The 57,671-nt window shown below is 50.0% G+C and carries 54 protein-coding genes (2 of these 54 cut by a window edge); 18 read left to right on the top strand and 36 right to left on the bottom strand.

The features are described 5' to 3' along the window. The 4 genes from D7Z26_RS01175 to D7Z26_RS01160 form a co-directional block, all read right to left on the bottom strand. On the bottom strand, nt 1-236 hold the 5' end (the start) of the coding sequence (locus D7Z26_RS01175; RefSeq protein WP_120973969.1) for a toxic anion resistance protein. 904 nt of this gene lie to the left of the window's left edge; the window shows 236 of its 1,140 coding nt (coding positions 1-236); it begins with the start codon at nt 234-236; its stop codon lies beyond the left edge, outside the window. 26 nt (nt 237-262) lie between these two features. Continuing rightward, on the bottom strand, nt 263-1,951 hold the full coding sequence (locus D7Z26_RS01170; RefSeq protein ID WP_120973967.1) for a vWA domain-containing protein: 1,689 nt from the start codon (nt 1,949-1,951) through the stop codon (nt 263-265). Between the two features lie 13 nt (nt 1,952-1,964). Next, on the bottom strand, nt 1,965-2,708 hold the full coding sequence (locus D7Z26_RS01165; RefSeq protein ID WP_120973965.1) for a hypothetical protein: 744 nt from the start codon (nt 2,706-2,708) through the stop codon (nt 1,965-1,967). Nucleotides 2,709-2,815: 107 nt separating this feature from the next. Beyond that, complete coding sequence (locus tag D7Z26_RS01160; RefSeq protein WP_120973963.1) at nt 2,816-3,736, bottom strand: AraC family transcriptional regulator; 921 nt, start codon at nt 3,734-3,736, stop codon at nt 2,816-2,818. A gap of 116 nt (nt 3,737-3,852) precedes the next feature. Here D7Z26_RS01160 and D7Z26_RS01155 point away from each other — a divergent pair, with 116 nt between their 5' ends. From D7Z26_RS01155 to D7Z26_RS01145, 3 genes are read left to right on the top strand one after another with little or no spacing between them, the layout of a single operon-like run. Then, nucleotides 3,853-4,662, top strand: coding sequence for a phytanoyl-CoA dioxygenase family protein (locus D7Z26_RS01155; protein WP_120973961.1), 810 nt, complete (start codon nt 3,853-3,855; stop codon nt 4,660-4,662). Then, nucleotides 4,655-5,182 carry an NHL repeat-containing protein gene (locus tag D7Z26_RS01150; RefSeq protein ID WP_120973959.1) on the top strand — a complete coding sequence of 176 codons (528 nt, stop codon included), beginning with the start codon at nt 4,655-4,657 and terminating at the stop codon, nt 5,180-5,182. The genes D7Z26_RS01155 and D7Z26_RS01150 overlap by 8 nt, the downstream gene beginning before the upstream one ends. 29 nt (nt 5,183-5,211) lie before the next feature. After that, a complete protein-coding gene (locus D7Z26_RS01145) occupies nt 5,212-5,589 on the top strand; it encodes an NHL repeat-containing protein (protein WP_120973957.1) in 378 nt (125 codons plus the stop codon). Between the two features lie 91 nt (nt 5,590-5,680). On the opposite strand, the gene D7Z26_RS01140 is transcribed toward D7Z26_RS01145, so the two are convergent. From D7Z26_RS01140 to D7Z26_RS01110, 7 genes are all read right to left on the bottom strand, one after another. Beyond that, a complete protein-coding gene (locus D7Z26_RS01140; RefSeq protein ID WP_120973955.1) occupies nt 5,681-8,422 on the bottom strand; it encodes an alpha-L-rhamnosidase in 2,742 nt (913 codons plus the stop codon). A 35-nt stretch (nt 8,423-8,457) separates the two neighbouring features. Then, entirely contained in the window at nt 8,458-9,285 is an 828-nt protein-coding gene (locus D7Z26_RS01135) for a carbohydrate ABC transporter permease (RefSeq protein ID WP_120973953.1), read from the bottom strand. Between the two features lies 1 nt (nt 9,286). After that, a complete protein-coding gene (locus D7Z26_RS01130) occupies nt 9,287-10,207 on the bottom strand; it encodes a carbohydrate ABC transporter permease (protein ID WP_120973951.1) in 921 nt (306 codons plus the stop codon). An 85-nt stretch (nt 10,208-10,292) separates the two neighbouring features. Further along, a complete protein-coding gene (locus D7Z26_RS01125) occupies nt 10,293-11,618 on the bottom strand; it encodes an ABC transporter substrate-binding protein (RefSeq protein WP_158602144.1) in 1,326 nt (441 codons plus the stop codon). Between the two features lie 207 nt (nt 11,619-11,825). Continuing rightward, the gene (locus D7Z26_RS01120; RefSeq protein ID WP_120973947.1) at nt 11,826-13,421 is read right to left on the bottom strand and encodes a response regulator; all 1,596 of its coding nucleotides are present in this window, start codon (nt 13,419-13,421) and stop codon (nt 11,826-11,828) included. Continuing rightward, nucleotides 13,414-15,144, bottom strand: coding sequence for a sensor histidine kinase (locus D7Z26_RS01115; protein WP_120973946.1), 1,731 nt, complete (start codon nt 15,142-15,144; stop codon nt 13,414-13,416). The genes D7Z26_RS01120 and D7Z26_RS01115 overlap by 8 nt, the downstream gene beginning before the upstream one ends. A 219-nt stretch (nt 15,145-15,363) precedes the next feature. Continuing rightward, nucleotides 15,364-15,618, bottom strand: a complete 255-nt coding sequence (locus D7Z26_RS01110) for a hypothetical protein (RefSeq protein WP_120973944.1) — start codon at nt 15,616-15,618, stop codon at nt 15,364-15,366. 150 nt (nt 15,619-15,768) lie between these two features. Between D7Z26_RS01110 and D7Z26_RS01105 the strand changes: the two genes are divergently transcribed. Together D7Z26_RS01105 and D7Z26_RS01100 are read left to right on the top strand one after the other, a co-directional pair. Then, on the top strand, nt 15,769-16,479 hold the full coding sequence (locus D7Z26_RS01105) for a DUF421 domain-containing protein (RefSeq protein ID WP_120973942.1): 711 nt from the start codon (nt 15,769-15,771) through the stop codon (nt 16,477-16,479). 69 nt (nt 16,480-16,548) lie between these two features. Then, the gene (locus tag D7Z26_RS01100) at nt 16,549-17,292 is read left to right on the top strand and encodes a YheC/YheD family protein (protein WP_147423814.1); all 744 of its coding nucleotides are present in this window, start codon (nt 16,549-16,551) and stop codon (nt 17,290-17,292) included. A 34-nt stretch (nt 17,293-17,326) separates the two neighbouring features. Here D7Z26_RS01100 and D7Z26_RS01095 read toward each other — a convergent pair whose 3' ends face one another. Then, nucleotides 17,327-18,088, bottom strand: a complete 762-nt coding sequence (locus D7Z26_RS01095; RefSeq protein ID WP_120973938.1) for a YheC/YheD family protein — start codon at nt 18,086-18,088, stop codon at nt 17,327-17,329. Between the two features lie 158 nt (nt 18,089-18,246). On the opposite strand from D7Z26_RS01095, the gene D7Z26_RS01090 reads away from it, so the two are divergent. The 3 genes from D7Z26_RS01090 (at nt 18,247) to D7Z26_RS01080 (ending at nt 21,256) form a co-directional block, all read left to right on the top strand. Next, entirely contained in the window at nt 18,247-19,119 is an 873-nt protein-coding gene (locus tag D7Z26_RS01090) for an alkaline phosphatase family protein (protein ID WP_120973936.1), read from the top strand. Between the two features lie 61 nt (nt 19,120-19,180). After that, a complete protein-coding gene (locus tag D7Z26_RS01085) occupies nt 19,181-19,759 on the top strand; it encodes an undecaprenyl-diphosphatase (RefSeq protein ID WP_120973935.1) in 579 nt (192 codons plus the stop codon). A 54-nt stretch (nt 19,760-19,813) separates the two neighbouring features. Next, nucleotides 19,814-21,256, top strand: coding sequence for a hypothetical protein (locus tag D7Z26_RS01080; protein WP_120973933.1), 1,443 nt, complete (start codon nt 19,814-19,816; stop codon nt 21,254-21,256). Between the two features lie 4 nt (nt 21,257-21,260). On the opposite strand, the gene D7Z26_RS01075 is transcribed toward D7Z26_RS01080, so the two are convergent. Then, nucleotides 21,261-21,950: a VIT1/CCC1 transporter family protein gene (locus D7Z26_RS01075; protein ID WP_120973931.1), complete on the bottom strand. Its 690-nt coding sequence runs from the start codon at nt 21,948-21,950 to the stop codon at nt 21,261-21,263. A gap of 140 nt (nt 21,951-22,090) precedes the next feature. Here D7Z26_RS01075 and D7Z26_RS01070 point away from each other — a divergent pair, with 140 nt between their 5' ends. Both D7Z26_RS01070 and D7Z26_RS01065 read left to right on the top strand, forming a co-directional pair. Next, nucleotides 22,091-23,773 carry a ribonuclease J gene (locus D7Z26_RS01070; RefSeq protein WP_120973929.1) on the top strand — a complete coding sequence of 561 codons (1,683 nt, stop codon included), beginning with the start codon at nt 22,091-22,093 and terminating at the stop codon, nt 23,771-23,773. A 39-nt stretch (nt 23,774-23,812) separates the two neighbouring features. Next, the gene (locus tag D7Z26_RS01065; protein WP_120973927.1) at nt 23,813-25,324 is read left to right on the top strand and encodes an FAD-dependent oxidoreductase; all 1,512 of its coding nucleotides are present in this window, start codon (nt 23,813-23,815) and stop codon (nt 25,322-25,324) included. Nucleotides 25,325-25,405: 81 nt separating this feature from the next. Here the strand turns inward: D7Z26_RS01065 and D7Z26_RS01060 are convergent, their stop codons facing one another. The 6 genes from D7Z26_RS01060 to D7Z26_RS01035 all read right to left on the bottom strand — a co-directional run bounded on the left by D7Z26_RS01060 (nt 25,406) and on the right by D7Z26_RS01035 (nt 32,083). Further along, a complete protein-coding gene (locus D7Z26_RS01060) occupies nt 25,406-25,813 on the bottom strand; it encodes a DUF6855 family protein (protein WP_120973925.1) in 408 nt (135 codons plus the stop codon). Between the two features lie 12 nt (nt 25,814-25,825). Beyond that, on the bottom strand, nt 25,826-27,127 hold the full coding sequence (gene murA, locus D7Z26_RS01055) for a UDP-N-acetylglucosamine 1-carboxyvinyltransferase (RefSeq protein WP_120973923.1): 1,302 nt from the start codon (nt 27,125-27,127) through the stop codon (nt 25,826-25,828). A gap of 122 nt (nt 27,128-27,249) precedes the next feature. After that, nucleotides 27,250-28,404, bottom strand: coding sequence for a chromate efflux transporter (gene chrA, locus D7Z26_RS01050; RefSeq protein WP_120973921.1), 1,155 nt, complete (start codon nt 28,402-28,404; stop codon nt 27,250-27,252). Between the two features lie 113 nt (nt 28,405-28,517). Further along, complete coding sequence (locus D7Z26_RS01045) at nt 28,518-30,428, bottom strand: PAS domain S-box protein (protein WP_120974334.1); 1,911 nt, start codon at nt 30,426-30,428, stop codon at nt 28,518-28,520. A gap of 178 nt (nt 30,429-30,606) precedes the next feature. Next, complete coding sequence (locus D7Z26_RS01040) at nt 30,607-31,419, bottom strand: DUF2935 domain-containing protein (RefSeq protein ID WP_120973920.1); 813 nt, start codon at nt 31,417-31,419, stop codon at nt 30,607-30,609. Between the two features lie 121 nt (nt 31,420-31,540). Continuing rightward, nucleotides 31,541-32,083, bottom strand: coding sequence for a TetR/AcrR family transcriptional regulator (locus D7Z26_RS01035; RefSeq protein WP_120973918.1), 543 nt, complete (start codon nt 32,081-32,083; stop codon nt 31,541-31,543). Between the two features lie 233 nt (nt 32,084-32,316). Between D7Z26_RS01035 and D7Z26_RS01030 the strand changes: the two genes are divergently transcribed. Next, entirely contained in the window at nt 32,317-33,078 is a 762-nt protein-coding gene (locus D7Z26_RS01030) for a glucose 1-dehydrogenase (RefSeq protein WP_120973916.1), read from the top strand. A gap of 91 nt (nt 33,079-33,169) precedes the next feature. On the opposite strand, the gene D7Z26_RS01025 is transcribed toward D7Z26_RS01030, so the two are convergent. Beyond that, nucleotides 33,170-33,301, bottom strand: coding sequence for a sporulation protein YjcZ (locus D7Z26_RS01025; protein ID WP_120973914.1), 132 nt, complete (start codon nt 33,299-33,301; stop codon nt 33,170-33,172). A gap of 220 nt (nt 33,302-33,521) precedes the next feature. Here D7Z26_RS01025 and D7Z26_RS28050 point away from each other — a divergent pair, with 220 nt between their 5' ends. Next, on the top strand, nt 33,522-33,638 hold the full coding sequence (locus tag D7Z26_RS28050; protein ID WP_120973913.1) for a sporulation protein YjcZ: 117 nt from the start codon (nt 33,522-33,524) through the stop codon (nt 33,636-33,638). Between the two features lie 110 nt (nt 33,639-33,748). Here D7Z26_RS28050 and yjcZ read toward each other — a convergent pair whose 3' ends face one another. From yjcZ to D7Z26_RS01005, 3 genes are all read right to left on the bottom strand, one after another. Continuing rightward, nucleotides 33,749-33,856: a sporulation protein YjcZ gene (gene yjcZ, locus D7Z26_RS28045; protein ID WP_120974332.1), complete on the bottom strand. Its 108-nt coding sequence runs from the start codon at nt 33,854-33,856 to the stop codon at nt 33,749-33,751. A 123-nt stretch (nt 33,857-33,979) separates the two neighbouring features. After that, nucleotides 33,980-35,923 carry a TOMM precursor leader peptide-binding protein gene (locus D7Z26_RS01010; protein ID WP_120973911.1) on the bottom strand — a complete coding sequence of 648 codons (1,944 nt, stop codon included), beginning with the start codon at nt 35,921-35,923 and terminating at the stop codon, nt 33,980-33,982. After that, complete coding sequence (locus D7Z26_RS01005; protein WP_120973909.1) at nt 35,920-37,416, bottom strand: bacteriocin maturation protein; 1,497 nt, start codon at nt 37,414-37,416, stop codon at nt 35,920-35,922. The genes D7Z26_RS01010 and D7Z26_RS01005 overlap by 4 nt, the downstream gene beginning before the upstream one ends. A gap of 134 nt (nt 37,417-37,550) precedes the next feature. On the opposite strand from D7Z26_RS01005, the gene D7Z26_RS01000 reads away from it, so the two are divergent. Continuing rightward, nucleotides 37,551-38,411, top strand: coding sequence for a DUF6492 family protein (locus D7Z26_RS01000; RefSeq protein ID WP_120973907.1), 861 nt, complete (start codon nt 37,551-37,553; stop codon nt 38,409-38,411). Nucleotides 38,412-38,523: 112 nt separating this feature from the next. Here D7Z26_RS01000 and D7Z26_RS00990 read toward each other — a convergent pair whose 3' ends face one another. Both D7Z26_RS00990 and D7Z26_RS00985 read right to left on the bottom strand, forming a co-directional pair. Next, nucleotides 38,524-39,516 (bottom strand): phosphotransferase enzyme family protein, encoded by a 993-nt coding sequence (locus D7Z26_RS00990; RefSeq protein ID WP_120973905.1) that lies wholly within the window; start codon nt 39,514-39,516, stop codon nt 38,524-38,526. Nucleotides 39,517-39,862: 346 nt separating this feature from the next. Beyond that, nucleotides 39,863-41,206, bottom strand: a complete 1,344-nt coding sequence (locus D7Z26_RS00985) for an aminotransferase-like domain-containing protein (RefSeq protein WP_120973903.1) — start codon at nt 41,204-41,206, stop codon at nt 39,863-39,865. 197 nt (nt 41,207-41,403) lie between these two features. On the opposite strand from D7Z26_RS00985, the gene D7Z26_RS00980 reads away from it, so the two are divergent. Further along, entirely contained in the window at nt 41,404-42,354 is a 951-nt protein-coding gene (locus tag D7Z26_RS00980) for a DMT family transporter (protein WP_120973901.1), read from the top strand. A gap of 33 nt (nt 42,355-42,387) precedes the next feature. Here the strand turns inward: D7Z26_RS00980 and D7Z26_RS00975 are convergent, their stop codons facing one another. The 3 genes from D7Z26_RS00975 to D7Z26_RS00965 form a co-directional block, all read right to left on the bottom strand. Further along, entirely contained in the window at nt 42,388-43,620 is a 1,233-nt protein-coding gene (locus D7Z26_RS00975; protein ID WP_120973899.1) for an MFS transporter, read from the bottom strand. Between the two features lie 162 nt (nt 43,621-43,782). After that, complete coding sequence (locus D7Z26_RS00970) at nt 43,783-44,883, bottom strand: threonine aldolase family protein (protein WP_120973898.1); 1,101 nt, start codon at nt 44,881-44,883, stop codon at nt 43,783-43,785. Between the two features lie 111 nt (nt 44,884-44,994). After that, nucleotides 44,995-45,867, bottom strand: a complete 873-nt coding sequence (locus D7Z26_RS00965; protein ID WP_120973896.1) for a cation diffusion facilitator family transporter — start codon at nt 45,865-45,867, stop codon at nt 44,995-44,997. 237 nt (nt 45,868-46,104) lie between these two features. On the opposite strand from D7Z26_RS00965, the gene D7Z26_RS00960 reads away from it, so the two are divergent. Next, nucleotides 46,105-46,593 carry a DUF2798 domain-containing protein gene (locus tag D7Z26_RS00960; protein ID WP_120973894.1) on the top strand — a complete coding sequence of 163 codons (489 nt, stop codon included), beginning with the start codon at nt 46,105-46,107 and terminating at the stop codon, nt 46,591-46,593. A 52-nt stretch (nt 46,594-46,645) separates the two neighbouring features. Here D7Z26_RS00960 and D7Z26_RS00955 read toward each other — a convergent pair whose 3' ends face one another. Genes D7Z26_RS00955 through D7Z26_RS00945 form a run of 3 tightly spaced genes read right to left on the bottom strand, consistent with a single transcriptional unit; the run spans nt 46,646 to nt 48,812 of the window. Then, nucleotides 46,646-47,632: an aldo/keto reductase gene (locus D7Z26_RS00955; RefSeq protein ID WP_120973892.1), complete on the bottom strand. Its 987-nt coding sequence runs from the start codon at nt 47,630-47,632 to the stop codon at nt 46,646-46,648. Between the two features lie 15 nt (nt 47,633-47,647). Beyond that, nucleotides 47,648-48,076 (bottom strand): disulfide oxidoreductase, encoded by a 429-nt coding sequence (locus D7Z26_RS00950; protein WP_120973890.1) that lies wholly within the window; start codon nt 48,074-48,076, stop codon nt 47,648-47,650. Nucleotide 48,077: 1 nt separating this feature from the next. Further along, entirely contained in the window at nt 48,078-48,812 is a 735-nt protein-coding gene (locus tag D7Z26_RS00945) for a DsbA family protein (RefSeq protein ID WP_158602143.1), read from the bottom strand. Nucleotides 48,813-48,991: 179 nt separating this feature from the next. On the opposite strand from D7Z26_RS00945, the gene D7Z26_RS00940 reads away from it, so the two are divergent. After that, nucleotides 48,992-49,402, top strand: a complete 411-nt coding sequence (locus D7Z26_RS00940; RefSeq protein ID WP_158602142.1) for a FixH family protein — start codon at nt 48,992-48,994, stop codon at nt 49,400-49,402. Nucleotides 49,403-49,406: 4 nt separating this feature from the next. On the opposite strand, the gene D7Z26_RS00935 is transcribed toward D7Z26_RS00940, so the two are convergent. Continuing rightward, nucleotides 49,407-50,090: a sulfite exporter TauE/SafE family protein gene (locus D7Z26_RS00935; protein ID WP_120973884.1), complete on the bottom strand. Its 684-nt coding sequence runs from the start codon at nt 50,088-50,090 to the stop codon at nt 49,407-49,409. Between the two features lie 4 nt (nt 50,091-50,094). Then, complete coding sequence (locus D7Z26_RS00930) at nt 50,095-52,275, bottom strand: heavy metal translocating P-type ATPase (protein WP_120973882.1); 2,181 nt, start codon at nt 52,273-52,275, stop codon at nt 50,095-50,097. A gap of 181 nt (nt 52,276-52,456) precedes the next feature. On the opposite strand from D7Z26_RS00930, the gene D7Z26_RS00925 reads away from it, so the two are divergent. Further along, the gene (locus tag D7Z26_RS00925; RefSeq protein WP_120973880.1) at nt 52,457-53,149 is read left to right on the top strand and encodes an FHA domain-containing protein; all 693 of its coding nucleotides are present in this window, start codon (nt 52,457-52,459) and stop codon (nt 53,147-53,149) included. On the opposite strand, the gene D7Z26_RS00920 is transcribed toward D7Z26_RS00925, so the two are convergent. Together D7Z26_RS00920 and D7Z26_RS00915 are read right to left on the bottom strand one after the other, a co-directional pair. Further along, entirely contained in the window at nt 53,115-55,184 is a 2,070-nt protein-coding gene (locus D7Z26_RS00920) for a penicillin-binding transpeptidase domain-containing protein (RefSeq protein WP_120973878.1), read from the bottom strand. The two genes, D7Z26_RS00925 and D7Z26_RS00920, sit on opposite strands and share 35 nt — an antisense overlap. A 251-nt stretch (nt 55,185-55,435) precedes the next feature. Further along, nucleotides 55,436-56,434, bottom strand: coding sequence for a type I glyceraldehyde-3-phosphate dehydrogenase (locus tag D7Z26_RS00915; RefSeq protein ID WP_120973876.1), 999 nt, complete (start codon nt 56,432-56,434; stop codon nt 55,436-55,438). Between the two features lie 287 nt (nt 56,435-56,721). On the opposite strand from D7Z26_RS00915, the gene D7Z26_RS00910 reads away from it, so the two are divergent. Further along, nucleotides 56,722-57,261: an NADPH-dependent FMN reductase gene (locus D7Z26_RS00910; protein WP_120973875.1), complete on the top strand. Its 540-nt coding sequence runs from the start codon at nt 56,722-56,724 to the stop codon at nt 57,259-57,261. 66 nt (nt 57,262-57,327) lie between these two features. Here the strand turns inward: D7Z26_RS00910 and D7Z26_RS00905 are convergent, their stop codons facing one another. After that, nucleotides 57,328-57,671, bottom strand: partial view of a FusB/FusC family EF-G-binding protein gene (locus tag D7Z26_RS00905; protein ID WP_120973873.1) — the 3' portion only. Its footprint extends 310 nt past the window's final position; 344 of the gene's 654 nt are visible here — the last part of the coding sequence; its start codon lies beyond the right edge, outside the window; its stop codon occupies nt 57,328-57,330.

Below are 57,671 nucleotides of genomic sequence, written 5' to 3'. Positions count from 1 at the left end.
TGCAGAAGGGAGTTTTTTTCCGAGGACGACTTCATCGAATTCATGCCGAAGCTATCGATGGATTGCAGAACCTCTTTTCGTTTCTCTACCGACTCGATGTCTAAATCCAAGATCGTGGACACATTGTTTACCGCCAATTCTTTGAGTTGTTTGACTTCTTCCGGCTCGGGCTTAACCTGCTCTTCGATCGCCGTCTTGATTTTCTCCGGACTTACGACTTCCATCGTAAACGACATCGTAACCCTCCTCTTGGTTTCTCCATTTACAATTGAACGTTAAGCAAATTGCCGATTTTATACACGACGTCGTCCGTATCCGCATTGATGCTGGCTGCTTCGTTTATACTCGAGATGCTTTGAAGCGCTTTAATATTCGCATTGTAACCGATCGTGTAAAGCGGAATCTTGAAGTTCTCGATCAAGCCTCTAATATCTTTAAGCGAATGCCCTTCGTTCGTTTCCCCGTCACTGAGGACGAAAATCAGAGGTTTGATGCCCGGGTGAAGAGCTAACTCGTCCTGAAGCATCTTCATTGCGACCACGATCGCGTCGAAAGTAGCCGTTCCTCCGCCGGCTTGAAGGCTATCGACGGCTCCGACGAACATGGACTGCTGATTCGTATCGTACTTCCCGATAGGAAGATTAATCGAGACGTCGCTTGAGTATGAAACCAACCCGATGCTATTGTCCCTGCCCAGGTACTTCTGGCCGTTCAGCAGAGATTCTTTTAGCCTCTTTAACGGTTCGCCGTTCATGCTCCCCGATACATCGGCTACGAACACCGCGGCAATCGGTTTGTTGCCGTTTTTCTTTTCCTTCCACAGCTTCTGCGCGGAGGACAACACATTGCCGTCGACCGTGGCAAGTTCCGATTTGTATTCCTCGAGTCCGTTAAAACCTTTGTCCTTTGCCAAGCTCTGATACTTAGCCTGCGCTACGAATTCCGCGAACTTACGAATAATATCCAGCTTTTCCTGAGGCAGATTGCCTAGAGCATACAACGGGCTGTCATGCCTCACGCCGAACGGAGTGAACACGTATCCATCCTTCAAATCCGTCGCATTAACAAAGGTCTGATACTCCAAGACGAAAGCATCCAGCATCCCCGACTTCGCCGCATCCCGCATCTGCAATGTCGTAGACGCTAGGAAAGGCACATTGGATTGAAACTTTTCGAAGCCTTGAACCGCTTGATCTCCTAATAGATTCGTGCTGTCGAATGTAGCCAGCGCGGTCACAAGGAAGTTCAAACCGGTAGAACTGGCGAACGGATCGGTGTATCCCATCGACAACTCGTTATCCGCGATGGCGTCCGTTATCGTTTTTACGTTTAACGAACCGTATTTCTGAACGAGCTCGTCGTATTTTTTCTTCGTAGCCACTACGCCGGCCACGTTGCCGACAAGACGTTTGGAGACGAGCTGAATCGGGGTTCCTTGCGCCTTGACCATTTCTCCCCATAGCTCGTTCGAAGGCGTGAACGCGTCCGGAACGTATTTGCCGGAGCGGATATAATCCGTTGCCGTGCCCGACGCGATATTGCGGATCTTGACGGAAACCGCCTGCCCGTTCAAGGTAATGTTGGCCTTATTGAAGTCCGTCGCGACCTCATTAAGCCACCCGTCGTTACCGGTACCGGATTTCTCCGTCGAGGAGAAAATCTCTACGAAGCTATCCGTCGTATTGGCAACCGAGATCGGAAACTTGGATATATCGGGCAAAGAATCTCCTACGGCTACCGGATCAAGGTCGATCTGACCTTTTACGGGTTCCGTTGTCGTTACGGAAATCTTTTTGAACAGCTTTTCCAGTTGCTTATCCGCATTCTCGGTAGTTATCTCGGTCTCCGTCTTGCCTAAATTCGATGTGAATCGGATTCCGAAATACACGAGTACGAACACGACGACCGCAATCCCCGCTAACACCACTGCAGCCTTGCTTTTGCTGGCCATCCCTATCTCCCCCTCATTGCTCATAAAACTTGGTCTGCTTGATCAATGAATCGATTTCTTTCATGCAAGGCATATTCTCGACGTCTTCGTAATTGGCAGAGCCTAGTTGAGAAATCTCCAGAAGCAACTTATCCAGCTTCAGCAAAATTTCTTCATTGGCGTCAAGAGAACCCTTCACGAAGGCGAAATACTCCTGGTAGAGAACCGATCGTTCCTGTAACAGTTTGCCGGAAAATAGCTTGGATCTTTGCGGATTGGCGAGCATGTCGAATTCCGATAGATCGAATACGCTTAGTTTATTGAGGATCCCCCTCATGTTCAGGAAAAAAAGGTTCTCGACCTCGGCAATTACGGCGATGAATTTCTGGAAGCTTAGCTCCGTTCGATTAAACCTCTCGCTTAATACTTTCAACAGGACGTTCCTTTTTTTGTCCATTCGGTTCAACTGATCTATGGCAAGCCCGGTTTCCGTATTTAAAGCTTTCAATTTTTTGTAAGGGATAAAGGCGGCAATATAATCCTCATGGGACTTCAGCTCTTTAACGGGCGTCGCGACCGCGGGCTTTAACAGTAACGCGTAACTCCCATATAGAAGCGTTAGGACGCTGCTCAACAATAACGTGACGCCGGAAGCCGTCTCTAGAGCGCTATCCCCCCCGATATCAACTCCTATGAATCCCGGCGAGAAGATCACGATATTCAGAAGCGCGACTCCGCCGATAAGTCCCAGCAATTTCATGGTTCTTGTGCCGGTCATCATTCACACCTCCAACGCGATACTTCATATGTATGTAGATTCAGGCGCACGCATGTTAAACAGGCCGCCGATATCGGCAGCCTGTTCATTCCGGTTCGAAAGTTTCTTTAATTTCCCAACCAAGAGACGGAATCGGCGTATTTTTTGGGCGGTATGCCCTCAAAGCGTTTAAACAGCTTGCTGAAATAATAAAGATCGTCGATTCCGATCTGTTCCGCAACTTGCTGAACGTTTAACTTTCTTTGTCTCAACAATCGCTTCGCTTCTTCCATTCGCAAGCGTAACAAGTATTCCGCGATAGACTGACCCGTTGCCTGCCGGAAAATGGTACCGAAATACTTGGGCGTGAGCGAAGCTCTCTCGGCCAGCATGCCGGCGCTTATTCGTTCGGCATAGCGCTCTTCCATATAAGAGATCGCATCCAGTACCAAATCCGCATGGGAGTGGTCGATTCTAACTCCTTCTTTGGTCATCAACTCGCGGTGTACGAGACCAATCAACCGCAGCATGCCGGCTTTGAGCCACAACCAGGAGTCCATCCTTTTCTCCTCGAATCGTAACCGCAACTCGCGGAACACTTCATAGAATTCTTGAACGGCAGTCGGTCGCAATTGCTCCGGAATATCCAAATCGGCAACCTCTACGACGGGTCGCTCTCCCAACCAATGATCCGCGTCCGAATCCGCGCCTTCCACTTTACTTCCCAAATAAACCGAGTACGGCGAGAAATCCAAACCTTCCCCCAGAAATACGTAATCGAAATGAACGGCGAAGCATTGCATGGGCATCTCATCCCCGACAACCATCTCGTTCTTCAAGTGTGGCCGAATATGCAGGAGATCGCCGCCCCGCATCGCAAAGGAGCGATTCTCGATCCGAATCATGCCGCTGCCTTTGACCACGTAGATAAACTCATGGTCGTAGATGAAGCGCTCGGGCATTCTGCTTCCCGCCGGGATCTCGATCTCGTGCACGAATCTTACGTAAGGAGAAATCGTTCGGTAATCCACCCTCAAGTTATCGCTCATTTACCCCACCGTATCGATTCGACTTTTTTACAAATAATGCGGATTTTCCTCCATCGTACATCTTCTCCCCCCCAATTATAATCAAATCAAGCTCATATACAAGGAGGAAATAACAAATGAACGCGCAAGCCAAAACGCAAACCCCTATCACTCAGAAACATATCGACTTTTATCAGGAAAACGGATTCGTACAGGTAGACAATATGCTTACGCCCGAAGAACTGGCCGAATTGCGCGGTTATCTGGAGGAAGCCATGCAGACCGAAAGCGACCGCTCGAAATCTACGGACAAGAAAGACGGATCCTATTATCGGGTACTGAATCAGAAAGTCAATCTATGGCGCGATCATGCCGGCATGGGCAAATACAGCTTCCACCCTCGTTTCGCACAATCCGCCATGAAATTGTCCGGCGCGTCCGGAATGCGCTTCTTCCACGATCACGGCCTATGGAAAATGCCCGGCGATTCCAAAGCGACCCCTTGGCATCAAGATACGCCTTACTGGCCGATCAACGAAGCGGACGCGGGTATGATGTCCATCTGGATTACGCTCGACGACGTAAACGAGGATAACGGCTGCATGGCTTTCGTGCCCAAATCACATAAACTAGGCAAACTAACGGGAATCGACTTGGCTAATCCGCAAAATATATTCGACTTCGTAGAAGGCGGACAATCCGCCGAGCGCAAACCCGTCATCGTTCCGCTCAAAGCCGGCAGTTGCACGTTCCACAATGGCTTGACCTTTCACTACGCCCATGCCAACGTAACGGACAAACCGCGTCGCGTACTGGCCATTATCTTCATGCCGGATGGCATCACCTATAACGGCAAGGAGCACCTCGTGACGGACGGCGCAGGCCTGACTGCCGGACAACCGATCACGGGTCCGAGATTCCCGCTATTGGCGAAAACAGATGTTTGATTCGCGCACGTTAGGAAGCCGCGTCGAGGGTTGGCCGATTTTGCCTGAAGACGTGGAGCTAGGCTTCACGCATGGCATCGCCGTCGATTCGCAGGGCCGTATTATCGTCTTTAACATGAGCAAGCATGCGGTCGTCGTGCTCGACCCGGAGGGTCGCTATTTATTTTCCTGGGGCGAGGAATTCGCCGAAGGCGCACACGGCCTGCACTTGTACCGCGATCATGACGGCGAAGAATGCTTGATTCTGACCGATATCGAACGACATCTCGTAGCCAAATATACGCTGGACGGACGGGAGTTGCTGAACATCGCCGCTCCTCCCGTTTCGGAGATTTATCCTTCTGCCGAAAGCTTTAAACCGACCGACGCCGACGTGGCTCCGAACGGGGACATCTACGTCGTGGACGGCTATGGTCAATATTACGTGCATCGATACGACCGCAATGGCCGATGGCTCGAATGCTGGGAGGCCGAGGGAGCGAAGACGGCCAATTTCAAGAGCCGCACGGTCTATGGATAGACGCGTGCGGCCCTGAGCCTCTACTGTATGTGGCAGATCGCAGAAACCAACGTTTTCCTTGTTTCACGCTAGACGGAAAACTGGTTCATACTTATTATGGCGATTTTCTTCTGCCTTGCGATCTGGTCGGAGACGGCGACAGATTTTACGTTCCCGACCTGAACAGCCGCGTGACGATCGCCGATTCCGCGTTCCGGGTCATCGGTCATCTCGGCGAACAACCGCTTCATTGGCAAGACGGGCGATGGCCGGACATTCCCGAGTCGGAATGGAAAGACGATACCTTCATTTCCCCGCATGCGTTGTGCCTGGACCGACAAGGAAATCTGCTCGTCGTCGAGTGGGTACCGCGCGGCCGGATCACGAAATGGCGACTGCAAGCGGAACAACAACAAGAACAAGAATAGCAAGCAAACCGTATCCTCGATTAGACCCTCACGTTCGTCAGCCGTCCGAGTCGTTCGATCTCGACGGCGACGACGTTTCCGGGAGACAACGTCATACCTTTGCGATCGTAGATTTGAAACGATAAGTTCCAGAATCGACGATAAACAACTCGTTACCGCCTTCCCGGCCTGCGGCCGTAACGCCGTTCGCGCGAGCAGCGGGCAAGCTCCCCTCCGTTGCGTATGCGCCGTCTTCCGACGGAACATAGACCAGCGCTTTGACGTTAGCCGGCACTGTCAACGACAATTCGAACGCGCCGTCCTGCAAAGTCCATTCCGTAGCGATCGCGCCGACGATGGAATCGTACGCGCAACGGGCGGATACGATACCCCCTAACGGACGCGGCCGAATAACGACTCGACCGAAACCGGGCGCGGACGGATCCGGTTGAATGCCGCCGACATGGCGATAAAGCCATTCGCCTACCGATCCGAACGCGTAATGGCAAAGAGAGTTCATTCCGGGATCCTGGAATCCTCGCTCCTCCGTCCAACCGTCCCATCTTTCCCAGATCGTTGTCGCTCCCTGGCGAACCGAATAAAGCCAAGAGGGATAGCTTTCCCTTCGCAATAATCGGAAGGCGAGCGCTTCATGGCCATTCTCCGACAACACTTCCATCAAGTATTTCGTGCCGTGAAACCCCGTAGCTGCCAAATCGCCCGCTTCTTCGATTTTCGAGACGAGCCGTTGTACCGCGGCGGCGCGCAATCGATCAGGCAAAAGTCCCCAAGCGAGCGCCATCGCATAGATCGTTTGGGTATCGCCGCGAATCCGCCCCTCTTCGTCCACGAACTCATTGATGAAAGCCTCGCGTACGAACGAATGAAGCCGCTCGTATTTGCGCGCATCCGCTTCTTCCCCGACGATTCGCGCGATATCGGACATTAGCTTGGCGCCGTTCGCCCAATAGGCGGTTGAAAAAACGTCGTAAGGCGTCGTCGAATGCCCCGCCACCTGCCAGCCGAATTCCGCCTTCGTCTCCTCGAACGGACGCTCGTCTAGCGACAGCCAATCCCCGTATTGGGGTGCGTCGCGGCGAATTCCCGTCGGGTACAGCTGTTCGTTGTAATCCATCCAGCGCTTCATCGAGGCATATTGCCGGCGAAGAATTGCGCTATCCCCATATCTTTCGTAGAGCAACCAAGCTATGATCGGAGGCGCGTCCGCCCAGCCCGCGGAAGCGGTATGGGTGTAAGTAAAATCGTTGTCGAACTCCGTCTTCGGGCCGAAAATAAACGGCGCGAAGTCGGTGTATGCGCCCGTCGGACGCTGTCCGTCTTCCAGATCGTGCAGCCATTTCGCCAGAAAAGCGGAAACATCCATGTTATATGCCGCCGTCGGCGCGAAAATCTGCGCGTCTCCCGTCCATCCGTGCCGTTCGTCGCGTTGCGGACAATCCGTCGGGACGCCCATATAATTGGCCCTTTGCGTCCAACGGATATTGTCTACGAGACGGTTGACGAGCGGATCGGAAGTTTCCAGCGTTCCCGTCTCCGGCAGGCTGGAGTGGATGACGATGCCTTCGATATCCTCGGACCGAGGAGCAGGGCCTCCGGAGATTTCGACGTAACGATATCCGTGGTAAGTAAAGACGGGCTCGAAAATTTCCCTGCCGCGGCCTCGGCACACGTAAGTGTCGGTTTGCCTGGCGAAGCGCAAATTATCGGTATAGAGGTTCCCGTTCTCGTCCAACGCTTCGCCGTACCTTAGCGTATAACGAACCCCTTCTTTCCCTTCCAGGGCGACGCGAAGAAATCCGCTTGTAATCTGTCCCATGTCGACGAGCGCGCGGTCTTCGGACAATTGACGAACTTCGATCGGCTTCCTCGTTTGCGTAACCCGGATCGGCGGACACATTTGGGCGACTACTTTGCCGCGATAATCGTACATTCGCGAAGCCGGCTTCCATTTCTCGTCGTCGAACGCGGTTTCCCGCCAGGCTAGTTGCTCCAACCTCGCGTCCCAATTTTCCCCCATTTGCAGATCCGATCCGACGATGGACCCGTAAGCTGCCTTCCATTGTTCGTCCGTTCGGATAGATTGTACCGTGCCGTCATCGAACTCGATGTTCAACTGCAGCAAAAAAGAAGGCTCCATCCCGTACTTCTGGTAGCCGTACATCCCGATATAGCCGGTATACCAGCCATGCCCCAGCATGACGGCAATCGCGTTATCTCCCGCCCTTATCCCATCGGTCACGTCGTAAGTCTGATATTGAACCCGGACGTGATAATCCGTCCATTCCGGCGATAACGCATCGTCCCCGACGCGGACGCCGTTCAGATGAAGCCGGTACAAGCCGAGAGCGGTCGCATGCACGGTCGCTCTTCTGACATTGCCGCCCGCGCGAAAAGACCTGCGCAAATAAGCGACGGGTAGCGGTTCCTCCCGGGTAGCCTTTCTCCCGCTGGGATGACCGATCCAATGGCCTTCCCAACCGTCGCGGCTAAGAATACCCATCGACCATATCGCCGTTTCGCTCCATTCCGAAGCCTTGCCCATTTCGTCCCAGACGCGGGCTTTCCAATAGATTTTCTGAGAAGAGACCAGCGGAACTCCCGCATATTCGATGTGCTGGGACCGGGATTCCGCGACTTTGCCGCTATCCCAGGCGTCTCCTTCTTCCCGCGCCAAGGCTTCTGGCGAGTACGAAGCAATTACGCGGTAAGCCGTCTGGCTTGCTCCGCGTCGCGACGACTTGACGATCCAGCCTAACCTTGGAGCCTGTACGTCGATTCCGAGCGGATTGTCCATATATTCCGTGCGAAGCCTGTCAATGATCAACCCATCCATAAACGAATCCCTCCCGTTAATCTTATGAAACCTATTCAGCCCTTGACCCCGCCCGTCGCCACCCCTTCGACGATCCTTCCCGAGAAGAAGAAAAACAGAATTAGCAAAGGCACCGTAGCCATGACGGATCCGACCATCGCCATGTCCATGTTATACAAGACGTTGTTCGTGAATTTCATGATCATGAGCGGAATCGTCTTCTTCGCTTCGCTTTGCAAGAAAATAAGCGGAACGAAAAATTGATTCCAAATTTGCATGGACATGATGATGCAGACGCTAAACGTAACGGGACTCGCTAACGGGAACATTACGCGGATGAACGTCGTCCATTCCCCCGCTCCGTCGATTTTGGCGGACTCGTACAAATCGTTCGGAAGCTTGGCGAAAAACGTAGTTAATAGGAACACCGGCATGGATAATCCCGATGCGAGCACGAGCACGACCGACAGTTGGTTGTTCAGCAAGCCCAAATCCCGGATAAGCAAAAATATCGGAACGATGCCCAGTTGAACCGGAAACATAAGGCCGATCAAAAAATAAAGCAGGATTCCGCTCTTGAATTTGAAGTTGAACTTCCCGATTCCGTAGGCGACCATCGTCGATAGCATGACGACGAGGAAGAGCGCTCCGAACAAAATCAACGCGCTGTTAAACAAGTAGGTAAAGAAGCCCGCATCCACGAAAAGCTTGCGGAAATTGCCGAAGCCGAGATGTTTGGGAAACGCGAACGTGGCGGACAGCAAATCCTTCTTGGGACGGAACGCTTGGTAAGTCATATAAACAAGCACGAATAGCGTAAAAAGCGAATAAACCCATAGAATCGCGGCGCTGATCGGCGTTTTTTTCTTTAAGATCGTTTTCATGTCAATCCTCCGTTCTGCGGTAGGAGACGAATACCTGCAGGAGCGCCACGACGAAGACGATCAGGAACATGACGCATGCGATCGTCGTACCCATCCCCATGGCGTTCACGTTCGTAGTTCCGCCCACCGAGCTGTTGTCCCCGAACGAAATCCGGTAGAAGAATAGCGCCATGACGTCGACGCTGCGGTTAATGCCGCCCGAAGCCCCGCCAAGAATAAAGCTAAAATCGAACAAGGTCATCGCGAAAATATAAGTCAGGATCAACATGTTCAGAATCGTCGTCTTGATCTGCGGCAGTACGATGCGGAAAAATCTACCCCAGTAAGAAGCGCCGTCCAGCAGCGCGGCTTCGATCACTTCGTTCGAAATCATCTTCATCGCGCCGAGGAAAAAAATCATCCCTACCCCGATACCCGACCAAGCGACGAGCAACCAAACGATATAGATTCCGAACTCCGGAATGCCCATCCACGGGCGTGTCCATTCGCCTAGTCCGAACGCTTCCAATACCTTATTGAATACGCCGATATTTCCGTCGAAAACGAGGGTGCCCATGAACGCGATCACGGGAGTAGCGATGAATTGCGGCGAGAAGATCATGGCTTGGAAAAAACGGTGTCCGCGAATTTTGCTATACAGTAAATAGGCCAGATACAACTGCGCGGGAAGCACGACGAGCGCGTTTAACGCGAATATCGTCACGCTATGGCCTAAAGCGTTCTTTAGCTGGTCGAACAAGGCAGGATTCGAGAATAGCTCGACGTAATTGTCGAAGCCGACAAACGTCTTCTTGCCGATACCGTCCCATTTGTTCAAGCTGATTTGCACGGCCGAAAATATCGGATAGACGGAAAATAACGAATAGAGAACGAATCCGGGAAGGATGAACCACAGAAACGGTTTGCTGCGGATCCAGGACATTGCGATCACCTTCTTTGTTGCGGAATCAGATCAAGCGGCGTCCGCTTCCACGCCGCTTGACCGTTATGCAGATGTCGTTAATGCGTTACTTCGATGGATAGACTGCAGCCTTATCCAGAATAGCCGCCGCCTCTTCGCCAGTTATGGCTAGCGTCATCAGCTTCGGAATGACGTCTTTCATCATCGTGTCCGCAGCGTTCGAATCCGTAGTGGACAGCGCCGTCAGCACCGAGTAGATATTAAGTCCCGCTTCGTCGAATACGCCCAATTCCTTAACGCCTTCGTCCTTCGGCGTAATGTCTTTGATCGTCGGAACGAGTCCCGTAAAGTCTTCCATGATCTGCTGAGCTTCTTGGCCGCTCAGGAGTTCCAAATATTTAAGGGCTTCTTCCGGATGCTGCGACTTGGACGCGATCGCATAGGTCATGAAGTTGCTGTAGCTGGATTGAACGATTCGTTTGCCATCCTTATTCGGGATCGGGAATCGGCCAAGGTTCATACCGGACGCGACGTAAGTCGAGTTGTCCCACGTACCGTCGATAATAGCCGCCGCTTTGCCGTTCGTGAAGGCGAATTGGGCGCCGGCCATGTCTTGGGCTAGGAAGTCTTTGCCGAAGTAACCTTTTTCCGCGAGATCGCGGAAGGATTGGAACATGCCGGCGATCGAAGGATCGGTTAGCTTGCCCGTTCCGGCTTGGGCGGCTTTAAGCGCATCGTTCGAGAATGCGGGAGCCAAGGCGAATACGGGCCATGCGCGATCCCATTCGCTCTTGCCTGCCAGAGCGATCGGGGTAACGCCCGCGTCTTTCAGCTTCGCGAGGCCTTGCACGAATTCATCCCAATTTTTAGGTACGGTTAAACCGTTTTTCTCGTAAATGTCCTTGTTGTAATACACGACGTTCGTATCGAAAAACGAGGGCAGCGAGCAGTAAATCTTGCCGTCGATCGTGCAATAGGTTTTCTGGGAATCGTCGTATCTGGACAGATCCAAATTGCGCGAGGTCAGATCGAGCAGGAAACCGTTCTTCACCATCTCGGACATTTTGGATGTTTTGTCGCCTTGCACCCAGAACAAGTCCGGCAGTTCGTTCGCCTGAAGGGCGACGTTTAAGCTTTGGTCGTTCTGCGCGAAGTCGTATTCGATTTTGATGTTCGGATATTTCGCGGCGAACGCTGCGTTGATCTTCTTGAACGGTTCTTCCAATACGGCTTGGTTCCCGAGGTCGCCCCACACTTTAAGAGTGACGTTCCCCCCGCCGGACGAAGCGCCGGCGTCGGTATTCGCCGAATTCGTCGATGCTGCGGGCGACGATGAACCGGCATTGTTGTCGTTTTTGCCTCCGCATGCTTGAAGCGTCAATGCTAGCATTGCGGTAATCGCCAGTAGTACGTATAATTTGCGTGTTCTCAACATGAACCCCTCCTAAGCGTGCATGGGTAGTCTATCAATCGTTAAAGCGGCATAACGTCTAGCGGATCGCGATCTAACTTCATTGTAAGCGGTAACACGAGTTCCATCCATGCAGAATGCCCTTCTCGTTATGCCAAACAAACCGGAACCCTCCCGGCCCCGGCGTGTCGACGTTCCATATTCCTCGAAGTTGATTCCATTATCCATTCATTTGGCGCTTTTGAAATTTTTCACCGTTTGTCCGGTTTTTTTCTTGAACACTTTTACAAAGTAGTTCGGGTTCGAGTACCCGACGCGGAACGCGATTTCTTCGGTGGAGAGCTCGGTATCCCGGAATAATCGAACCGCCTCGCGGATCCGCAAATCCGTCAAATAATCGGAGAAGGCTTGCCCTGTTTCTTGGCGAAAGCGTTGGCTGAAATGGTTTTCGCTGAAATTGGACAGCAGAGCCATCTCTTCGAGCCTGATCGTTTCCCCGAAGTGCGATTCCAGATGCTCCTTCACCCGCTCTAGCCATCCGCCCCTCGCTTGGCGGTCGGCGACGGTGTCTTGCGTGCGCGCGGACAAATCGCGCAGCCGTTTCCGCCATTGTTCGGCGGTTCGGACGGAACCCGCCGCTTCGGCGAACGGCCATAACGCTCCGAACCTTTGTCCGAGTTCCCCCGTACGCAGATCGTATCGTTCGATCAGGAAGTCGGCGAGCTGAGAGGCGGCGGCAACGCCGAGCCGAATCCATTCGGATGGTTTATACGACTCTAGTTTCTCCTCTTGCAAGGCAATCAAATCGTCGGCAAGCGGACGAATCTGAATATACCGGATTCGCTGTTTGATTTGCTTGTATAGTCCAAGCCACTCTTCTTCCGTGAAAACACCGCGAGATTTCGAGTTATCGCGAAAGCTTATGATTCCGTCGAAGAGGGAATCTTCCGCTTCCTGCTCGGAATCGCGGCGAGCGTCCATCCAAACGCCGTCCAACGCGGTAGGAGCGCCGAATCCGACCGCAAGCGATACGTTCAGTTTCTGGGAAAATGCCGCCGTCCACTCCTCGGCCATCCGGAAGCACTCTTCCCGTCCCTCCGCATCCCCGCTTTCAAGTCGGCAAGCATAACCCGCATGAAGATTGCCGTCGCTCTCCCCGAACAGGATCGGATTGCTTAGCCGGTCGAACATCTCTTCCGCCAGCAGCGACATCGCTTTGCGCTCCGAGGACGAGTAGTCTTCCGATCGAGGATAAGGCATTAAGCAAATCCATCGGAAAGCATTCCCGAACTCCCCAAGTCTTTCGGTCAGCAGCGGAAATCGCGGTTTACGTTCGGGGTCCCGCGAAACGCCGGAACTGCGCCCGTCCAATAAAGCCCTTGCCTCCCGAGCCATCTCGGATTTCATGCCGTCCGCGCGAATCTCGGACGACGTCTCGTCGACGATTCTTTTCTTGCCGTAGGGAAGCGATTCAAGAACGCGAACGAGCTCGTCCGGCTCCATCTCGTACTTGGAGATATAATCCTTTACGCCCAGTCTTATCGCTTGGCGGGTATATTCGAAATCGTTGTAGCTGCTGAGCACGATTACATGAATGTCGGGATTCGTTTTCCTAAGTTCCCGAATGAGCTCGAACCCGTCCATACCCGGCATCCTGATATCCGTGAGCACAACGTCAATGTGCTGACCCGCGGCTGCCGCGAGCATTTCCTCCCCGTTCTTGAACACGCCGGCGATCCGAAAGCCGAATCGTTCCCAATCGATCATCGATTGCAAGCCGATTCGAACGAGGGATTCATCGTCTACGATCATGACGTTACGCATCGTTCTCTTCCTCCTGACTTGACTCTAGCTGCAACGGTAAAGCGAGCGTGAATTCCGTACCTTGCCCGGACACGCTCTTCATCGTTAATCCGAAGCCGCGCCCGTAATGAAGCTGGATTCTCTCATGCACGCTATGAAGCCCGAAATGATTGTCCGGGTGACCGAAACCTGCAACGATCTCTTCCAGTCGCTCGGCCTCGACTCCGATACCGTTGTCTTCAACCGTCAGCAGAAGCTTGTCATCTTCCCGCCTTGCCCGCACCGAAATTTCGCCAGGCCTGTCCGCTTGGGATAAGCCGTGGATTAACGAATTTTCAATGAGCGGCTGCAGTAAAAACTTGGGAACCTTGGCGTTGCCGAGCTCTTCGGGAATATCCGCGGTGAATTGGAAGTGCTGGTACCTCACCTTCTGTATGGTCACGTAATTTCGCAGCATCGCGATTTCCGATGAGAGAGCGACCGGGTCCCCTTTGCCCCGCAGCGCGTAAGTCAGCATTTGATTCAAGGAATCTACCATTTCCTTGATGTTGTCCTGTTTCTGGATCATCGCCATCCAACGGATCGAATTCAACGTATTGTACAGGAAATGAGGAGACATTTGATTTTGCAGCACGCGGATTTCCGCATCCTTCTTCTTCGCTTCCTGTTTCGAGATCTCGTCGAACAGCTGCTCGATTTCGTACATGACGGATATAAACGTGTCGTTCATCTCCACGATCTCGATCGCGCCTCCGAAGCGTTTGAGCTTGCCGGGTCTTACGCCCTTTATCCCATGCTTCATATTGAGCATTAATCGCCGAATCGGGATAACGAGATCCATCGCCAGCAATTGCGTTACGACCAGACCGAGGATTATGCATACCAACACGATGATTACGGCCATTTTCGCGATACGGTAGATCGGTTCGTAGAGCTGGCTCAGCGGCAGCTGTGCGGACAATCTCCATCCGTTATGCAGCTGGTTCTGGGAATACGTCAGCAGTTGGCGCTCGCCTTCCGCGATGCGTTCTCCGTTGTCAAGGATTAATGCGTTGTCGGGAGTCAACAACTTGATCGCAACGTCCTCTTGGAATTTCGTTTGGGAGAAAATATCGGTTACCGCCCGCGTATCGATGATGATCGTCAAAGTGCCGAGCACGTTCAGCTTTTTGTCGCGAATGGACCGCCCCAGACGAAATGCTTCGTATTTCTCGTAACCATCGCTATATACCTGAGGCATAAACCAAAGCGCGCTGCCCTTCCCGTTCGACACTTGCTTGTTATACGCGACATCTCCGACATCGAAATCATTGATCGCGTTTTTACCGTACGTATAGTGGGCATCCGGAGTCTCGATCTTGATCGCTTTCACGTAGACGTTCTGGCCTGATCCTAACCAGAAAACGTTTAGCTTCTCGTTGATCTCGTTCTGAATTTGGAAATTCTCGTATATCGATTCGGGCTTGACGGATATCCGCTCTAGCAGTCCGTCGTCCGTCATGATCTGCTTGCTCAATTGTTCGTAGCTGCTGAGACGGTCGTCGATTTTCTGTCCCATCAAGCCGAGCAGGTTGGTTGCGTATTCGGAGGATCGGGTTTTGGAAGATTCCGTGTAGCTTTCGGTGAGACTATAGATTCCGGCCAGTGCGGGGAGCAGTATCAGAGGCATGTAAACAAGTAGAAGCTTATAAGGGAGCCTGATTGTTCCCCAGCGGAATCGTTGGCTGAACTTGCGGACGAACATAGGCGTTTCCCCCCAAGCCGTAGGCGATCTGGATGACTTAATATCGTTAGTCTATCATAACGTTGGAACGGTGCAAACGGATACATACTTGGCAAACAAGAGAATCGGTCGCCGATACCAAGAAACCCGCAGGGCCGTTGGCACGCGATAACGACAACGAGCAGTCTCCCCGTCGGGAGCTGCTCGTTAATTGCTTATTAGCGGATTTCAGGGGCATTATCAGATCAAGGCAATCGCAAGGAGAGTAAATAAGGATAGGGCAAGGATGCCTCCGCCATATCCGTATCCGTATCCATATCCCCCCCATGCCGAAGTTTGCGCTTTTCCCAAAGTGAGTACATCGCCCGATGTCCGCAAATAAACGTTGTCCCGATCCACGTTAACGATAACGCCCTCGTAGTAATCGCCGCAGCGAGTATGAACGCGAACTCTGCGATTTAAATGCTTCGTACATAAGCTAAACATTTCGTCCATGATTCATTCACCCCCAGGACATCGTATTCGCCTTGAGAGACCGGGGATTGTACTACGGTAAAAATGTGCGAATAGGAACTGCATGCGGCGCGGGGTATGCGAACAGACCGAAATGTAAATAGATGTAGAATGAGGAGGGATTAGCTACAGATGAACGAATACTGGATTATCATAGGAAGAACAACCTTGTCGTTCGTGGTCTTATTATTCATCTCTAGAATCGTCGGCAAACAGACCATCTCGAATATGACGTTCCACGATTTCGCGACGGGAATTTCCATGGGGGCGATCGCGGCCAATCTGGCTTTCAACGATAAAATCCGAACCGGTTATATGCTTCTTTCTTTAGCCATCATCACGATCATCTCCTACTGTTCCTCCGTTATCGCGTTGAAATTCCAAAGGTCAAGAACTTGGATTTCGGGAGCTCCCACCGTAATTATCGAACAGGGGAAAATCTTGGAGAACAATATGAGAAAAATTCACTATACATTGGATTCTCTGAACCAATCCTTGAGGGAGAAAGGTGTGTTTGATTTAGTCGAAGTAGAATACGCGGTCTTAGAAACTCACGGAAAACTATCGGTTAAGAAGAAGGACTCCTTTTTGCCGGCGACCAAAAAAGATGTGCAGGTCTCCTTTCCCGAAAAATCCATGTTTCCCGTGGAATTGATCATGGACGGGAAAATCATGAACGAAAATTTGCAGCAAAACCGCATTTCCGAAGATTGGCTCCTCAGGCAACTTCAAGTTCAAGGCAAGAAATTGTCGGATGTGTTCTATGCGGTAAGAACAACGACCGGAAACGTGTTCTATGATTATTATCAAGATCGCCTAAACAATCCTGTAGACAAAGAATAAATCCAATCGCGAGAGCGAAAATCGGCATATAACAATTAAGTAAAGACAACGTCCATCAGGAGTGATACCGTGCCATACTGGAATAACAAAATGGGCAAACATCGGATAATGATGAAAGATTCGAATATCGCTCGACACCTGCCTCAGACGCTCATCGCAACTGCGGCAAACGTGCGTACATTGCTTAAATTGCATTCCGTCGTTTATCTTAAACCGAATCACGGAACCGGTGGAAATGGTATCTTTAAGCTGTCTACGCACGATAAGTCCTTTGGACTTCAGAGCGGAGTAAAAAGCCAAACGTTCATTTCCTTCGACGGAGCCTTTAAGGCTTTCAAGAAATCCGCCGGAAAGAAAGTCTATATCGTTCAGAAGGGCATCCCTTTACTCCGCTATCGGAACCGACCGTTTGATCTGCGTATTATGGTACAACGTAATCCGAATCGAAAATGGGAAGTAACGGGAATGATCGGACGATTAGCCCAGCCGAAAAAAATCGTAACGAACTACCACAATGGCGGAAGACCTTTGCCAGTGCGTCAATTGCTGACTCCAACCTTATCCCCTGTTGCACAAAATGCGTATATTCAACGACTTAACCAGCTAGGTCTCCGAACCAGCGGGCACGTGAACAAATTTTTCCCCCGATTTCGTTCGTATGGATTGGATATCGGAATCGATAAAGAGTTGAAGATTTGGATTATCGAAGTCAATACACGGCCGGACAAAACGATATTTAACGTCCTTAAAGATAAGCGGATGTTCCGAAAAATTGTGCGGTACGCGAAAATCGCAAATGACAAAAAGGCCTAAGCAAAAGCTTAGGCCTTTTTGGTAGCTTCATTATTTATTTTCGTCCGTAAGCTTTGGCATAACGCTGTATGGTTCGAAAAATAGTCGGATCGGGCAGCTTTCGGAAAATATAGGGATCCGGATTCGTGTTTACCTCTAAAATCCAAGGCGTTAGCGAGGGATCCATTCCAACGTCTAATCCAATCACGCGCAATCCCGGAAATTTTCTGCGGAGCGTCTTAGCCGTCCTTACGCCCAGCACCTCGAGCGAATTGATTTTATTTTCCATCGCTTGTTTATTCAAATGTTGACCTAATAAACGTGTCGCCGACATTGGTTTGCCGCCGTTGTGAAAGTTGGTAACGATTTTACGAGGGGCAGCGACCCGTCCAATGATGCCTGTCGTCTCCCAGGCTTTTTTCGGATTTAATTGCACCATGACTCTTAAATCGAATCGTCTTCCCTTGTATTTCAAAAGATGAATGCCTCGTTGGATCAAGTAGCGTCTGCTCTTCGTTTCCTTCCTAAGGGCTTCGAACAAAAAATCGAAAGTAGAAAACGTTCGCAGTCGCTCCCCCGCTTGGAAGCTGTATCGTCCTTTCTTCCTCTCGACCCTCATAACGCCGTTTCCATACGAACCGGTGTCCGGTTTGATGTAGACCATTCCCGAACTTTCTAACATCGTTTTAAGTTGAATTCGATTAAATCGAACAGTCTTCGGAATGATGTTTTGTAATGACCGATTACGTAAAAGAGCCTCCGTTTTTTTCCATTTGCTGCTGACGTATTGAGGCACTGCATCCCCTCCTATAGTCATGAACTTAAAGACAGTTTATGTGCCAGGTTGTCGCTGTGGGACTCCTCGTCAATTCTTAAAAGATTATTAACTGTCGCGATTTCATTGAAGCCCATACAAACCTTATCTTATAATGAGGTCGTTCTTCGACTCTAAAAATTAAGGAATGAAATAACGCGATGCGCAAAAAGAAACTACTAGTTCCGCTCCTTGTATTGCTGTCTCCGTTAGCTCTTTCTAGCTTTCCGTCTTGGTCCGGACCGGAAACCGCGGAAGCGAAACCTGCCTCCGGCACTCCGAAAGTGGACCATATCGTCATTGTTGTCGAGGAGAATCATTCTCTGCGGGAAATTTCCGGGAATAAATCGGCGCCTTATATGAATCAGCTCATGAAACAGGGCGCTAATCTGGTCAATCACTATGCGATCGAGCATCCTAGCCTGCCGAATTACTTGGATTTGTTCTCTGGCTCCAATCAAGGCGTTAAAAACGACAAACCCATCCATTCTTTTAACACCGATAATCTGGCGGCGGAACTGATCAAGCATGGCTTCACGTTCGGAGGATATTCCGAGGGATTGCCTAAGATCGGCTTTACGGGAGCCTACGACTTAAAAACGAAATACGCGAGAAAACACAATCCTTGGGCGGACTTTACGAATGTACCGCAGTCGGCGAATATGCCCTTAACCAGCTTTCCGAAGGATTACTCCAAGTTGCCCACCGTCTCGTTCGTTATCCCGAACATGGACCACGATATCCACGACGGCACGATAAAAGAAGCGGACGATTGGCTGAAGCAGCACATGTCCGGTTATGTGGAATGGGCTAAGAAACATAACAGCCTGCTCATTCTTACTTGGGACGAGGATGATCGGAGCCAGAAAAACAAGATTCCAACGGTATTCGTTGGACCTATGGTTCAACAAGGCGATTACAAACAAAAGTCGAATCACTTCGATGTACTGCGCACGATCGAAGACTCGTACGGATTAAATCCGCTCGGACAAGCCAAGCAAGCCCGGTCGCTCCCCATATGGAATTTACGTTAAGTTAATAAATAATTAAGAACCGCGTGATAACGTATAAAGAAAAACGAAAGCGAATGATATTATGAATGACAACTTGTTTCAACTTCTTAACCAGTTCGCCGGTCGTTACGATTGGTTCGACGATCTGATGACATTCTGCGCCCAGGATATCGTCTGGATCATGATCGCCATCTTGGGCTTCTTATGGATCACTGGCAAGGAAAACAACCAAAAAACCGTCTTCTATGCCTGCTTGACGACTGTTGTCGCTCTGCTTGTCGCAAGTTTGATCATTTCGCCCATGGTTAACCATCCAAGACCGTTTGTCGATCATCAAGTCCATCAATTGATCGCGCACGCGCCGGACGCTTCCTTCCCGAGCGATCATGCGACGTTCGCATTTTCATTGGCCTTCAGTATCTTGTTCGCGAAGCGAAAAACCGGTGTCGCGCTTCTGGCATTGGCTGTTATAACGGGAATCGCGAGAGTATTCGTCGGCGTCCATTACCCGGCGGATATCGGAGGCGCTATCTTACTTTCCTTCATAATCGGCTTCCTAGTTCATAAAATGAGAGGCAAACTCGACTTCATCCCCTTGTTCTTTATCCGAATATATGGGAAACTGGTTGCAAAGGTTTCGTTCCTGCCTCGATCACAATAATAAGACAACGACCTTTCCCGAAGGGAAAGGTCGTTGTTATGCTAGGAGTCTAAAATGAATAGAAAATCGCTTCCGATGATTCTCGGCGCATTAATCGTTATTGCCGTTCTCTGCATGTTACCCAAATATACTTACAACGACCCGGACACTTTCTGGCATATCGAACTCGGCCAGTACATGCTCCAACACGGCACGGTATTACATCATGCCATCCATACATACTCCGGGAACAACCTCCCTTACGTTCCGCATGAGTTCGGATTCCAGCTCATAATTGCTCTCTTGTACTCGGCCTTAGGCTGGCCGGGAATCTATCTATTGACCGCTGCCTGCCTCTTTATGCTGATCTGGGGGCTCTACCGGTTATGTCAGGTTTCACGTAAAGAGATGGGCTTGGGCGAACCTCCGGCCTTCTTAATCGTTCTTATTCTCGTCATAACCGTCTGCGTCTATTATTACTATTTCGCCAGTAGGCCTCAGATTATTTCATCGGGCATGATCGTTTGGTTTTTCGTGTTTCTTCGCGAATATCGCCTGCAGAACAAATTGAAATACGCTATCCTTCTGATCTTGTTTTCGTTAGCGCTTGCCAACATCCATGCCGGAGTATGGCCGGTTATCGCCGTGTTTACCGGAATGGCATTTATCGAAGACGTTACGGACAAAAACATGAAAAGAAACCGACTTCTCGTCTTCGTTGCCGTATATGCTGTCGGTTTGTTGAACGTTGGCGGCTGGCGTAGCATTCTCTACGTGTTGACGGTTACTCAACATCATTTCAATCTGCTCATCGACGAATGGAATGCGATTCAATTCACGAGTTTGGAAAATCTCCCGAGACTTCTAGCTTTAATGTTTTTCGCGACGATACTGCCCTACTCCCTGCACAAGAAAATGTTCCGCTTTCTCGTCATGCTTGGCGTTCTGTACTTGGGCGTATCCAGTTACAAGCAAAATCTGTTCATGTGGCTATTCATTCCCTATTTCGCCGCAACCGCAATAGAAGCCGCTCCGTGGCTCGAATCCATTAAATTACGGTTCAATCTTCGCCATCTGCTAGCCTGCGTAGCCATCGGACTATTGTTGCAATCCTCGATCAACTTCATCTTTCCGACTCAGGTGAGCTCTAAGCTGTATCCGGTTGAAGAAATGTCTTACATCCTAGATCGCGGTCCCGACGGGATACGTCCGAAAGTAATGGCTCCTTACGGATCATCCGGATACATCACGTACCGTGGAGGGGACGTTCTCGCGGACGGTAGGCAAGACCCCTACATCACGGACGCATCTCGAGGCGCGTATGGCTGGACCGCCTTCGAACGGTCGATGTACGGTTTCTCCGAGCGGTTGCCGGAGATCGTTCGATCCGATCGTCCGGATTACGTCATCGCAAGAAGTAACGTGTCGGAACTGCTATACGCCGACTGGGTAACAAGATATGGTGAACCTCTCTTCAAGGGGCCGTTCGGAAGCGTGTTTCTGATATCTCGGCAGTGAGAATTTAAGATATCCAGCTAGATATCATGAACGCGAACCCGGCGGCCAAGCCTCCGACAAGCATCGTCTGCAATGCGCTCTTGAACGGCTTCGATCCCGTGAATCTGCCTTTGACGTATCCGAAAACGAACAACGCGATCAAAGTGACCACGGACGAGGTAATCAAGGCAATGTCGGACTGATCAATCAAGATGTAAGGAGAAAGCGGAATAATCCCGCCGACGATGTAAGATATACCTATCGTCAGAGAACTGTTGCGCGCCCTCTTCGCTTCGGGCTTCTCCAGCCCCAGCTCGTGCTTCATCATAAAATCAACCCAAAGGTCCGGATCGTTACTGATCGCATCGACTGCGGCGGTAACGGCCGGCTCGGGCAAATGCCAAGCCCTTAAAATCTCGGCAACTTCTTCTCGTTCTATATCAGGGTAGGCGACAATCTCAAAACGTTCGCGTGCCAATTCGGCCATATAGTGCTCCCGATCCGTACGCGCGGCTAAGTATCCTCCAAGTCCCATTGCAATGGAACCCGCGGCAATCTCGGCAAAGCCCGCAACGACGACTAAATCCGAATTGGAGAGCGTACCAGACAGTCCGGCGGCGAGCGCAAAAGGCACCGTTAATCCGTCCGCCATGCCGATTACGACGTCTTTGATCATATCCGACGCCAAGAAGTGCTTTTCAACATGTTCCATCATGCGATCCCCCCTCATGTCACCCATAATATCCCTTAGTGATAACTAGCGCAACGTTCATCCGCAAGAATAAACGAGCTCCGCCGGGGGCAAAACAGATAACGAAACGAGATAAGGAATTCCTTTTCCGGCGGAGGTTGTCTATGAGCACGGTACAAAACAGGCTTTCGATCATCGCCCTTGGCGGCGTTAATGAGATCGGCAAAAATATGTACGTCATTCAATATGACGACGATATCATCGTAGTCGATTGCGGCTCGAAGTTTCCGGATGAAAGCTTGCTGGGGATAGACGTGATTATTCCGGACATCGCTTTCTTGCTTGAAAATAAAAGTCGCGTTAGAGGCCTGGTCGTTACCCATGGTCACGAGGATCATATCGGCGGCATCCCTTATATTATCAAGCAATTAAACATGCCCGTTTACGCTACGAGGTTAACTCTTGGTTTAATAAAAGGAAAGTTAAAGGAACACGGTTTATTAGGGACGACGACGCTTCATCAGATCGACTCCAGCTCAAGCCTGACTTTAGGTTCCATTCCGATAAGCTTCTTCAGCACGAATCACAGCATTCCCGATTGCCTCGGTATCGCCTTCCATACCCCTCAAGGAACCGTCGTGCATACCGGTGACTTTAAGTTCGACTTGACCCCCGTAAACGAGCAATTCGCGGATATCCATAAGATGGCCCAGATTGGCATGAACGGCGTGTTGGCATTATTGTCCGAGAGCACGAACGCGGAGCGCCCGGGCTTCACTCCATCGGAACGCTTGGTAGGAGAGCATATCCATGAGGCCTTCGCTCATGCGGAAGGCAAAATCTTCATAACCACGTTTGCCTCCAACGTACATAGACTGCAACAAATCATCAATGCCGCGGACAAAATGAATCGTAAAATTATCGTGATGGGCAGAAGCATGGTTAATGTCGTGGAAGTCGCCTCGTCACTCGGTTATTTGAATATTCCTTCTAACATGATCGTGGAGATTACAGAGGTCGACAAGTACAAACGTCATGAGCTCGTTATTCTCTGCACGGGAAGCCAAGGCGAGCCAATGGCGGCGATGGGACGCATAGCCGCCGGCAATCATCGGCAAGTAGAAGTGTCTCCCGGCGATACCGTAATATTTGCTTCGTCGCCGATCCCCGGCAACGAGCGAAACGTCGCCCGCATCGTGGACAACCTTTTTGAAAGAAAAGCAAAAGTGATTTACGGACCGGGAGCCGTGACGGGGATGCACGTGTCTGGTCATGCCAGCCAAGAAGAACTCAAATTAATGCTTACTCTGATGAAACCCCAATACTTTATTCCTATCCATGGAGAATACCGCATGCTTCACCAGCATCGTTTGTTGGCGGAAGCCGTTGGAGTCAAAGCTAGCAATATTTTCATTATTAACAACGGGGACGTCGTGGATATCGTCGGATCGGAAGCATTACAGGAACGCAAGGTTCCTAACGGAAATACTTTCGTGGATGGTCTTGGCATCGGGGATGTCGGCAATATCGTATTACGCGACCGCAAAGTATTGTCCGCGGACGGAATTCTGATTATCGTATTAACGCTTGGGAAGTCCGACAACAAGATCGTTTCCGGACCCGATATCATCTCGCGGGGATTCGTATTCGTCAAGGAATCCGAAGGTTTAATGGAAGAGGTTCATCGGATTACGTTAAGAGAGGTCGAACAACTTCAGCAAGTAATCACGAAAACAAATAACAATTGGGGGATATACAAGCAATCGATCAAAGAATCCGTCGGCAAATTCCTCTATGCCAAAACCAAAAGAAGACCGATGATATTACCTATCATCATTCAAGTTTAATGGCTAAAATTGCGGCAGACTCTCATTAGGAGGTTAAACATGAGTCTTACTTCGTTTCCCGAATCCTACTGGTTGGCAACCGCGAAAATACCCGAGTACGAAACTCTTCGCGAATCCGTCAAGACGGAAATCCTCGTCATAGGGGGCGGCATCTCAGGTATTACAACGGCTTACTTGCTGGCGAAAGAAGGCAAAAAAGTCATCCTCGTGACGGCAGGCCGGCTCATCGGCGGAACAACGGGTTATACGACAGCCAAAATCACCGCGCAGCACGGCCTTATCTACGACGAATATATTCATCATTTCGGCGAAGATAAGGCGAGACTGTATTACGAGGCGAATAATGGCGGACTTCGTTTCATCCGCGAGACAGCCGAGGAACTAGGCATTGAGTGCGATCTCGTCGAGGAAGACGCTTATGTCTATGCGACGTCCGAAGAACAAGCCGCACGAGTCCGCGCTGAACACGATGCCTACGTTAAGCTAGGCATTCCGGGCGAACTGACCGACACGATAAATCTACCCCTTAAAGTCCATGCTGCCGTCGCCATGAAAGATCAAGCTCGGTTCCACCCCGTCCCCTATCTTTCACGGCTTGCAGAAGAGTTCGTGAGGCTTGGCGGTCACATCTACGAGAATACGATGATCGAAACGATCAAGGAAGGCAGCCCTTCCGTTGCGATCAGTACTGACGATTTCGAGATTTCTTGCGTGGATATCATTTCTTGCGCCCATTTTCCCGCATTCGATTCCGGGTTTTATTTTTCAAGGTTGCATGCGGAGAGTTCTTACGTAATCGCGGCCCGAACGCCTTGGGAAGACCTGAAGGGGATGTTCATTAGCGCGGATAAACCAAATCGGTCGATTCGGTCCGTGACCTATGGCGGCGAGAAATTGTTGCTTATTGGCGGCGAATCCCACAAAACCGGCCAGGGAATCTGCACGATCAAACATTACGAGGCGTTGTATGCCTGGGCGAGAGAAAAATTCGGTGCAACCGACTTCCCCTATCGTTGGAGCTCCAACGATTTCGTTACGCTGGATAAACTTCCCTACATCGGCCAGGCGACCAAGAGCAAGCCGCATAGTTATGTGGCGACAGGTTATCGCAAATGGGGAATGACGACCGGGACGGCGGCAGCTTTGTTGCTACGCGATTTGTTAACCGGTAAAAGTAACCCCTGCGAGGAATTGTTTGCCCCCTCACGCTTTCATGCCGACCCGGATATTAAGACCTTCCTTGCGCAGAACGCAGACGTGGCCAAACACTTCATTCAAGGCAAGCTGGAGTGGTTGGACAAAAAAACGCAGGAACTGAACAAGGATGAGGGTTCGCTCGTGCGATTGAACGGCAAAAAGTCGGGCGCTTACGTAGATCCGGACGGTAACTTGCATCTCGTCGACGCTACCTGCACGCATATGGGCTGCGAGGTTGAATGGAACAGCGGAGACAGAACATGGGACTGTCCGTGCCATGGCTCGAGGTTCGACTATCGCGGACAAGTCGTGGAAGGACCGGCCGTCAAGCCACTCAAAAATTTGCAGCTTTGAATCCTCAGATCGTTTCTATGAGCTAAAATTGGAACAAAAATAGCCGCCAAAAGGCGGCTATTCTAGATTCGATGAGCCCTTCTAAAGTGCCCTCATACGATTGTTCCTTGGATTATGCTCAACCTCCGCAAGCCCTAAAGCTTCCATCAACGGGGGAACGTACATGCCGAATCTGCCGCGAAAGCCTTTTTTCAAGCCGTACCATCCGCCGATCGGGTTATCGGGAGAACGTCCCCAAGCTTCGACCGTGCCTTCTTTCGCCGGCTTCTGCTCGTCTGCGCTTCCTAATTCGATCCAGTCTCCGTGCTGCTTGAGCATGGCGTGCAAGTCATCAATGCAACGATAATCGTAGTGTAAGACGGTTTTGCCTACCGTACAGACGATTATCGCTTTGCCGTCCTTTTCGTCTTTATACATTTCGTATTCGGAGGATTGGGGAGGCGTCAGTAATTTCCATGGATTTTCTTTCGTGCCCGCTGCCGTCGACATTATTCATACCCCTTATGAAAATTTAATATTGGATTTGGCTTCGTTCAGACTCTCTTCGTGCATCTCCTGCATGTCCAATGTCGCTCCGATGGATCGGAACGACTCCACGATATTCTCGTATCCGCGTTCGATATGGCTAATTCCCGTGATGGAAGTGGCCCCTTCCGCGGCCAATCCGGCGATAAGCAAACAGATGCCCGCGCGGACGTCGGAGGCGTGAACGAATGCGCCTCTTAGAGGCGTGCCACCTTTGATCACCGCGACTCCCGATCGAACTTCGATATCCGCATTCATTCTGTTTAATTGCGCGACGTGTTGAAATCTTCTCGGATAGATGCGGTCCGCGACGATGCTTCTTCCCGGAATTTGCGTCAAAAGCGCGGTTAGAGGCTGCTGAAGATCGGTTGGGAACCCGGGATACATCGAGGTTCGAACCCGCGTTGCTCTTAGTTTACCATGAGCAAATGCCGTAACGGAATTATCGGTCGACTCTATGTGGAGACCTATCTCGCTTAACTTCGCGATGCAAGAGCCGAGATGCTCCGGTATAATATCCGTCACCGTAACGGCCCCTCCCGTCGCTCCCGCGGCGATCAAGAAAGAGCCGGCGATCAATCGATCGGGGATAGCGGTATACGTGCAACCGCGCAGATGTTGGACGCCTTCGATCGTAATCGTGTCCGACCCGGCTCCTCTGATTCTCGCCCCCATCTGAATAAGCAGATTTGCGGTATCGACCACTTCCGGATCCCTGGCCGCTTGGCGCAATATCGTCTTTCCTTTGGCTCTTGCCGCTGCCAACAAAGCGTTGATAGTCGCACCAGAAGAAATCGTATCGAAATAAATATCCGCGCCGTGAAGTCCAGAGGTCTCCACGTCGTAATATTCGGCATGGAACGTAAATCTTGCTCCCATCGCTTCCAACGCTTTAATATGTTGGTCGATCGGCCTGCTGACGAAGTTGTCGCCGCCTGGATAACCTAAGCTTACATTGCCATATTTACCAAGCAGAGCCCCCACGAAATAATACGTGGTTCGGAAAGCGGATGCTTTGTGCGGGTCGATGGCCGTCGAGTGAATGCCGCGCGAGTCGATAACAACGGCTTGATCGTCGTTGCGCTTAATATCGATGCCGATTTCCTCTCCGATATTGAAAAACACGTCCAAGTCGGTTATCCGAGGAATTCCATGCAGGATTACAGGCTCGTCCGCCAAGCATGCCGCAGCCATTAAAGCTAATGAGCTATTCTTGGAACCTGGAATAGCTACGATTCCGTTGAGACTATGTGAAGGTTGTACGACGATTCGTTTCATGTTGTATTCTCCTCGGCCGTTTAGGTTCAATTATTCCGATCCTAAACTATCATAGAACGATAACCCTCTACGATCAATAGTAGGAGCATGATAACCGAATGATAATCTATCATGAACCGCGTCTATAAATAGCTGATTAATATACCGCCCAAAGCGCCTAATACGACGACGATCCATGGGGGAACATTCCAGAAAACAAGCATGACGAACAAAATGCAGGCCAGAGCAAAATCTTGGGAAGCTAGAATCGAGCTTGTCCAGATCGGATGATAAAACGCCGATAATAAAATGCCCACGACTGCGGCATTAATCCCCCGGAGCGCGCCCTGAATTTTAGGACTTTTTCTTAGGGACGACCAGAAGGGCAACGCTCCCGCAACCAATAGAAAAGCGGGAAGGAATATGCCTATCGTAGCGACCGCCGCCCCGCGCCAGCCCTCCATCACCGCTCCGATATATGCCGCGAACGTAAACAATGGACCCGGCACGGCTTGCGCGGCACCGTATCCGGCCAAGAAATCTTCTCTCGATATCCAACCGGCGGTTACGACTTCTCTTTCGAGGAGCGGAAGAACGACATGCCCTCCTCCGAATACGAGCGAACCCGATCTATAGAAGCTATCGAACATCGCAATCCAAGAGGAGGAAGTCAGTTCTCTGATCAATGGGAGCGCAAATAATAGTACGAAAAATAATAGCAAACAGAATCCGGCAACGGACCGCTTCATCGGCACATGGATATCAGGTACGTCGGCGATTTCAATTGGCTTGAATAGGAACAACCCTAAGGCAGCGGCTACGAGAATGGCCGAGATCTGACTAAGCGAAGTTTGCCAAGCTAAGGTGAGGGTTGTAGCCAATACCGCTATCGTTGCTCCATTCCGATCGACGATCAGCTTCTTGCCCATTCCCGCGATAGCTTGGGCGACTATGGCTACCGCTACGATTTTGAGGCCGTGAATCCATCCCGTATTCCCGATATCGAACCCCTTCAACAACAAAGCGAAGCAAACGATCGCAAGCAACGAAGGTAACGTGAAGCCTACCCATGCTGCGATCCCGCCTAATATTCCGGCGCGCGTAATTCCGATTCCTATCCCCACTTGGCTACTAGCCGGCCCGGGAAGAAACTGGCATAGTGCCACTAAGTCCGCATAATTTTTTTCGTCCATCCATTTTCTGCGTCTAACATATTCATTGTGAAAATAACCGAGGTGCGCGATCGGTCCGCCGAACGAAGTCAAGCCCAGAATCGCGGAAACCCCTAATATTTCCATGATCGACTTGAATTTATGGGATGTACTGATATTAACTGCCCCTATCCGCTAGTATTAACACCGTTAATAGGCTAATTGAGGCTTCATTATATCATCTCAAGTTTATCGGAGTGTTAAGTCGTTTCGGATACGGCGAGATATTTCATAATGATCTTGGACACCGCGGAGCTCTGCAGCGGTTTACTGATATATTCGTTCATGCCTGCCTCCATATATCTCTCTCTATCACCTAACAGCGCATTTGCTGTTACCGCTACGATATAAGGAAGGTCTTCGGGCGCGAGCGTCTGGATGATCCGTTTCGTGGCTTCGAGTCCATTCATCACCGGCATCTGGATATCCATAAAGACGATATCGAAACGATTGTCGCTCATCGCGTCAAGCGCCTCGACACCGTTTCGTACGGCTACGGGCCGGCAGCCCAGTTTCTCGAGCATGCGAACGAGCACTTTCCGATTCACGTCGTTGTCTTCCGCGACTAAAATATGGATAACTCCCAGTTCAGGTCGAGCTTCCCAATCCTGATCATCGAAAATCTGTAAATCTTGCGGGAGTTCCGCCTTGATCAAAATATCGAAAATAAACGTCGAGCCGGAAACCGGGTTAGGCTTGTAATTGATCTCGCCGTCCATGAGTTGAACTAGCTTCTTCGTGATCGCAAGCCCCAAACCAGTTCCTTCCGCCTTGCGCACCATGAAGTGATCCACTTGATAGAACGGTTGAAACAAATGCCCGACTTTGTCCGCCGGAATGCCGATCCCCGTATCCCGAATCGTGAATTGAAGACGGACCTTGTCCCCTTCGACTCCTTCTCTATCGACCGAGATGGAAATCGAACCTTCAGGAGTGAATTTGATCGCGTTGCTCGTCAGATTCATGAGAATTTGCTTGAGCTTCACCGAATCGCCGATTAAGAGATCGGGAACGCCAGGGCTGATAGAAACCTTCATATCCAGATTCTTGTTCAAAGCTTTCGGCATGAGGGTATCCATGGTAGCGGCAATTGCGTTACTAAGACCGAAAGGTTCCTCGATGAGCTCCGAGTTGCCGGATTCGATCTTGGAGAAATCCAAGATATCGTTAATGATGCTCAACAGAATTTCTCCGCTGCTCTTGATGACCGACACATACTCCTGTTGCTCCGCATCAAGCTTCGTATCCGACAGTAAATCCGTCATCCCGATTACGCCATTCATGGGTGTGCGGATTTCATGACTCATCATGGCCAGGAATTCGCTTTTCACTTCGTTCGTCTTCTCGGCTGCTTCCTTATCGATGAGCAGCTTCTTCTGCTCGGTAATATCCTTGATTAAGAGATAAAAACCGATGTTTCTGTGATTGACGATAATCGGAGCAATCGTGACCAATACTTCTACCTTATGACCGTCGATATGAGGAACGAGGCTGATCGAACTCTCGATTTCCGCGTATTGTTCATTGTCGGACAATATGCGCTCTAGATTTTCCTCTCCGATAATCGTCGATATTGGCGTATTGATCAAGTCCTTAATCCGTTGGCCCGTCAGCCGTTCGGCCATGACGTTCGCATTCATGATGCGGCCCTGAAGATCAAAGGAAATGATGGCGTCATGGTTATACCTTTTGAGAGAGGTATAACGCTCAACCGATTCCTGAAGTCTCTGTTCGGCATGTTTGTTCGCCGTAACGTCGATGATCTGGGTGATGAAATATAGCGGCGCCCCATCCGTTTCCTCCCGCACGAGCGAAACTTGCGATGAAGTCCAAATGACGCTTCCGTTTTTATGTAGGTAACGTTTCTCGATTTTAAATAAAGGAATACGTCCCGTCAGCAGATCGTCGTAGAGTTTGGCGTTTTTTGCAAAATCTTCTGGATAAGCGATGTCCTTGTCCCTCTTTTGCAACAATTCCTCTTCATCATAGCCGAACATGCGGCAGGCAGCCGAGTTAACGTTAATCCATTTATAATCCAGCGACACGATAACGATCCCGATCGGCGTTTGATTATAAATATGTTCGAACAAGGCAAGCTGATTGATTTGCATATTCTCCACTAACGGACAACCCCCTAATACGATAGAGAAAGCAGCATTTCAATGAATGTAGTTCAATTATAACATGTTTCCTAACTGTTCCAATTCATCGATGGCGACGCTTATACATTCCTAAGTAAGCCCCTGCGAATCCGCAAAAAAACAAGTGCCAAAACTAAGTTTTGGCACTCTAATGATCGATTGCTGGTATGGGTTTACCCGTCAAGCTGTTCTCGAACATGTCGATTATGACCAAGAAATGCTCCGCTTCCCGGAATACATGATCCGCCAACAAAGGATGGATAATGCTTTTGATTCGGCAAGCTTCTATTAAATCGCGGGCCGTTTTCTTGAAATCGCGCAATGATTTCACGGATACTCTATTCTGATCTAGGAATTGGTCAAGTAGCGGTACGGTCTGCGATTGCGGACGCATCGATTCCAAGTCCTTCGCCTGAAACAACAACTGGTCGAACTCTTGGCTGAAGTTATTGGCCTGATCTACGAGTTTTCGTTCAGATGGATCGAGTAGATGACTTATGAATTTGGCATGATCGGCCATGATTTTTAAGAAGAATACATTTTCATCTATAATGGCGTCCGGCAACGCTTCTAATCTGCCTAAATTTAATTCCGTCAAACGATTCCTGAAGTAATTAGCCTCTCGGCTCACGTGATCGACCAATAAGGGAAAGTTATTGGCGCCTGGGAGCTGACAGGTCAAGATCAAGCCGAGCACCTTTCTCTTGAAAACCCAAATATAAGAAACAGCCTTATGCACTTCTTCGTTAAACCTTCTTATTACACTCGGATCGGTTCCGATCGTAAATGCATTGGCCCTATTTTCTACTGACTCGAATAGGGAATAAAACTGATTAGCCTCATGAATTAATTGCGTGTCTTCGCATCGGAATCCCAATCGGAGAAATAAAGAATGCTCCTTCATAATACGCGACCAGAACCTTACTTCTTCCAAGGATCGCACGACAAACTCATCGGGCATATGCGGTTTTCCCTCCTCCCCTCGGTAAAGTTTCACCTCTTTACCGTATGAGCGGAAAGTTTGGACATATGTCATGTTTGTAAAACGACCTAATGGAGGTTCGGTATTTTGGGTTGTAACTCTACAAAGTGGTCCGAGAATTAAGCACTTGGCTTGACGAGAGCGTAAACATTAAAAGTTGCTTCGAGATTACTTCCTCCGTTTGTCTCATCCCGTTGTGAAGCCAATATTTATAAACCCCGATTGCCCCGCCGATAATCCAATCCACGAACAAATCGAAATCGATTTCGGGATGATCCATGACGTTTAATCGCATCAATTTATGCAAGGACTCGCTCATCTGATCATGGAGCCGATTCGAGAAATCGGGTACCCCGTTCGTCAGCAACATGATCTTGTAAAAATCCGCGTGTTTCTTAATATGTCCAACGGACAGTTTAATGGTTTTGATCAATTCGGCAGATGGCCTTGGAACCGACGGAGTTTTCGGCATTCCTTCTATGATATCCGCGTATTCGTTTAATACGTCATCGATTAGCTCGGCGAGTAGCTCTTCTTTCGAGGAATAATGGTCATAGAAGGTCACCCGATTAACCTTGGCTTTATCGGCGATTCCCTTGATCTTCAGCTCGTTAAAAGTCCCTTCCGCGAGCAGAGAAAGCAATGCCGATTTTAATAACCCTCGAGTACGCTCGACTCGTACGTCCGGATATTCGTATTTTTTGGGAATAACGATTCCCTCCTCTAGTATTCGCTTACATATTCTCTAGATTTGTCGTAAACACTACAAATCGCGAAGAAGTGTCAGGCGTTCGTCACGTATGATTGTTATTATTATAGACGACACGTTGTCGCCTTAACAAACCAATTCATAATGACGTACTGGAGGACGATGAGATGAAATTACAAGGAAAAACTGCCGTCATTACGGGAGCCGCTTCCGGGATGGGCAAGGCTATGGCCCTATTGTTCGCTCAAGAAGGTGCAAGCGTCGTCGTTGCTGACATCAACGAGACGGCCGTGAACGCTGTCGTTCAGGAAATCACGTCTGCAGGCGGACAAGCCAAGGGCGTCGTAGCCAACGTTACGAAAGAAGATGACGTATCGCGCATGATCGATATGGCCGTGCAAGGCTTCGGCAAACTCGATATTCTCGTTAACAATGCAGGGATAATGGATGCTATGATGTCTGCCGAATCCGTTTCCGACGAAATGTGGAACAGAGTAATCGATATTAACGTTACCGGACCGATGAGAGCGATCCGTAAAGCGATACCGATTATGACGAAACAAGGTCATGGCGTCATCGTGAATACGGCTTCCGTCGGCGGCCTCTACGGTTCGCGTGCCGGCATTGCCTACACGGCTTCTAAACACGCCGTTGTCGGACTCACGAAAAACGTTGGATTTCAATACGGCAAACTCGGAATTCGCTGCAATGCGATCGCTCCGGGCGCGGTTGCCACTAATATCGGTTTAGGCGGAAACGAACCCGATGCTTTCGGCTTGGAACAAGCAATGGCCGGCATGGCTCTGCAACGTACGAATGTCGGAGATCCCAAATACATTGCAAGCGTGGCGCTGTTCCTTGCTTCCGACGACTCCGCCTTCGTCAACGGTACCGTCGTAACCGCGGACGGCGGTTGGTCCGCTTATTAATTCAATACCCAAATAAAGTAAATAACAAAAAAAACAACCCCGCAAAGCCGCATGGCTCTTCGGGGTTGTGTGCCGCCTAGGAATTTCAAGATTAGTAAATGCCTGTTCCTGCGCGCAAGATGATGACCAATAGGATAAAGAGAACAAGAGCGAATGCAGCTGCACCCATGCCGCCATAACCTCCGCAAGAACCGGTACCTACACCGCCAACTGGATATGTCATAGTATCACCACCCGTATTTATTGTGACTGTTTATCACCCTGTTAGATTACGCATGGTTAAATATATTGCCAGTACATTCGCACAGATTTATCCGCAAATCCGCTAATGCACAGCAATATGGGTAAACGTGGAGTTTACGTATGCACTGGGTATTTGTACAGTACTTAATACTCCTCCATACATAAGCTAACTGCGTGATGAACGATCACAAATAAACAAAATGGTGGTGAATACTTTGAGCGGAAGCTGTGGTGGATATGGCGGCGGGATGCAAGCAGCTGCGTTTGTACTTGTTCTCTTCATCCTTTTGGTAATAATCTTAAGAGCCGGCTACTAATTGATAAGATGAAACCCGCGATTCTGGTGAATCGCGGGTTTTTCTTACCGTTATCAGGTCCGTTTGCTAAAGAACCACTGAGGTTAAGGAACTGCCGGAAATACGATTAATTAGAAGAAACCAGCTTTCAAGATGATGACCAAAAGAATGAAAAGTACTAGTACGAAAGCAGCAGCTTGCATCCCGCCGTAGCCTGCACAAGATCCACCGTAACCCATCGCAATCACCACCCGATTACTTAATCTGTGATTGTTCATCACCCTTATAAAATATTCAGGGATAGGGATACGGTCAGTGCATACGCACAGACGTAGAAATATCCGCATTTGCCTCCCGCTTGTCTAAGGAAACGGATGCGGATGAGGGTTGAGTTGTCGGGTAGCCAGTATGGACTTCGAATATCCAAGCTTTGCCGGTAGAGTAAGCGCTCTTTGAAGTCCGGCGACGCGCTTAAGCTGATGACCGAAGGACATGGGCAACATCCCAGGTATTAGAACTTTTACGCAATGCAAACCATTACTTAATGCTTCCGGCGCGGTTTGTTGAACCACGATTACGTCAAGATTTAACCGGTGAAAGCGAAGCAGAATTTCCTTGAGCTCTTCGGTCAGATCGGCATTCGGCACGATCGGGATAAACTCCTCCGCGAATGTTCTGATCGGGCGATCCTGATCCAGTAGGAAGTGGAGACGCTCCTCTGTTTCAGGCAGACTGTACAACAAGGAATGATCCTCCATCCGCTTTACTAGAAAGGGATCATCCATCATTCTGCGACACTCTTCCTCGTTCTCTTCCAATAGTCGAGTAAAATAACGAATATTGCCGGCCACTTCTTGGATCGCGCTTATCGCGGCTCTAATCGGATCCAGGTGCGCTCCTCCCGCGCATAGGAGATTCGCCCCCTTATCCGTCTTGTTTTTGGCTATGGCCCATACGCTCGGAATTCCGTTCTCCATCGTCGTATTAAATAAATACACCTCATACCCTTCAACTTCCTTCAGGCGATCTAGCATGAGCCGCAATCGTATATCGTTCGATGAGTAAGGATCAAGTCGGGGGACGGACAGTCGCGCATACCAGGTCAAGAGGAACGAATCGCGTTCCACAACCTCCATAATGCCATAGAAAATCGCTTCCTCCAGGCTGCCTCCCAACGCGCAACCGTTCGATCCTTCCATGACGAAACTGTCTTCTTGGCCCATGCTATAATAAGCAAGCTGCTCCGGAATTAGAATCGGACGATCTTGCCCGAACGAATGACCCCATACCCAGTTCATGGGCAGTTCGGGATCGAAAGGCTGATAGGGAAAGTCCATCAGCTCATATTGCTCCTGCGAGTATAGTCCCACTTCCATCGGGTTAAGCGCTCGATCAACCAAATTACGATAACAATCATGTACAACGGTTTTCTTCCCGCGCGGAGTAATCCCGCAATAACGTTCCAAGCCTTCCAGGAGCGCGGTTTGTTTGCTTACCGTATAAGAATCGGTACGCCCTGCCGACGTTTCATTTCCCATCGTGGTCGGCAAATTCGCATATACATCGGCAAAAGGCGATAACGAATCATACGTTATCCGATTAAACAAACCGACCCGGTCATCGATATATTGTTCTGCTAACGCTTTCCCAAGCTCATCCAAAGGCTTGCATCGATAAGTATACCTATCGAGCTTTAAGCTTGGTTTCAGTGATATTCTTGCGTCGTCCGGATTATCGATATTCAGACTTCCGCAATAAGAACAGCTGGGATCCGGCAAAAAAGCGTGATGCGAGCTATTTAACGTTCTTAAGTCGACGAAATATACCCCGCACTCCGTTTGCACTTGATTTCCACTCATGATTTTTCGCGTTTCCGCGGCAATGATATGGCTAGTATGCAATATTCCAAAACGCGAGATCGCCGGATCGTGGGGAACAACACCATGCAACAATAGCGTCATCTGCAATTCCAAACTAATTTCTCTGTCCTGTCCCGCTAATGAACCGCGTAGCTCAGCGCACTGACTGCAACCCGGCTTGAACTGCCGAACCCACGGTCCTACAACGCCTTCGTCATGCAACAGAAAACCTCTTAACCAAGAAATACCGGCTTTCCGCAGCATTTGTTCGGCCAACTCGTAATCGGAAGGACGCCATTCATCGGCAAGCACCAACGCCAACTGCGCCGATTCCGGGACGCCAAGACGGATATCGTTCTGACGATGAACCGAATAGCTCTCGGACAATAAATCGCCGACATATTGCGCGAGTAGTCCTTCGCCAATAATCGCTATTAAACCGTTCAATTGGTTGTCCCCGCCTCTCCCAGCCTAATGCCAAACAAACCTCCTAAATGCTCATTTACGAAAGGCTCGATGCTCAACTTATAGACGGATACGCTTTTCCGATTGCGATTCAATACTTGTAGCGCCAATTGGATCTGCTCCGCTTGAGCCGTATCGTCGATTGCATCAATCGTCATGCGAGTAGGATCGCCTTCAAGCAGATCGACCGTTTCAACATGAATGCCTTGCGGCATCGGAAGTTCCGTTGGATTTTGTGCCATCATAAGAGCTAGCGTGAGCGCCGATCTAAGCGCTAATGTCCGATTCAAGCCGACACAACCGTGCCACCGTTCGCCAGCTCCGACCCATACGACAGGCAAACCAAACAAGTCCTCTCCCGATCCTATCGACGGAGCACCTTGCATCGTAGTCAATGCTTGCAAATAATAACGGCAGCGATCATCCTCGACCCTAGTTATCTGAACTGCTTGAACGATAGGTATTCGGTCTAATGTCCTCTTTCTGAGTTGTTGCGTCAGACACTTCTCCAACCCACGAAACACGGTCTCCTCGATCGATTGCCCGGCTCCGACTTCCGCGCTATCCGGGAAATCCACGTGGCCATGACCCAATCTTGCCGCATGCGCTTCTATTCCGGCCAGACCAGCAAGCTTGCGCGCTTCCCGATGCGTCAGTCCGGAGCTAATAACTGCCGGAAGCAATTCGACCGGTCCTTCCGAAAGCGGGTCAATCGGTTGAACGCGGCATTGGGAGAGCGGAAGCTGTTTCAGATTCCCTTCCTCCCATAGATGCAAGATTCCGAAATACGGCGAAGTCAACTGACCAATAAACGATAGGAACCGTTCAGGATCAAAACGGATGTTATGTTCTCTTCCGAGCCGTTGATTCCAATCCGGAATCAATTCGATTCCGAATCCTTTTGTTACGAGCGGATGTGGCATATAAGTATGATAGGCCCCTTCCAACGTCTGCAGATTCATCCTATATAATTGAGGAGTCCATCCGGATTCCGCGCTGCTCTCGCTCGTTATCGCTCGATTCAATTCAAATACTAGGACATTGATAAGCATGGCTTCTGCCGAAAAACTCATCGTCGGTAACATGGGATCGTCTTCGATCGCGGATCGATGAATCCGTCTCCACGCCGATTCCCAGCCCCCTCCGGAGTTCGGGTATACCGAAGGCACCATAAATCCCGTTTGTCCTAAGCAAGTCGCGATGAGTAGCGGCTTCGATTCTTCACCGCAAGCATTGTGAATCGTATGAATATCTTCTAAGTTCATCCGTTGATTGACATACAATATCCAATCGAATAATCGAATCTTATCACTCCAATCAATGAAGTTAGCGTTACTCGATTCCGAGTTCGTACTCATCTCATGGACTTCCTTCAAACCGGATTCGAACAATGCTTTTACTAAAGCGCTGAGCATTGTACCGTCTCCAATGGCTAGTACTTTGGCACCGACGGTTGAATTCTGAAATTCGATCATCTGAGTACCACAACCTCCTCTTGCGCGCCCCGTTTAAAACCCTATTTTATGAAGGTTACGATCGTCATATTCGCAATTCGACCCGCCACTCCGTCATTAGCCGCTTCGCTCTAAGCCGTCCTTGCATATAATCAATGGCAAACAACCTTATCAGTGAACAAAAAGGAGCGGAACCCAAGTTGCCATCCGGTAAAGGAATCAGAATCGATGTCGTTATCCCGGCTATCGACAAGGACTTGGATACTCTTCCCTACGTGATTGATAGCGTTAGGAAATACGTGGCGCATCCAATCGGCCGAATCTACGTCGTAGCACCGGACAGCAATAGGATTAAGGACGTATGCATGCGCAAAGACTGTACATTCATCCACGAAGCCCGCGTTCTTCCTATTCGCAAACATCACATCGTCTATCATTCCAAGAGGTGGGAGAGATCAGGATGGCTGTACCAACAGCTTTTAAAGCTCGGGAGTAGCTCGTTCGTAGGTCAAAGGTACTACTTGGTAATGGATGCAGACACCATCCTGATTCGCCCCCATCGGTTCCTCGCGAATGGCAAACAAACGTTTTATTGCCGAAGTTGGAGCCAACCGGAGTATTTCGTAACTTACCGCAAGCTAATGGGAAAAAGGGCCGCACGCCCCCGTTCCTTCGTAACCCACTATATGATGTTCGACAAAACAAAGCTGAAGACGCTCAAAGATAACATCGAAAACCGTCACGGGAAGATATGGTACAAGGCGATCATCGGAAGCATTAATCGGACAAAGCAATTCGGGTTCTCGGAATACGAAACCTACGGGAATTACGTATACTCCGGCGGTTCAAATCAGGTGCTGCTGAAAAGCGCGCAAAACAAAAGCCTATCAAACAGTCCAGCGAAGTTATCCGAAAGCAACATTAAGAAATTAGCTCAGAAATACCGCTCGCTCTCCTTTCACAAGAGAAAAGGATATGTGCGAGGGGTGGAAAATAACGAAGATGGCCACCTTTAGTCGGGTGGCCATCTTCGTTATTTAAACTTATCCGGGAACTGCTGGATGATCCCTCGGGAGAGCGTGTCGGCGAGTTTGATAATGTGGTCCTCGCCTTTATCGAACGCCTGGGTTATCTTCCATCAAATGATTCCCTTAACTCCATGGTGATCTTCAGAAGCTTGGAACGCAATCCGTCCATTCGCACATCATCATCGAAGGCACTGCCGATTTCTAGCGACCGAATAAGTCTTGCATACGAGAGAAATCTGTTTAACCTCAGAAACCAGTCGAGATGATCCAACCATACTGCATCGGGCTTTCTCTCGCTTCGATATCCGGACATAAATGCTTCAACAATGGGATGATCGAACTCCATTGTCATACTAGACAAATCTGCAAGTGCATAAGCAATATCGGCTTCCGCCGGAAGACGGGCGCAGTCGTCGAAATCGATCACGCCGATCCTGCCGTTGTCGAATCGGAGATTGTCGGGTTGGAAATCGTAATGAACAACCCGTTCGAAATCCCTTGGTTTGCTTTCTAACAGCCTCTGCGCCTCATCGGTGAGATCCTTCCATTCCTTACGGGAAGATGCGTCGTCTTCAGGCAACTCTCTCCCGGCATTCTCCAGTAACTCCAGAACGCCGGGACGTCCGTCAAACACCGAAACTGGCATCCGCTCGACCTGCCGATGGAATTTGCCAAGCTCCGCCCCCCACAATCGAATGTCTTCGGATGTCATTTCGGACAATTCCGACTGACTTCCTGGCAACGCTTCGAACAACATGGCATGATAAACGCCGAGCTCCGTCTCGGCCGTCTCGACGTAACGACCGAATCGAGAGACTACCGGTTGCGCGACTTGAACCGGCGTCTCGTGAAATCGATGCAGAATAGCGGTTTCCGCTACCCACTCTTCGACTCTCCGTTCTCCGCCTTCATTAATCCGCAAATAGTAGTCTCGTACGCCTCGTTTCAGAATAAAAATGGCATTGGCGCTGGCTCTCCAGAAAAACAATGTACCGGGGTCGAACCCCCACGGCGAAGCCAGTTGTTCCGCGAAAGGACTGCGCCATCCTTCGTCTACCGTTCCGAAAATACTCGTCATTACGCTTAATTTCATCAAACAGGCATAACCTCCGATAATGGGATTGTGCCCTTCCGCCCCGCCACTCTAAAAAGCGGACGCAAAAAAGAGCCTGGCATCGTTCGCCAAGGCTCCCCCTCTATCGTCGGATTTAACAGTCCGTCCTAAGGAGTAAGGGGCAGCGAAGGGCAATTGTAACTGAAAACTCGTTTCTCTTACTCATCATCTACCATTCTCACTCCCTTCGGTTATCGTTAGATTAATTATAGCGCCAGGCTTCGCAATGTCAATAATTCCCTTAATGTGGTTCGGTATCCGCACGTATAGCACGCTTCCAGCGTGTTACAGCATGGTATTCGCACATCCGAATTCATTCCGGGCTTCAACTCGTCTCGCGGCGTCCGACTTCCTCGACGATCGCTTTGACTCCCTCATCGATCTGATCCAGCCGCGTCCTGGAAATGCTGATCCGTAGAAATTTCTCCCGCTCGAGGTAATCCGGCAAGTAGAACGGTTTTCCCGGTACGACGTGTATATTCCGGGCGGCGAGCCGTTGGGTAAGGCGCTCCAAGTTTACCGTCAGTGGAAGCTTAAGCTGTACGTAAATGCCGGAGTTCACTTTCGAAACCTCGATTAACCCTCCCGAGTTGTAACGTTGCAGCGCTACGTTCAGCGCGCGAATTCGCGACGCGTACTCGCTGCCGATTTTGTGCTTATGCCTCTCGTACATGCCGTTGCCGATGTACACTTCAAGCGCTGCTTGAGACAGTAACGAGGTATCGCCGCTTCTCTTGAATGAACGGAAAGTGTCCAACAATTCATGAGGAAGTACGGCCGCTCCCAATCGCAAGCCGGGGAAAATGATTTTCGAGAAGCTCTTCAGATAGACGACGCGAGAGTTTCTGTCGTAAGCGAAGATCGGATCGAAACTCCGCTCTTCTCCCAAGTCGGCCATATAGTCGTCCTCGACGACGTACACGTCGTATTTGCCGGCCAAGCCGGCGATCGCTTTCCTCTCTTCAACGCTATACGAGGTTCCTAACGGATTGTGAAACCTCGACATCGTATAGAAAAACTTAACATTACCCGACTCAAAGATAGCCTCCAATTTCCGCAAATCTATGCCTTCCGCCGTACGTTCGATTCCCCGGACCGGAATATTTTCCGCCTCCAGAAACCTCAAGTAAAGATCGTAGCTCGGCTGTTCGACCAAGATCAGCCGCTTCCCGTTCGGAAACGGCATTTTCGCCAAAATCTCTAATGCTTGCTGCGCGCCCGAAGTAACGAAAATCCGTTCCGCCTTCGCGAACACTTGAGAATCCGCCAAGTGGGATACGAGCGTCTGGCGTAGCCTATCCAACCCCTGCGGATCTCCGTAGGTGAAGAGGTGATACTTGTACGTATCTATGGCTTTATTTAAACAATGCTGGAAATCGCGATAAGGAAACACGTTCAAATCCGGGGACGCAGACGCGAAATCGATCGATTCGTTTGCCCTGACCGCGCTCGTATCCTCCGTCTTCTCGACTACGTAATAACCGCTCTGCGAAACGGAATAGATCGCATGGAGCTTCTCTAGCTCCGCGTACGCCCGAATGATCGTGCTTACGCTGCATTCGTAAGCTTTCGTGGCATCGCGCACGGAAGGAAGCTTGTCGCCCGAACGATAGTGGCCCTGCGCGATTTTCCGCTCCATATCCGCAACAATGATCTCGTATTTCGCCATGCCAGTCCCCTCCGTTCGCCATATGCGGTACAAGCTCTTTTCTGCCGTCCATTATACAGGAAAAAGCAACTGTATCGATACAGTTGCGGTAATCGGATGTTGTTCGGTTTACCGATTAGCCTTAACGTTATTAGTAACGGATGAATGGTCCCCCAACAAGATTCCTTCCTAACGTAGAAGAGAGGCGAAAATTACTTATGAATAACCGACCAAGCTTGAAGCTAGCCTATTTGTCTGCCGTGATTAACGCGGTCATCATCGGATTTTCATTCTTGTTTACCAAAATGGCGCTCGATCGCGCCCTCCCGCTCGACACGCTGATGTATCGCTTTGCGGTTTCCTTCGCGCTGTTATCGATCCCTATAGCTTGCGGTTGGATTAAGCTGAACTACCGAGGAAAGCCGTTAAGCAAGGTACTGTGGCTCGCAACGATGTATCCGCTCGGATTTTTCACGCTTCAAGCTTATGGATTGAAACAAGCCACCTCTGCCGAGGGAGGCATTTTGTATGCTTTTACGCCTATCGTAACGATGATCCTCGCCTCTGTTTTCCTGAAGGAAGCCACGACAATCATGCAGAAGCTATCGACCTTCCTTTCGGTATTCGGCGTCGTGTTTATCTTTATGATGAAAGGCGGTGGCATCGATCCGTCGAATCTAATGGGCCTATTCCTGTTGTTCCTGACTTGCGTGGCTTTTGCCGGCTATAGCGTACTGGCCAGATCGCTTCTGAAAATATTCAGCCCGATGGAGCTCGTCTATTTGACGTCGGGAATCGGCTTCTTGTTTTTTCTAGTCGTCTCGATCATCAATCATGCCGCGGCAGGAACGCTTGATCTTCTCTTCGCCCCGCTCTCGAGCTTAACTTTCGATCTTTCGATTCTTTATATGGGCGGAATGGCGTCGCTCGTCACGGCGCTGTTGGCCAACTATGCCTTATCGAAAATAGAAGCGTCCAAAATAAGCGTGTTCTCCAATCTGTCGACGATCGTCTCGTTAACGGCCGGGGCGATGTTTCTCGACGAAAAAAATACGGTTTACCACGTCGTCGGCTCTTTGCTGATCATCGCCGGGGTTCTCGGAACGAATCGCTTCGGACGCCGTAAAGCGGCGAAACCTGTGTTCACGGCGGAGTGTACGGAGGCATAACGCGCTGACGTCAAACCCCATTGTGCAACAAAACTAAGAGGCTTTCAGCGACGGCTTGGTCTCCATCTTGCTTGGTCTGATCGCAAACAGAGCAATAACGCAACAAGCCAATCCGACTCCCGCGAAAATATAAAATAATAAAATCTGGTTTTTGATAAGCAACGACGTTACCAAAGGACCGGCCGCCACGCCGATAAATCGCATGCTGCTATACAAAGAGGTAATCGTCCCACGTTGCTTTTTATCGATTCCTTCCGTAATTAAGGCATCGAGACTCGGAAGAATAAACCCGATGCCCGCGCCGCCTACCGAGAGAAGAACGATCAGCAGCGCAAGGGAGCCGGAATGGATAAAGGCCGATACGGCCATGCTGGCCGTCGCGATCGTCGATCCGGCGACGGTGAACCACTTCATTTTCTGCTTATTCTCGCCGACCAGTTTTCCTGTAAGCAAAGACGCAAGACAAATGGCGCTGAGCGGAATCGCGAGCAAAACCCCTTTCCATATGCCTTCGATGCCATGCTTTTCTTCCAGCACGGAAGAAAGAAAATACAAGAAACCGAACAATACGTACATGGCAATGCCTCCGATCGCGAATATGGCATAGAGCCAACGCCCCTTCTCGGACAATATTTTACGGATGTCGAGAACGAACTGTTTTAGCGATATGGGGTTCTGCTGCTGTCCTTTCGGTTTCTTAACGCAGATTGCAACGGCAACGATCGAGAACAAGCAGATCAAGGGGATGACGGCCAGGGGCAAAAACCATACGATAAGCGCAAGAGCCGAGCCTAGTATGGGACTCACGACTTTACCGAACGTATTCGATGTCTCGATCATGCCAAGTCCGCTGCTCACCTCTTCCTCGCTGTCGAACATGTCGCCGACTAATGGCATAACGATCGGGAATGCGCCGGCGGCTCCCATGCCTTGGATTAACCGCCCGACGAGGATCACCGTATACGCCGCCCCGTGATCCATTCGCCATGCGGCCCAACCGGATACGAGTCCTCCTACCGCCACGATAGACATGCTGATGATAATGACGAGTTTGCGACCGAAACGATCGGATAAATATCCGGCAACCGGAATGCAGACGATAGACACGGCGGCATAGATCGTAATGATCAAGCTGATCTGCACCGAGGTAACTCCCAATTTTCTTTGCATGAGCGGCAAAACGGGAATCAGCATCGAATTCGCCAGTGTCATAATTAAAGGAATCGACGCCAGCGCGGCTAAATCCAGTTTTTTCTTTTCCTTCACGGTGCTACCTCCTTTCCTAACCTGCTGAAGGTCGTCCGTATATCTTCTCATCCAAAACCTAACTTCATCCCCCCGAAAAGGTAAAATTCCGCATAACAAAAACCCGCGCATCCTCGCGCGGGCTCCAATCCCTTCTATTCCGCTGTGTTATCCATTTTCGGCTTACCTAAATAATTTTTTCATCGTCTCGTCAAGCAATCGTAATGCCTTCTTGAGTTCAGCTTTCGGAATGGCCTCATAACGATCCCCGATGCTGATTTCCAAATAACAGGCCGTATCGCTTGTCGAATTAACATACGGAGAGATCCCTATTCCCGATTGTTCGTGCACGGAGGTTAACGCAGATTCGAAACGCTCCTTAGGCATGTCCGCATGCACGTGAAACATATTCGATACCGGGATCGACGGCTTCGTCGAGATCGCATGGCACTCGTTGAATAATTCCGCGAGTTCCTTCGCTCCCTCGTAATAGGTGTCCATCTTAGATACTCTTTGATCGAAATACTTATCGGCGCTGAGAATATACGGATACAAGCTGATTAAATCGCCGCCGTGCCTTCTTTTCCATATTTTCGATTCGGACGTGAAATCTTCATCCCCGGCAAGAATCGCCCCGGCGATCCCTCCGATGCCCTTGTATAAGGAAACATAAACGCTATCGAACAGACCGCAGATCTCGGAAGCCGTTTTCCGATAATAAGGCAAAATTTCGAATAGCCTTGCGCCGTCGAGATGCAGCTTGATGCCTTTGGCGCGGCAGTGGGCCGATATGGCTTCTAAATCTTCGTAGGTCGGCAATTGGCCGCCGATCTCGCGCTGCGGCAGTTCTAGCAATACGCACGCCACATCTTCCTTCATATTCAGGACGTCTTCGAGTTCGATCGTTCTCTCTTTGTCCGCGAGGAGGACGGTTTCGATATGATGAAGCTGTTTTAATCCGTCCTGTTCATGAATTTCCAGATGGCTTAGAGGATGATAAGCGACTTTCTTGATTCCGATGCGATCGCACCATATTCTTAAAGCGATTTGTTGCGCCATCGTTCCGCTAGGGAAAAACACGGCTGAAGGCTTACCTAAGTACTTTGCCATCTTCTCTTGAAACTCTTCAATCGGCTTGCCGTTTCCATACATATCGCTATTCATGTTTCCGTCCGCATCGTCGAATGCGTCCTTCAGAACTTGAACGTTCCTTTTCCCGTGGCCGGATACTTGATAAGTAGTGTTGTTAAATGCCTCTAAGAGTGAATGATTTCCGTTTTTCAAGCTGATTTACCCCTTCCGTTCAACCGTGAGCCTGATAAATATCGCCGCAAAGCGTAAAAATATCGTAACCAACGGTTCGGAAACAGTCAAATGACTTTTTCGGTTTTGCCCCTAATCTCGCGCTACGGGTTCCACATGGATGTGAACGTGTCCGACTTGGTGGTCTTGGAGCATCCTTTGTTCGATATTGTCGCTAATCTCATGGCTTTCTACGACGTTCAGGCTTGCTTTGACTTGAATGGTAACATCCAGCAAAACGTTGTTTCCATGTATTCTCGCTTTAATGTCATTTACCTTATGGACTCCTGGCGTTAATTCGATCGTTTTCTTAAACCGCTTGAGCTCCTTCTCGTCGAAGCCATCGGTTAAAGCGTGCGATGCGTGGCGGAAAATTTGGAGAGCCGTCCTGCAGATCAGGATACCGACGAGGAATGCCGCGATCGGGTCTAACAAAGGCCATCCCAATTGGGCGCCGATAATGCCGACGAAAGCGCCAATGCTGACCCATGCGTCCGAACGATTATCTTGGGCCGTTGCCGTAATCGCGTTGCTGTTTATTTTTCTCGCAAGCCGAATATTGTACAAGTAGACCAAATACATGACGCCGGCGGAGAAGATCGCCGTCCAAGCCGTTATCATATCGGGAGTTTCGACGGCATCTTCGAAAAATTTACTTACGGATTGGTACAAAACCTGTAAGCCGACGGCGGCCATAATGATGGACGCGATTAACGCCGCGACCGTTTCCGCCCGGAAATGTCCGTAGCGGTGATTGCGATCCGGAGGTTTTCTGGATATTTTCAATCCCACCAAAACCGCGATCGACGCCACGATATCCGTGGAGTTGTTTAACCCGTCGGCAAGCAGAGCCTCTGAATTGTATAAGTACCCAATGCTGAGCTTAAGTAACGATAACGAGATATAGGCGATGATACTTAACCAAGCGCCTTTTTCTCCCTGTTTGATGTCTCCGTAAAGCTCCATGAGCGTTCTCTCCCCGAATCAAAGTAATCTTCAAACATCATACAGGAGTAGGTTCGAGTGGGTCTAGAGAAACAGTGTTGGGGAGCTTTCATACTGTAAGGAAGACGAAACACTCTTGTCTGTCCGCAACTCTCTTGCGGGAGTCAAAGAAGCCATCATGTCACAAAGTGTTCACTTACGAAGAAAATTTTATCTAAGTATGATGAAAAAAGCTTAAAGAAGAAAGGAAGATTGAAATTGCCGAGCAATAAAAGAGAAGGTATATATTTTGGTTTAATGATGGTTTTTGGTATGGTATCCGTTATGTATTTCTATAATATGTACATGGAAGGGTTACTTGGCACCCTAACGTTTTGGAGCGTTTTATTTAACTATTCTCTCACTTTCATCGTCGCCTTTATCGTTGAGACCTTTTTAGTAGGACCCATTATGAGAGGAATTGCATTTAAGCTTCCTTATGATAAATCAAAGAAATTAAAAGTTATTGTTGCGGTTTCGACTTGTATGGTAGTCGGCATGGTCATTTGCATGTCGGTTTATGGTCTTATCACCGCTATACTAAGCAACCATCTTGAAGGGTCGCTATTCATGCATTATTTTAAGTTGATTATTCGAAACTTTGCCGTCGCGTATCCGTCTCAGCTCTTAATCGTCGGACCATTATCAAGATGGATTCTTGTTAAATTTATTAAAAATAGCGCTCAACCTAAGCTTGAATACAATTAGTAATGGAAAAAGCCCGCGATGTCCGCGGGCTTTGCGTAATTATTTAATTGCATTAATAAGTTCGGGCGAACTTGGCGATGAAGCGATTCGGGTACTCGGAAGGCAGCGCGCTGACTTCGTCCAGGCGATCCCATATTGCTTGCGGCATCTTCCAGCCTACCGCCCCCATATTATCGGCATATTGCTCTAACGTGCTCGCTCCGAATATCGGCGAAGTGATGCCTTTTCTGTTCAGCAACCAGTTGAGCGACACTTGCGCGGGCGTCTTATCCAGTTCCCTGGCGGCGGATTGGACCGCATCGAGAATTTCGAAGTTACGCTCCGTTCCGCGCAACGCCCACGAACTCTCGCCGATCTTGGATGACAAACGCCCCGTGGTCGGCTCCTCCTTCGAATAACGGCCGGTTAGGAACCCGCCTCCAAGCGGCGCCCAAGGGATGACCCCTACGTTCTCTTCCAAGCACAACGACATCATTTCCCGATCCATTTCGCGGCTTACGAGACTATATTGCGGCTGAATGGATATGAACCGGACGTAACGATTGGCATCGCTCACGGCAAGTGATTTCATCAGTTGCCAAGCAAAGAAATTGGAACAACCGATATAACGCACTTTTCCGGAGGAAACGAGATCATCGAGCGCTCGAAGCGTTTCTTCGATCGGGGTCAGATGATCCCACACATGGACTTGATACAGATCGATATAGTCCGTTTGCAACCGTTGCAAGCTCTCCTCGACGCTCTGCATAATATGCTTGCGCGAGACGCCCGCCCCGTTCGGATGGTCGGCCGTATGCATCCGTACTTTCGTAGCCAGGACGACCTCCGAACGTACGTTTTTGATCGCTTTGCCTACGATTTCTTCCGATCTGCCGTTAACATAAACGTTCGCGGTATCAAGAAAATTACCGCCTTGCTCTCTGAACAGGTCGATCATCCGAATCGAATCGCTCTCGTCGGTCGTATTGCCGAAGCTCATCGTTCCGAGACATAATTCCGACACGGCAAGCCCGCTGCGTCCAAGTACTCTGATTTGCAAGGTGATTAACCCCCTCTAGTCTTGACTCCGCCTAATGAACGACAGGCTAATACCTATGATAATAAATGCGATTAAGGCTAGCAACGGTATCGTAATAAAACCGAGCCAATCTATGTAATCCACGTTGCAAGGAATTCCGTTCGTGCAAGGTTTGATCTCGTGCATGCCGGGAACCTTTTGTAGCAAATAATGATAAGTCGAGATGGCACACCCGATCACGCTTAGCGGCAGAACGTATTTCTTAATCGATACTTCGCCGTGATAGGCGGCGATTCCAAGAAGCACGGTCAGCGGATACATCAGAATCCTCTGATACCAACAAAGCTCGCAAGGAACGTATCCGCGAATCTCGCTGAAATATAAGCTTCCCAATGTCGCGATCACGGACACGATCCATGCGCAATACAAGAGATAGGGCTGCGCGGCCTCTAGCTTCCTGCTCATGTTAGTCCCCCAAATTTTGATCGATGATGGACTTGATTTCATTGATGTCGAACGGATTTTTGACAACCGTGCCGTTAATGATCAGCGTCGGCGTTTGGTTAATCCGATACTTGTTTACGAGGCTCGTATCGAGATCGACTTGCGATGATGTTGTCCCGTTCGCGACATCGTCCATAAGTTTCTGAGCATCGATCCGCGTCGGCAACGAATCCGCGACTTCTTTGATCTTTTGTTCCGTTAACCACGCTGATTCGTAGTCCGGCTGAGCGGCGAACATCGCCTCGTTGAACTCCCAGAACGCCTCTTTATTTTGCGCGAGTACGGCTTCACCTGCGAGAGCCCCAAGCCTCGACTCCTCGCCATGGAACAATGTATTGATGAAGGCTAACTTGGCTTGTCCGGAATCGATGTATTGAGCTTTCAATTGCGGATAAATCCGTTCGCTCCATTGTTTGCAGGACGGACATTTGTAATCTCCGAATTCGATTAAGGTTACTTTGGCTTGCTCGCTGCCGATGACGGGTTGGTTGACGATCGATGGCGGATCGTCATAACGCTTAGCATCTTGATGATCGTTCATCGCTCGATTGATCATGAAGATCGCGAGGAACAGGACGACAAGGGCGGTCGTATATAACACTAGCGACTTGGCGGAGTTCTTGTTCTTCGCCTGAGTTGATCTTCTGGGTCTCGCGTTCCGGGCTCGTTGCGTCTTAGGTTTAGGCTTTCCTGACATCATTTCCCTCCTCCTCATTCATTTCGCGTATTTATAACATTAAAAGTATAACAGTTTTTCGATTCAACCAAATGACTCTTTAGGGCTAATCCCAATCCTTAATGAACTTAAATAAATCCTACTCAAAGTGTTTAAAGCCCCTAGAAACGCATACAATTCATTGCGAAGGAGGGCACACCATGAAAAAGATTATTTATTTTATGTCATTAATTGTCGTGTTAATCGTTATATGGCGACAAATCGGGGAGACGCAAGCCGCCTCTCTTCCCTCTTCGACCGAACTTGCCCAAGACGATTTCCGGATCATCGTTCAATCGGTATCTTCGGACAATTCACCCATGCAGCAGATGAGCTTCGACATCATTGTCGCCAACGCGGACGGAGTTCCCGTTCCTAGCGATAAGGTTCAAATGCAAATCAAGATGCCCAAAATGTTATGCGGCATTTTCCCCGCCACGATTCGCGAGATCCGGCAAGGAACCTATGAAGCGACGGTCGTTCCCGTCATGAAGGGCCGCTGGGAAGCCGAAGCGAGCGTACGCATCGGCAATGAACAATATACCGTCCGCCATCCCTTTGCCGTAAGTTAATGATTTACCATAGCCAGGGGTGAACCGATGGAATCCAATCGTTCGCGCTGAGTCCTTTCATGATCGACAACACTCCCATCAGCACTGCGACGAAGAAACCTGCTTTTCTCAACCGTTGTCTCCATTTTCGATTGAACCCCTTGGCGGATAAAGCGACGATAACGAGCATGGGGATCGTGGCCAACCCGAATAAGAATAGCATAAAAAAACCATCCAGCCACGATCCCGACGCCGCTGCCCGCATCTGCATAGAGTATGTTAAGCCGCATGGAAGAAGTCCGAGCATCAATCCCGTAAGGAAGATCGCGGTCAATTCGAAGGAGGAACGAATCCGATCGGCGAACATACGTAACCGGTTCCGGCCCGGCAACTTTATTCCATGCAAAGGCAACGAATATTTGCGAAACGCCCATAACAAGATCATTGCTCCTCCAAGCATGCTGGCGAGAGCTTGAAAACCAACGAAATGTCCCGCGACCACGTTCAGGAAGGATCCGGCCGCCCCCATGATTGCTCCCGTGAGCCCGTAGGTAACGATTCTCCCCAAATGATAGGCCAGCAGCGGACGCAGCGCGTTGCTTTTCGCCTCCATCGCGATCGAGGAACCGATTCCTCCGCACATAATAATGCAATGCGGAGCTCCGACGACCCCCGCGAGCAAGGCAACGACAATCGAATCGCCCGTCATTGGCTCATTCCCTTTCCGTCGTCCCGATCGGGACGCGCTTTAAGCGAAGCGAATTGCCCACGACGAGGACGGAGCTTGAAGCCATGCAGACGCATGCCGCACGCGGATCAAGCCATCCTACCGCGGCGAGCGGAATCATAATCGCATTATAGAAGAGGGCGAGACCTAGGTTCTGGCGAATGTTTCGCATCGTCCGCTTGGCTATGAGCAATGCCTCTTTAATACCCGACATGCGGCCCCCGACGATGACGATATCTCCTGATTGCAGCGCGGCATCATTACCTCCGGCGATTGCGATTCCCGCATTCGCCGCGGCAAGCGCGGCTGAATCGTTTACCCCGTCCCCTACCATAGCCACAATGCGGCCTTGTTTCTGAAGCCGATGTACCAATGCCAGCTTATCTTCCGGAAGCATTCTCGATTTCACTTTGTCTATGCCCGCTTGAGCGGCGATCGAAGCCGCGGCGCTCTCGCCGTCGCCGGTTGCAAGCCACAGCTCTCCTCTGCTCCCTAGCCAGCTTATCGTCTTCGCGGCATCCTCGCGGAGCGGATCCCGAAAGCCGATCGAACCGGACAACCTATTCTGTAGGACGATATGCAGCTTCGAGTCCATCCGCTCCGCCTCCGTCACCTCGAATCCGAGTTCATCGAGCCAGTGCGAATGACCGATAACAATCCGATAGTGTTCGACGACTCCGGACATTCCCTTTCCCGGATACTGTTCGATTTCCGTAGCCGGCGACAGCAACAATCCGTGGGCCTGAGCCTTCATTACGATCGCCTTCGCGAATGGATGGTCGGAATGCCGTTCCAACGATGCCGCCAACTTAAGCAGCTTGATCGCAGGCATTCGATCAGATGTAATATCCGCGATTACCGGTTTCCCTTCCGTAAGCGTACCTGTTTTATCGAAGACGAAGGCGTCCGCGCGGCTGAGCGTCTCGATCATGGCCCCTTCTTTGAAAATAATGCCCCTTCGCGCCGCCAATCCCGATCCGATCAGGATCGACACCGGAGTAGCCAATCCTAGCGCGCATGGACAAGCGACCAGTAATACCGCCATAGCCGCCCCGAACGCTTCCGCGGATGTCGAAAGATTAGCCCAAGCGACGTAAGTCGCGGCGGCCAATGCGAGAATCCCCGGAACGAAATAGGCGGCGATGAGATCGACTCGGCGTTGAATGCGCGGCTTACTCTGTTGGGCTTCCTCGACGAAGGAGATCACTCGGGAAAGCAGCGTGTCTAATGGGCTGGTTGCGGCACGCATGACAAGGCTGCCACTCGCGAGCCTTGTTCCCGCGTATACGCGATCGCCTTTTTTCCTTACGGCCAATAAAGCTTCCCCGGTTAACAACGACTCTTCGATTTCCGCCATTCCGTCCATTACGATGCCATCGGTTGGAATCCCCTCTCCGGTTGCGACGGAAAGTAGCGTGCCGATTCGAAGCTCCTTGATCGGAATTTGTTCCAGCGTCCCATTCGGTCGAACGACGGTCGCCGATTCCGCTCGAAGCAAATAAAGCGACGATAGGCTCCGCAAGGCGTTGCCTTTCGCGATTGCTTCCATCCATTTGCCGAACGTAACGGAGGTGAGGACCATGGCGATCGAATCGAAATAATAGTCGTGATGCCCATGACCGATGCCGTGAGCTCCCGAGGATAGGAACACATGATATTGACTGTACAAATAAGCGGCGCTAATGCTTAGAGCGACCAACACATCCATATTCGGCATACCTTGCTTCAAAGCCTGGTAGGCGCCCGCATAGAAAGGGTATCCCGCATAAGAAGTTAAGATCGAGCCCAAGATTAACTGAAAATAGGCATTGGAGAAAAACTCAGGGGTAACGCTTGCAAGGGGCTCAAACCAATGACCGATCATAATGGTTAACAAAGGCACGGATAAAACAAGCGCAAAGAGGAATCGATTGCGATAGTCGCGCGCCTCCAGTTGAAATCCGGATTCCGCGTTCACGCGTCGGGTAGCGCCGTAGCCAAGCTTCTGAATCCTGCCGATAATCTCATCGGGGTCCGTCGAATGCCCTTCCCATCGGACAGTTGCCGAAGCGGTTGCCAGGTTTACGCCGGCCTCTTTTACCCCGTCCATGCGCAGGAGCACCTTCTCTATTCTGGCGGAACATGCCGCGCAAGTCATTCCCGTAATTTGCAGGTCTATCTTGTTCATGCGATCCTCCGAACTTTGTCCGCCCGGGACAATCATGCTGTTCTTATCTTATGAGGTTCGGAGGAATTCAAGAATAGCTCGAATGAGTTGTTGCTTGCCAAGCATTTGATAGATTTACGATAAGTAGTATGATAGAAGAGAATCACTTTCAAAAATACGTTTACGGAACGAGGTAATTCGCATGGGACTTCATCCTTATTTAATCGTTCTGCGCGGATTCCCTTATGACGAGGGAACGACGCTTCAGATTCAAAGCGGGAACGTCATTCTCGGCAGAAAAAACGCGCAATTGGAGCCGGACATCGGATTCGAGAATGTTTTCGTCTCAAGGAAACAAGCCTCGATCTATTACGACAAAGGCAGCTACTATATTATGGATTTGGAAAGCAAGCACGGTACGGAAGTGAACGGAAACCGTTTGATTCCGTTCACGCCCGCCCTACTTAAGTCATCCGACAATATTTCATTGGCAAGAGGAGCCATTTATCTTACGTTCTCGACGAAACTTTGGGAAGAAACGATGGACTTCATGCCTTATGCCCAACAAGCCGATTTATCCCCGGAATGTCAATTGGACCCGGTCAGGCAGACGATGCAGCTGCGAGGACGGAGCTATCATTTTTCCGACAAAGAGTACCGTTGCCTGGAAATACTGGCGCGCAACGTACATCAATTCGTCGGCAGAGACGAGCTCGTCAACTATGTGTGGCCGGAAAGAGCCGACGACGAATCAACCCCTTCCGCCGGTTCGGAAGAGGTCAATTCCCTTCTCTATCGTTTGCGGAAGAAAACGAATCATGCCATTCACATCGAGAGCATTCGGGGGAAGGGTTACATTCTTACTTTCTCAGGACTTGTTGAAAAATCCGTTTGACCTTAGGCGTGACGTAGCCGCTTCCTCCTCTTCCCTTGACCTCCTCGATCATGACGGCCAACAACAATTGCGGATCGTCCGCGTTAAACCCGACGAACCAACCGTTTTCTTGGCCGTCTCCTCCTTTGATTTGTTTCAACTCCGCGGTTCCCGTCTTACCCGCGATGGTTGCTCCGTTAACGTATGCGCCATGTCCGACGCCTTTGGGGCTTTTGACGGCTTGAATGAGATCCTCCTTCAGGATGTCCGCCGTTTCCGGCGACATCGCGCCTTCCTTCCATAAGAGCGGAAGGCTATTATCCTCTTCAACCATCAACTTGGGATAAGCGATATTCCCTCCATTAACGAGAGCGGAGAATACTAACGCGACGTGAAGAGAAGACATCGCGACCTGTCCTTGCCCGTAGCCGGAATCCGCGAGTTGGATATCGTTCTTGAAGTCGCTGCTCGACAGTTGGGATTTGCTGATCGGATAGGCGATCGGCAGTTGTTCTCCGATACCGAATTTGGCCGCCTCTTGGACGAATGCTTTGGCACCGACCCGCAGCGCCGCTTGGGCAAAGTAAATGTTGTCCGAATAGATAAGGGCATTCGTTAGATTAACCGGATTCACGTCGTGTACCCTTTTGACGTAATAATTGCCCCATGATCCGTCCTTCGTCCATGTCAGTCCGGATATGGGCTTGGCCTCGTTGGGATCGAGGGTTTGCGTGTCCAATCCAATAGCCGCCGTGACCACTTTGAATGAGGATCCCGGAGCGTAGCCTTTCGAGAAACGATTCAGGAACGGGTGTCTCGGATCGCTATTCCATTCGTCGTAACGTGCTCCGGATAAGCCGGTCTCGAAAGCGTTTGGATCATACGACGGACTGCTCAGCAAAGCAAGGATCTCGCCCGTCAGCGGATGAATAGCCGCAACGGATCCGGCGTCCTGTTTGACTTCCTCGTAGATCGTCTGTTGCAATACCGCATCGACGGTTAGCTTAAATGTCGTTCCGGGAACGGCCTTATTTTCCGCAAGGACCTCTTTAACTTCGCCTTTATCGTCGGTTATCGAGATAACCGTTCCGTTCGTTCCCCTCAATTGATCCTCCAACACTTGCTCCAAGCCGGCTTTCCCCAATAAATCGCCGACTTTGTACCCTTTCTCTTTGCGTTTCTCCAATTCCTCGGCGTTGATTTCCCCGATATAACCGGTTAAATGCGCGGCAGCCTCGCCATAGGGATATTCGCGAAGCTTCTTTTCCTGAATGGCAACGCCCGGAAAGCTATCGTAATCCTCGATCTCGTCTTCGTTAATGATCGCGATCGGAACGAACAAGTCGGGCTTGACCCAGGAGGCGCTTAGCTTTTTATTGATATCGTTGACGTCGATGTTCAACTTGGCGGCCAATTGCGCTTTGACGGCTTCCGGGTCATCGCCTAGTTTTCCCGGAATGATCCCAAGCTGCGGCGCGCTCCCGTTGATGGCCAGTCCGTTCCCGTTTCTGTCCAAAATGATTCCGCGCTCCGCAACAAGCGTGCGAACCCTGACTTTATCCCCCTCCTTCATATTGGGGAAGATCAGCGAAGGATTCCAATCGATAAACCACTTCGTCTCCTTAGGCTCCGCGCCGACCTCTATTTTCACCAGCTTCGCTTGTTGATCGAATTCGATCGGTCCCGCGATCGTATCCATCCGGACGTGGTAAGCGAAAGTTAATTCGGAAGGCTCCGGATTGGGAGATTGCGTCTCCTGGGGCTGCTGCGGCTCAGGCTGCGGCTTTATCGTAACCGTAATTTGTTTCGCGTCGATGCCGTCGTAGATTTTCTGGTAGCGTTGCGTGAATTGTTCTTCCGTCATTCCCGCTTTGGCTTTCGGAGTTAGCCGGGCATACATGTCCGAGAAATTTTGCTGCTGCCACTCGGACACGTATTCCTTCGCCGTCCCCATAGGATCGGGTTCCTTCTCCTTTTCCTTCTCCTCAGTTTTGGTACATGCGCATAACGCCAATAGAAGTAATAAAGCCGCCAGCAACCCGAAATGTTTTCTCATCGTATGTTCACCCGCTCTATTCAATTTGGAATATATAGGATAGTATCGTTCAACGTTATCATAATTCAGCCTATTATCCCATTCAATAGAAATCGAATCACGACGTCATGATAATTCGATGTCAAAGTGCGAATGTGACGTTGCATGAACAAAAAAACCGTGCGTTCGGCACGGTTTTTTCTGAGCAGGATGGTTAACTCGACTAAAGGCTATCCTCGTTAATAAACGCCCGTTAGCCCTTTGTAATATAATTACCGGTTTGCAAGATATGCGGCGACTTCCGCCAGTCTTGACGCGTAACCCCATTCATTGTCGTACCAGGCCGCGATGGATACTAGCTCGCCTTGAACTTGGGTGAGAGGGAGATCGATAATCGACGAATGGGAATCGCCTACGATGCGCGAAGATGCCCACTCGCCTTCCAAGACGTCGAGCACCCCTTTCAACTCACCTTCTTTGGCCGCGCCGCGGAACAGATCGTTGACTTGCTCGACGGAACACGGCTTTTCCGTGATCAGGTTAAGCTCGGCGATGCTTCCGGTACGAGTCGGGATACGATACGCCTTGCCCGTAATCTGAAGATCGTTCCAAATGAACTTGAGCGCTTTCGCTGCACCTGAGGACGATGGAATAATATTTTCCGCAGCAGCCCAAGAGTCCCTTCGATCCTTCATCGGCTGATCCGTAAGCGACTGCGTATTCGTGTAAGAATGGACCGTCGAGAACAGACCGTATTTAATTCCGAAGTTTTCTCTGATCAACTTCACGACCGGAGCCAGCGCGTTCGTCGTACAGCTCGCCATGCTAATGATCTTGTGTTTGTCCGGATCGAAACTTTCTAAGTTAATTCCCTTCAGCAACACCGCATCGCAGTCCTCAAGACTTTTGCTCGGTCCGCTGACGAGAACCCTTTTGGCGCCGCGATCCAGATGAAGCTGCGCTATGGGGCGGGTAACGGCTCTACCCGTGCAATCGATGACCAGATCGACGCCCAGTGCTTTCCAATCGGGAACTTCCCTGGACGAATTGATAAACTGGATATCACGGCCGCCGATCGATAGGACGCCTTCTTGACCAGAAACGGGTTCTTGCCAACGTTTGTAGTTGGTATCCACTTCGAACAGAGCGGCAAGTGTTGCTTCGTCTTTAATATCCGAGATCGATAACGGAACGAATAAATTTTCCTGCAATGCGACTCTCAATAGTTGCCTTCCGATACGTCCGAATCCATAAATCCCGATTTTACCCATAGTTACCCTCCATTGCGAAATAATTGCTGAAGCTGAACAGGTACAGTTTACTCATTTTCCTGCGGAACGTCTAGAACTTACGAATTGTTAGTTGCTTGACAAAACCAATTAGGTTTGTTATCTTTAGTTCATGTTCAAAAAATCTTGATATTAAGACAATTTGAACTGTGCATAAATATTGTTAGTTTTCATGAATAGATCCTTTCAATTGTGGAACCATCTAGAGAGTATGTTCATCCCGAAAGGATAGCTTGTGGGCAAAACAGACTACTGAGGAGGAATTTACAATGTCCAAATTAAACATCGGTATCATCCTAGGAAGCACGCGACAAGGTCGCGTAAGTCCGCAAGTCGGTGAATGGGTTAAAAAAATCGGAGATCAACGCGGGGACGCGAATTATGAAATCGTGGATATCGCGGATTATAAGCTTCCATTGCTCGGCGAAGCAGACGCGACGGAACAAGCAACGGCTTGGAACGTAAAGCTCGCTAGCCTGGACGGTTTCGTATTTATCGTTCAAGAGTATAACCATAGCATCTCGGCATCGTTGAAAAACGCGCTCGATTACGCCCGCGACGCTTGGAACAATAAAGCGGCAGGCATCGTTAGCTATGGCTCCGTAGGCGGCGCACGCGCGGCTGAACATTTACGCGGAATTCTGGGCGAGCTGTCTGTAGCGGACGTACGCGTACATCCCGCATTGTCCCTGTTCACGGACTTCGAGAACGGATCCGTCTTCAAACCGGCCGATCTTCACCTGACGAACGTAAACGGCATGCTTGACCAAGTGCTCTCTTGGAGCGGCGCGCTCAAAACAATTCGTTAATAGGTAAAGAAACCCTCAACTCTTATCGTTAAGAGTTGAGGGTTTTTAGTTTACGGATTGCCAAGTCTACTCTAATACTGCCCGGAGAAAGCCTTCCAAAGCCGTAACGTCCGTCAATTTCTTATTGCACTCGCGGCTATCCGCGCACAAGTAATTGCCTACCGCTTTGTAATAATCGGGCGATGCATTGGCCGGTCTCTTCTTGGATACCGCCGAGAACAGAGCGAGCTCTTCGTATTTGTTGCATACGAAGCAATAATTTTTCTTATTCGTGGGCGTAGCTCTGCCTTCGACGCCGACGAACTTCCCGTTGCGCTCATACACGATGAACAGTTTATTGGAACCGACGTCGACCCAACTTAGATAGGTTACATACCGGTAGTCGATCGATTGCAGATCGGGGATGCTCA

Source organism: Cohnella endophytica, from assembly GCF_003628305.1.
Lineage (GTDB): Bacteria > Bacillota > Bacilli > Paenibacillales > Paenibacillaceae > Cohnella > Cohnella endophytica.
The sequence above is the reverse complement of the archived record's forward strand: the minus strand, read 5'-3'. Positions and strand labels throughout refer to the sequence as shown.

Bases quoted from the DNA above. Each gene is read 5' to 3' on its own strand.
- D7Z26_RS00930 (WP_120973882.1), bottom strand. From the start codon at position 52,275: ATGAACAAGATAGACCTGCAAATTACGGGAATGACTTGCGCGGCATGT.
- D7Z26_RS01080 (WP_120973933.1), top strand. From the start codon at position 19,814: ATGAATAGAAAATCGCTTCCGATGATTCTCGGCGCATTAATCGTTATT.
- D7Z26_RS01030 (WP_120973916.1), top strand. From the start codon at position 32,317: ATGAAATTACAAGGAAAAACTGCCGTCATTACGGGAGCCGCTTCCGGG.
- D7Z26_RS01160 (WP_120973963.1), bottom strand. From the start codon at position 3,736: ATGAGCGATAACTTGAGGGTGGATTACCGAACGATTTCTCCTTACGTA.
- D7Z26_RS28050 (WP_120973913.1), top strand. From the start codon at position 33,522: ATGGTGGTGAATACTTTGAGCGGAAGCTGTGGTGGATATGGCGGCGGG.
- D7Z26_RS00915 (WP_120973876.1), bottom strand. From the start codon at position 56,434: ATGGGTAAAATCGGGATTTATGGATTCGGACGTATCGGAAGGCAACTA.
- D7Z26_RS01040 (WP_120973920.1), bottom strand. From the start codon at position 31,419: ATGCCCGATGAGTTTGTCGTGCGATCCTTGGAAGAAGTAAGGTTCTGG.
- D7Z26_RS01135 (WP_120973953.1), bottom strand. From the start codon at position 9,285: ATGAAAACGATCTTAAAGAAAAAAACGCCGATCAGCGCCGCGATTCTA.
- D7Z26_RS00940 (WP_158602142.1), top strand. From the start codon at position 48,992: ATGAAAAAGATTATTTATTTTATGTCATTAATTGTCGTGTTAATCGTT.
- D7Z26_RS01000 (WP_120973907.1), top strand. From the start codon at position 37,551: ATGGCAAACAACCTTATCAGTGAACAAAAAGGAGCGGAACCCAAGTTG.
- D7Z26_RS01130 (WP_120973951.1), bottom strand. From the start codon at position 10,207: ATGTCCTGGATCCGCAGCAAACCGTTTCTGTGGTTCATCCTTCCCGGA.
- D7Z26_RS00935 (WP_120973884.1), bottom strand. From the start codon at position 50,090: ATGACGGGCGATTCGATTGTCGTTGCCTTGCTCGCGGGGGTCGTCGGA.
- D7Z26_RS00910 (WP_120973875.1), top strand. From the start codon at position 56,722: ATGTCCAAATTAAACATCGGTATCATCCTAGGAAGCACGCGACAAGGT.
- D7Z26_RS01070 (WP_120973929.1), top strand. From the start codon at position 22,091: ATGAGCACGGTACAAAACAGGCTTTCGATCATCGCCCTTGGCGGCGTT.
- D7Z26_RS00965 (WP_120973896.1), bottom strand. From the start codon at position 45,867: ATGGAGCTTTACGGAGACATCAAACAGGGAGAAAAAGGCGCTTGGTTA.
- D7Z26_RS01120 (WP_120973947.1), bottom strand. From the start codon at position 13,421: ATGCGTAACGTCATGATCGTAGACGATGAATCCCTCGTTCGAATCGGC.
- D7Z26_RS00925 (WP_120973880.1), top strand. From the start codon at position 52,457: ATGGGACTTCATCCTTATTTAATCGTTCTGCGCGGATTCCCTTATGAC.
- D7Z26_RS01150 (WP_120973959.1), top strand. From the start codon at position 4,655: ATGTTTGATTCGCGCACGTTAGGAAGCCGCGTCGAGGGTTGGCCGATT.
- D7Z26_RS00945 (WP_158602143.1), bottom strand. From the start codon at position 48,812: ATGTCAGGAAAGCCTAAACCTAAGACGCAACGAGCCCGGAACGCGAGA.
- D7Z26_RS00985 (WP_120973903.1), bottom strand. From the start codon at position 41,206: ATGGCGAAATACGAGATCATTGTTGCGGATATGGAGCGGAAAATCGCG.
- D7Z26_RS01165 (WP_120973965.1), bottom strand. From the start codon at position 2,708: ATGACCGGCACAAGAACCATGAAATTGCTGGGACTTATCGGCGGAGTC.
- D7Z26_RS01105 (WP_120973942.1), top strand. From the start codon at position 15,769: ATGAACGAATACTGGATTATCATAGGAAGAACAACCTTGTCGTTCGTG.
- D7Z26_RS01170 (WP_120973967.1), bottom strand. From the start codon at position 1,951: ATGGCCAGCAAAAGCAAGGCTGCAGTGGTGTTAGCGGGGATTGCGGTC.
- chrA (WP_120973921.1), bottom strand. From the start codon at position 28,404: ATGGAAATATTAGGGGTTTCCGCGATTCTGGGCTTGACTTCGTTCGGC.
- D7Z26_RS01085 (WP_120973935.1), top strand. From the start codon at position 19,181: ATGAATGACAACTTGTTTCAACTTCTTAACCAGTTCGCCGGTCGTTAC.
- D7Z26_RS01115 (WP_120973946.1), bottom strand. From the start codon at position 15,144: ATGTTCGTCCGCAAGTTCAGCCAACGATTCCGCTGGGGAACAATCAGG.
- D7Z26_RS01075 (WP_120973931.1), bottom strand. From the start codon at position 21,950: ATGATGGAACATGTTGAAAAGCACTTCTTGGCGTCGGATATGATCAAA.
- murA (WP_120973923.1), bottom strand. From the start codon at position 27,127: ATGAAACGAATCGTCGTACAACCTTCACATAGTCTCAACGGAATCGTA.
- D7Z26_RS01025 (WP_120973914.1), bottom strand. From the start codon at position 33,301: ATGACATATCCAGTTGGCGGTGTAGGTACCGGTTCTTGCGGAGGTTAT.
- D7Z26_RS01155 (WP_120973961.1), top strand. From the start codon at position 3,853: ATGAACGCGCAAGCCAAAACGCAAACCCCTATCACTCAGAAACATATC.
- D7Z26_RS01110 (WP_120973944.1), bottom strand. From the start codon at position 15,618: ATGGACGAAATGTTTAGCTTATGTACGAAGCATTTAAATCGCAGAGTT.
- D7Z26_RS00950 (WP_120973890.1), bottom strand. From the start codon at position 48,076: ATGAGCAGGAAGCTAGAGGCCGCGCAGCCCTATCTCTTGTATTGCGCA.
- D7Z26_RS00920 (WP_120973878.1), bottom strand. From the start codon at position 55,184: ATGAGAAAACATTTCGGGTTGCTGGCGGCTTTATTACTTCTATTGGCG.
- D7Z26_RS01095 (WP_120973938.1), bottom strand. From the start codon at position 18,088: ATGACTATAGGAGGGGATGCAGTGCCTCAATACGTCAGCAGCAAATGG.
- yjcZ (WP_120974332.1), bottom strand. From the start codon at position 33,856: ATGGGTTACGGTGGATCTTGTGCAGGCTACGGCGGGATGCAAGCTGCT.
- D7Z26_RS01045 (WP_120974334.1), bottom strand. From the start codon at position 30,428: ATGCAAATCAATCAGCTTGCCTTGTTCGAACATATTTATAATCAAACG.
- D7Z26_RS01140 (WP_120973955.1), bottom strand. From the start codon at position 8,422: ATGGATGGGTTGATCATTGACAGGCTTCGCACGGAATATATGGACAAT.
- D7Z26_RS00990 (WP_120973905.1), bottom strand. From the start codon at position 39,516: ATGAAATTAAGCGTAATGACGAGTATTTTCGGAACGGTAGACGAAGGA.
- D7Z26_RS01005 (WP_120973909.1), bottom strand. From the start codon at position 37,416: ATGATCGAATTTCAGAATTCAACCGTCGGTGCCAAAGTACTAGCCATT.
- D7Z26_RS01060 (WP_120973925.1), bottom strand. From the start codon at position 25,813: ATGTCGACGGCAGCGGGCACGAAAGAAAATCCATGGAAATTACTGACG.
- D7Z26_RS01090 (WP_120973936.1), top strand. From the start codon at position 18,247: ATGCGCAAAAAGAAACTACTAGTTCCGCTCCTTGTATTGCTGTCTCCG.
- D7Z26_RS01065 (WP_120973927.1), top strand. From the start codon at position 23,813: ATGAGTCTTACTTCGTTTCCCGAATCCTACTGGTTGGCAACCGCGAAA.
- D7Z26_RS00980 (WP_120973901.1), top strand. From the start codon at position 41,404: ATGAATAACCGACCAAGCTTGAAGCTAGCCTATTTGTCTGCCGTGATT.